The sequence below is a fragment of the Thiomonas sp. X19 genome (assembly GCF_900089495.1).
GTDB lineage: Bacteria > Pseudomonadota > Gammaproteobacteria > Burkholderiales > Burkholderiaceae_C > Thiomonas_A.
Genome location: NZ_LT605203.1, coordinates 3568179 through 3625087, shown reverse-complemented (window position 1 = coordinate 3625087; position 56909 = coordinate 3568179). Strand labels below are relative to the sequence as shown.

Here is a 56909-nt window from a genome sequence, read left to right as displayed (position 1 = left end):
GCACGCGCGCGCCCTCTGCTTTGGACTGCTGCACCATCGCGGTGAGGTTGGCCTGGGTCGTGCTCAGCGACAGGCCACGCAGCGCGTCATTGCCACCCAGCTCAACAATGACAACGGCTGGGTGGTCGCGTTCGAGCAGCGCCGGCAAACGGCTCAGGCCACCGGCGGTGGTGTCGCCGCTGACGCTGGCGTTCACCACGCGCCAAGCCGGAAACTGTTGCGCCATGCGCCTGGCCAACAGGCTGGCCCAGCCCTTGCCCGTTTCCAGGCCATAGCCGGCGGACAAACTGTCGCCCACGATGAGGACGACCGGGTGGCTGGCTTGCCGTGCGGCCGCGGCAGTCGCTGCCGCCGTCTTCGCATGCGAGATACCCATCCCGGCCAGCAAGACCAGCGCAGTTCCTAAAATGAGCCACCCATTGCGCACACTCTTCATATGACATCCACCGATTCACAAACCATCGTTGCACAAGCCGCCATTGTCGCGCAGTACTTGAGCAAGACCGTGGTTGATGCCCAAGGTTCGCTGACCTTGCTCGACGGCGTGAATCTGCGGGTCGGACGCGCCACCAGCGTGGCCATCGTCGGCCCTTCCGGCTCGGGCAAATCCACCTTGCTCGGGCTTCTGGCGGGGCTGGATCTGCCGACCTCAGGCCGGGTCTGGATCGATGGCACCGACTTGTTCGCCCTGAGCGAAGACGGCCGCGCCGCCTTGCGCGCCCGCAAGCTGGGTTTCGTGTTCCAGAACTTTCAACTCATCGGCCACCTCAACGCGCTGGAAAACGTGATGCTGGCGATGGAAATTTCCGGCCAGACCGCGGCTTTGCGAGCCGATGCCCAAGCCATGCTGGAACGCGTGGGCCTCGGCGCCCGGTTGCGGCACATGCCCGCCACGCTGTCCGGTGGTGAGCAGCAGCGCGTGGCCTTGGCGCGGGCTTTCGCCACGCGGCCTTCCTTGCTGCTCGCCGATGAACCCACCGGCAACCTCGACGCCGCAGGCGGCATGCGCATCATCGACCTGATGTTCAGCCTGCAACGCGAACAGGGAACCACGCTGGTGCTCGTGACGCACGACAACGCCTTGGCGTCACGCTGCGATGCCGTGGTCGAGTTGCAAGCTGGCCGCCTGGTGGAGCAGGCAGCGACGGCCTTCCCGGTCCAGGCCGGTTCCGAGGTGACGGCTTGAGCCCCAAGCTGCTGTACGGCTTTCACGCCGTGGGCGCGCGCCTGCGGGCCGCACCCGACAGCGTGCGTGAGCTTCTCGTCGACACCTCGCGGCACGACGCGCGCATGCAGCAATTTCTCGCACGCGCGCAGGACGCCGGACTGGCCGTCATCGCGGCCGACGGTGCCCGGCTCGACGCCCTGGCTGGAACCCACAGACACCAGGGCGTGGTGGCTCGCGTCGAGCCGCTGGACAAAATGTCCACCCTGGACGCCGTGCTGGAAGCGACGGCTGACACTCCCCTGCTGCTGGGTCTGGATGGCGTGACCGACCCGCACAATCTGGGGGCCATCTTGCGCACGGCCGATTGCGCCGGGGTGCACGCCGTGTTCGCGCCGAAGGACCGCGCCGTGGGCCTCACGCCCACCGTGGCCAAGGTTGCCAGTGGCGCGGCCGACACGGTGCAATACATCATGGTCACGAATATGGCGCGCACCCTGGCAGCCTTGCGCGAGCGCGGGCTGTGGGTGGTTGGAACCGCAGGCGAGGCGACGGATACCTTGTTCGATGCCAAGCTCGCCGAGCCCGCCGCGTTGGTGCTGGGTGCCGAGGGCAGCGGCATGCGCCGCCTGGTGCGCGAGGGCTGCGACCAGCTCGTGCACATTCCCATGCAGGGCAGTGTGGACAGCCTGAATGTTTCGGTCGCGGCTGGCGTCTGCCTGTTCGAGGCCGTGCGCCAGCGTTGTTGTTTGGCCGCGGCATCCGGCAAGCTTTGACGCTTCGAAGATTGAGAAGCGCAGACGCTGGCCCTATAGTGATCCATCCAGTGAAGTGCTACAACCTGTGACGCCAGAGGGTTGCGTCCGAAACCCGGATGCGGCCCGACACCCAGATCGCCATGCTGCAATCCGACCCGTTACGCCAATGCATCGACGCCGCACTCAGCGACTCGGACGAGTTGATCCGCCGCGTTGCCCGGCAGGTGGTGGAAACCTTCCAGACCCATGCCGAATCGGCCTTGAGCAGTCGGGACAGACAGCATTACGACGACCTGCTGGTGGTCCTGCGCCAGGCCGAGGGCGATCTGGTGCGCGCTTTCGTCGGCCAGTTCAGCACTCTGCTGCAACAGGAAATCCAGGGGAAGCCCGCTGTGCCGGCCAAGCCGGTCGAACTGCGGCTCGATCAACTCTCTCTGGTGGATGACGCGAGCGTGCAGGAAGACGTGGAGGTGTCGCAGATCATCCGCATGATCGAGTCAGGCGCCGAGTGGGAAATTCGTGATCTCAACGCCCGCATGGAATCGCTGCGACAGCGCGACGGCCAGCGTCGCGGCGGCGAGTCTCAGATGAACCCGTTGCGCCCCGAAGTTTTCGGCCGTTCGCTGCAACGCGCCCTCGGCAGCCTCGATGTCGACCACGAAGCGCGCCTGGCTCTGCTGCGCGCTTTTGGGGTGGCCATGACCAGCGCCTTGAAGGAGACCTACAGCACCTACAACGGTCGCCTCGAAGCTGCCCATGTCACGCCTGCACGCTACTCCGTGCGTACATCGGGCATCCGCAGCCCTGTGCGGCCCCAATCGGCGCAATCTGCAGGGCAGGACGGTGGGCAAGAGACCGCCCAGGTTGGGGCCGCCGGAGCCGACGCCATGACGGCAGTGGGTGCCGACGGCATCCTGCAGCTGCGCGATCTGCAGCGCTTGCTGCAAGGCTACGACGCGCCATCCAGTCTGCAGGGAAGGCAAAGCCCGCAGGCGGCGGCTTCGCCCGACGATGCCGCTGGCGGACCGCAATCCACCTTTGGCCAGGCCATGCAAACGGCCATGCTGCGCTCCGCACTCGACCGCCTGACCCAGGCCAACCGACTGGGGGTGGGCGAGGGCTTCACGCAATGGTCCGAGCCTGGCGCCGTTGGTGGGCGGCCGGTCAACATCATCGAGCATTACCGGGACGAGCTGCAGTCAGCCACCACACGTCCGCTCGAGCGCCTGACCATCGACGTGGTGTCGCTGCTGTTCGATCACATTCTGGCCGACCCCCGGTTGTTGCCACGCGTGCGCGCCGCGCTCGGGCGCCTGCAAATTCCCATCCTGCGCCTGGCGCTGAACGATGCCGGCGTGTTCAGTTCGCGCCACCATCCGACGCGTCGGCTCATCAACCGCATCGCCAGTTTCAGCGCGGGCTATGTCAATGCCGACGAGGTTGCCGCCAGTGGCTTCCTCGACTGGCTCGACGGCATGGTCGAGTCCATCGTCAACGCCGAGAGCGAAGGCGAGGAGGTCTACACCCAGCAACTCGAGCGCCTGGAGGCCTGGATCGCGCGGCGCGCCGCGGAAACGCGGGAGAGCGAACGTGACGCCGTGGAGGCGCTGCGCCGGGCCGAATTCCGCACTGTCCTCGGTTCAGCTCTGGGCCGTCACGTGTCGAGTCTGCTCGCCCATCTCGACATCGATCCCTATTTGAAAGACTTCATGCGCGGCCCGTGGACGGCCGTTCTGGTCGAGTCCGTCCTGCGCCACGGCGAGGATGCCGCGCCCACGCGCAACTTCAAGCAAGTCGGCAGCGAACTGCTCTGGAGCGTGCAGGCCAAGATGGGTGAAAACCAGCGCAAGGACTTGCTGCAGAGGCTGCCCGGTCTTGTGCGGCAGCTGGAAGAAGGGCTGACCTTGATCAACTGGTCGCAGGATCATCGCGCTGCTTTTTTCTCCGCCTTGATGCGCACCCACGCCCAGGCGATTCGCGGCGAAGGCATGGCCTCGTCGGGCCAGGCGGCCGACGCCTATTTGTTGCAAAGCGAGTGGGATCGCCTGTTGCATCTGCCGCAGGGCCAAGCCGTGCTCGGCGCGCTCGAGGAAGTTCAACTGCCCGAGATCGATCGCCAGCGCGCCGGTTTGATCGACGACCTCGACCTTCAACTGGATCTGTCCACACCTTCCAGCCAGCCGGATGCGGGTCTGGGATGTGACATATCTCCCACCTTGCAGGCCATCGACAATCCCAGTGCATTCATCGATTCCCTGGAGGAAGGCCATTGGGTGCACTGGCATTTGCAAAGCCAATGGACCCGGGCGCAACTGGCCTGGCGTAGTCCTCAAGGACTATTTTTCATGTTCACCAGCCGTGTGGGCGGCCACGCCCATTCGCTCACGCGCCGCGCCTTCGAGCGCTTGCTGAAAAGCGGCCACATCCTGCCGCTGGAAGACAAGAATCTGATGGACCGGGCGGTGGAGGGCGTGTTCAGCGGCCTGCGCCAGCGGGCGCGCGAAGCTGCCTGAGGGCCGGGCTCACCGGTTCATCTTGGCCAGCCGCAGGTGGGCGCGGCGCAGGCCCAGCCATACGGCCAGCGCGATGATGGGGATGGACCAGCCCTGCGCCACGGCGGCATCCACATGCAGCCAGCGATGCATGGCCTCGAACAGGTGCCCGACCAGCGACGAGGCGTAATAGGTGATGGCCGCCACCGACAATCCCTCCACGGTCTGCTGCAGGCGCAGCTGCAGGTATTGGCGCCGGTTCATCGACGCCAACAGCTCCCGGTTTTGCTGCTGCATTTGCACTTCCACGCGGGTGCGCAGCAGGTTGCTGCAGCGCGAGATGCGTTCCGACAAGCCCTGCAGGCGCCGAATGGCGTGCGAGCAGGTCTGCATCGCCGGGGCCAGGCGCCGGTCCATGAATTGGCCGAGCGTTTGCAGGCCCATGAACTGCTGCTCGCGCAGATCGGCGATGCGACGGTTCACCAGGTCGTAGTACACGTTCGACGCGGTGAAGCGCGCATGGTGCTGGGCGTAGAGGCTCTCGACGGTGGAGGCCAGCTGCGACAGCCGTTCCAGGGTCTGGCGGTCGCGCTCGGGCTGGCTGCTGCGGATGGCATCCATGATCTGGGCCAGTTCCTGTTCATACTGGCCCAGCAGGGGGGTGATCTCCCGCGCCGCCGGCAGTGCCAGCAGGGCGAGTATGCGGTAGGTTTCGATCTCCAGCAGGCGTTGCGCCAGTCTGCCGCGGCGGCGCGGAGAGATTGCACGGCTGACGATCACGAACCGGGCGAAGCCGTCGGCATGGATGCGCAGATCGGTATAGACACGCGCCTGGCCCTCGGCGACTTCCGATGCCACGAGAGCATCGGCGTCGAGCACTGCGGACAGATCGTGCCGCGGCCAGTCGTCGCCCGGGTGTTCGGGAAGCAAGGCGATGTGGTTGGCGCAGATCAGTGCGCCGGGAATGGCTTCGCGCCACGCGGCCGAGATGTCGGCGCAGGCGCAATGTTCGAACCAGGACTGTTCGTCGGTCGCCAGTCCTGGTCTGATGAAGGTGTAGGACGTGAATTCCCCGTGGCGTTCCCAGAGCAAACGCACCTGGCCGATATCGGCCACGTCAAAACTGCTGCCCTCCGAGGGCAGCGGAAGATGGTGGTTCTCCAGCAGCCGGCACAGATGCACGTGGGCCTGCGCCTGGACTTGGGCGTCGGCCAGGAAGGCCATGTGGCTGATTTGCAGCGGCGTGAGCAGGCGCTCGTAGGGCCGGGCGTGGATTTCGTTGTGCAGATGTTGGCGCAACACGTGTTCATGCATGGTTGCCAGGGACCGGAGGTGAAGTGCGGACGGCGCCAAGCATACCCGGAAGGCGCCAAAACGCCTGGGGGAGCCGGATTCCCGAACCTTGCCGGGCAGGCCGCCAAGGCTGCATCGCCCCATTCATGAATGCACGATGCAGCTTATAATGCGCAGGTTTTGTTGAGTTCGCCCCGGCGAATCTGTAAAACAAATAGCAAACTGGCCTTACCAGGTGCCCGATGGCAGGGTTCGATGTGCTTCGCATCAGCGGATACATCGGCCGCTTGCCCCGGGTTCTGGCCAGATTTCAGACCCAACCTAGGACAAACCATGAGTGTTTCAATGCGTGAAATGCTGGAAGCGGGAGTGCACTTCGGTCACCAAACCCGTTTCTGGAACCCCAAGATGGCCCCGTATATTTTCGGCCATCGCAACAAGATCCATATCGTCAACCTCGAAAAGACGTTGCCGATGTTCCAGGACGCTTGCAAGTACGCCCGCCAGATGGCCGCGCGCCGCGGCACCATCCTGTTCGTCGGCACCAAGCGCCAGGCGGGTGAGCTGGTGCAGGCCGAGGCCGAGCGTTGCGGCATGCCGTTTGTGAATGAGCGCTGGCTCGGTGGCATGCTGACCAACTTCAAGACGGTCAAGGGCTCCATCAAAAAACTCAAGGACATGCAGATTCAGGCTGCCGAAGGCGCACTGGAGCACATGACCAAGAAAGAGCAACTCATGTTCCAACGCGAGCTGGACAAACTGGTGAAGTCCATCGGCGGCATTCAGGACATGGCTGCACTGCCGGACGCGCTGTTCATCATCGATGTCGGCTATCACAAGATCGCGGTGGCCGAAGCGCACATGCTGGGCATTCCGATCATCGGCGTGGTCGACACCAATCACTCGCCCATCGGCATCGACCATGTCATTCCTGGCAACGATGACTCGGGCAAAGCCGTTGCGCTCTACACCCGCGGCATGGCGGATGCCATTCTCGAGGGCAAGAACGACGCGCTGCACGAAGTCGTGCAAACGGCTGCGGACGAGTCCGGCGAGTTCGTCGAAGTGCAGGACGAGCCGCACGCTGCCTGAACCCAGCCTCGCGTTTTTCGATCTACCGAGGGGGCTGTTTACAGCCCCTTTGTTCAATCCAGGAGAAGAATATGGCGGCAATCACCGCATCCATGGTCGCAGAACTGCGCGCCAAAACTGACGCACCCATGATGGAATGCAAAAAGGCCCTCACCGAGGCTGAAGGCGATATGGGTCGCGCTGAAGAGTTGCTGCGTGTCAAGCTCGGCAGCAAGGCCAGCAAGGCCGCGTCGCGCGTCACCGCCGAAGGCATCATCGCCATCCACATTGCGGGCACCAGCGGGGCGATGGTCGAAATCAACTGCGAAACCGACTTCGTCGCCAAGAATGACGATTTTCTCGCCTTTGGCAAGACCCTGGCGCAACTCGTCGCCGAGCACGAGCCGGCTGACGTCGCCGCGTTGTCGGCACTGACCGTCGACGGCACCACCATCGAAGCCCGCCGCGCGGTGCTCATCGGCAAGATCGGCGAGAACATGTCGATCCGTCGCTTCAAGCGTTTTGCCGGCGATGCCAAACTCGCCAGCTATCTGCACGGCACCCGCATCGGCGTGGTGGTCGAGTATGTCGGCGACGAAGTGGCCGCCAAAGACGTGGCCATGCACGTGGCCGCCATGAAGCCGGTGGCGCTGTCGGCCGCCGACGTGCCTGCCGCCCTGATCGAGACCGAGCGCTCGATTGCCATGCAAAAGGCTGCCGAAGACGCCGAAAAGGCCAAGGCCGAGGGCAAGACGCCGCAACCGGCCGAGATCGTGGCCAAGCGCGTGGAAGGCAGCGTGCAGAAGTATTTGAAGGAAGTGTCCTTGTTCAACCAGGCTTTCGTGAAGAACGACAAGCAGACGGTTGAACAGATGCTGAAGGCGGCGAACACCACCGTGAAGGCGTTCACCCTCTATGTCGTGGGTGAGGGGATCGAGAAAAAATCGGAAAATTTCGCCGATGAGGTCGCCGCGCAAATTGCCGCGCAGGCCGCTGCTGCCCGCTCCCATTGAGCATTCGATCAACCTTCCTGCAAGCGAGGCATCACGCATGAGTGGCTACAAGCGGGTTTTGCTCAAACTCTCCGGCGAAGCCCTCATGGGCGACGATGCTTACGGCATCAACCGCGCCACCATCGTGAAGATGGTGGAAGACATCGCCCAGGTCACGCGCAGCGGCGTGCAGATTGCCATCGTCATCGGTGGTGGCAACATCTTCCGCGGGGTGGCGGGGGGCGCCGTCGGCATGGACCGCGCCACGGCCGATTACATGGGCATGCTCGCGACCGTGATGAACTCGCTTGCCTTGGCCGATGCCATGCGCCATGCCGGACTGGTGGCGCGCGTCATGTCCGCCATCAGCATCGACCAAGTGGTCGAGTCCTACGTGCGGCCCAAAGCCTTGCAATATCTGGAAGAAGGCAAGTCGGTGATTTTCGCCGGCGGAACCGGCAATCCGTTTTTCACCACGGACACGGCCGCAGCGCTGAGAGCGGCGGAAATCGGCGCCGAAGTCATGCTCAAAGCCACCAAGGTGGACGGCATCTACACTGCAGATCCGGCCAAGGATCCAACGGCGACGCGTTACCCCAGCATCAGCTTCGACGAGGCCATCATCAAGCGCCTTCAGGTCATGGATGCAACAGCTTTTGCCCTCTGCCGCGACCAGGGCCTGCCCATCCGCGTCTTCAGTATTCTCAAACCCGGCGCGCTGCTGCGCGTGGTGCAGGGGGAGTCGGAAGGCACCCTGGTGCATCTTTGAATTTCTCACAAGCTCAGAATCATCATGACGATCGCTGACATCAAGAAAAACACCGAGCAGAAGATGCTCAAGTCCATCGATGCGCTCAAATCCGATCTGGCCAAGGTGCGTACCGGCCGCGCCCACACTGGCCTGCTCGACCATGTGATGGTGGACTATTACGGCGCCATGATGCCCATCAATCAGGTGGCCAATATCAACCTGCTGGACGCCCGCACCATCAGCGTGCAACCCTGGGAGAAGAAGCTGGCCCAGGCGGTGGAAAAAGCCATCCGCGATTCGGACCTGGGCCTCAACCCGCAGAGCCAGGGCGACGTGATTCGCGTGCCCATGCCGGCGCTGACCGAGGAGCGCAGACGTGACCTGGTCAAGGTCATCAGGCACGAGGCTGAAGGCGCCAAGGTTGCGGTGCGCAATTTGCGCCGCGATGCGAACCAGCAGCTCAAAGATCTGGTCAAAGCCAAAGAGGCCTCCGAGGATGATGAACGCCGTTCCCAGGACGATATCCAGAAAATGACCGATCGTTTCATCGTGGAAGTCGACAAACTTCTCGCCCAGAAGGAAGCGGAAATTCTGGCAGTCTGACTCAGGTGCAGCCAGCAAGGAGCGATAGTGGCGTCGAAGCAAGTCCCGCAACAAGTCGAGCAAGCCCCCCCAGGTTTGCGCCATATCGCCGTGGTGATGGACGGCAACGGGCGCTGGGCGCAACGCCGCTTGCTGCCGCGTACGGCAGGGCACAAATATGGGGTCGATGCCCTGAAGAGCGTGGTGCGCGGCTGTATCGCGCAGGGAGTGCCTTTTCTCACGGTCTTTGCCTTTTCGTCCGAGAACTGGAATCGTCCTGCCGATGAGGTCTCGGCGCTGATGGATCTTTTCGTGCAGGCGTTGCGCCGCGAAACCCGCGAGTTGGCAGCACAGGGCGTGCGCCTGCGTTTTGTCGGCGAGCGCAGCGCGTTCGACACGCCGATGCGTGAGTTGATGCAGCAAGCCGAAGACCTGTCCGCTGGAAACACGCGTCTCGTGCTCAACGTGGCGATCAACTACGGTGGCCGCTGGGATCTGGTGCAGGCGATGCAGGCGCTGCAGGCCAGCGGCGAACCCATCAGCGAGGAGTCATTGGCGCAGCATCTGTGCCTCGCCGATGTGCCAGCACCCGACCTGCTCATTCGCACCGGCGGTGAGCGGCGCATCAGTAACTTCTTGCTTTGGCAAATTGCTTACACCGAGTTCTATTTCACCGACATTCTCTGGCCCGATTTCGACGAAAAATCGCTGGCACTCGCCATTGCCGATTACGCGCAACGCGAACGGCGCTTCGGCACGGTGCATGCACAGGCCCCTGGCCTGCGCGTGGCCTGATGCGCGTCCACAAGCTTCCATGCTGCGCACGCGCATCATCACTGCAGTCGTCCTGCTGGCGCTGCTGCTTCCCACGCTCTTCCTCGCGTCACTCTCGGTCTTCGCCCTGGTCATGGCCCTTTTTTCCAGCGCTGCCATGTGGGAGTGGGCGCGACTGGCAGGTTTCAAATCCATGGCGGCAGTGGTATGGGCCGTGCTTTGGTTGGCAACGGCGGCGGCCCTGCTGTTGCTGATGCAAGCTGGAGGTGCTGGTTCCATCGCCAATCTTCGTCCGATCCTGATGGCAGCGGCCCTTGCCTGGATCGCTCTGCTCGCTTTTTGTCTGCCGCGCGCGAACCTGCCTCGGTTTCTTGCCGTGCCTGCCGTTCTCGCGGTGCTGGGTTTTATCGTGATGTTTGCCGCATGGCTGGCCTTGCTGCTGGCCCGTGAGTCCGGCCCAGGCTTTCTCTTGTCCCTGCTCGGCATCGCCTGGGTGGCAGATATCGCTGCCTATTTCGGCGGCCGCGCTTTCGGTCGCAGCAAGCTTGCGCCGCGCATCAGCCCGGGCAAGACCTGGGCCGGGGCCTACGCCGCCTTGCTGGCGGTCCTGGTTTATGCCTGGGTGTGCAGTGCGCTACCCGGCCTGTCGGGCACTTTGCTTGCGCGCATCGATCAAACGTATGGCATGCCTGCGATGCTGGTCAGCGCCGTTTTGTTGGTCACCCTCAGCATCATGGGTGATCTGTTTGAATCCTTGCTCAAACGCCATGCTGGCGTGAAAGACAGCAGCGGCCTGCTTCCCGGCCATGGCGGCGTGCTCGACCGGGTCGATGCACTCCTGCCCCTGTTGCCCATTGCGCTGCTATTCATGGCATGAAACGCGTCGCGATTCTCGGCTCCACCGGCTCCATCGGCCAAAGCACGCTGGAGGTGCTGGCCCTGCACTCTGAAGCCTTCGAGGTGTACGCGCTGGGTGCTCAAAGGCGTGACGATCTGCTGTTGGCGCAATGCCTGCGTTTTGCCCCGCGCCTGGCCGTGCTGAGCGATGCTGCAGCGGCCCAACGCCTGCAAACGGCCCTTCGGTCTCATGGCAGCAAGACCGAAGTTCTGCAAGGCGACGCGGCCCATGTGCAAGTCGCGCAAGCGGTCGAGACCGATATCGTGATGGCTGCGATCGTCGGGGCTGCGGGGCTTGCCTCGAGCATTGCCGCCGCGCGTGCCGGCAAACGCGTGTTGCTGGCCAACAAGGAGTCGCTGGTGGTGGCGGGTGAGCTTTTCATGCAGGCCATGCAGCAAGGTGGTGGGCTGCTCATTCCCATCGACAGCGAGCACAGCGCCATTCTGCAAAGCCTGCCGGATGAGCGCAGTCACTGGCGGAGCAGCGTGCGCGACATCACGCTCACGGCATCCGGCGGACCTTTCCGCCAGGCCGACACATCGACGCTGCGCGACATCACCCCCGATCAAGCCTGCGCCCACCCGAACTGGAGCATGGGGCGAAAAATCTCGGTGGATTCCGCCACCATGATGAACAAGGCGCTCGAAGTCATCGAAGCGCATCACTTGTTCGGCATGCAGCCAGCGCAAATCCAGGTGCTGATCCATCCCCAAAGCATCGTGCATTCCATGGTTGGCTATCACGACGGCTCGGTTGTGGCGCAACTCGGCATGCCCGATATGCGCACTCCGATCGCCTACGGTTTGTCCTACCCGCAGCGCATGACTTCTGGTGCATCCTGGCTGGACTTGGCGCGCATCGGCCGTCTTGATTTCGAATTGCCGGACCCCCAGCGTTTTCCCGGTTTGCAACTGGCCTACGCCGCCCTCTCCATGCCCATGGGAGCCTGTGCCGTGCTCAACGCCGCCAACGAAACGGCGGTCGAGGCTTTCCTTCAGGGGCGGATGCGCTTCACCGATATTCATCGCGTGAACGCCGACACACTGAACGACGTCAATCTCAACGCTGTGCGCAACCTTGACGGCCTGCTGGAACTCGACCAGCAGGCACGCCAGCAGGCTCAGTCCCGTATCAACACCCTGGTTCCTTGAAGCGAGGCACAATCCACGTTGGCACCGCAAGTCGCGCGTTGCCCTGAGGAGTATCGGATGGTCACTGTGCTTGCCTTTCTTTTCGCTCTCGGCCTGCTCATCGCGATTCATGAGTATGGGCATTACCGCGTGGCGGTGGCTGCCGGGGTGAAGGTGCTGCGCTTTTCCATTGGCTTTGGCAAGCCGTTGTTGAAGTGGAAGCGTGGACCCGACCAGACTGAATTCGTCATCGCCGCCATTCCGTTGGGTGGCTTCGTGCGCATGGTCGATGAACGCGAAGGCGATGTCCCTGCCGCCGATGTGCCGCGCGCCTTCAACCGCCAGTCTCTGTTCAAACGCGCCGCCATCGTGGCGGCGGGCCCTGCTGCCAATCTGCTGCTGGCGGTGGCGCTGTTTGCGGTGGTTGCATTCGTCGGCGTGCGTCAGCCTGTTGCCCTCTTGGGCGACCCTGCTGCTGGCAGTCCGGCGGCAGTTGCCGGGGTGCGCGCAGGCGATCAGGTTGTTGCCATCACGGCCGACGGCAGTACCCAGACCGTGCAGTCCTGGTCCGATCTGCAGTTGCAATTGCTCACTGCGGCCATGGACGGGAAAACCGTGAGCATGCAGCTCAGGGCGGCTGACGGTGCCACCTCGAACGTCACCTTGCATTTTGCCGGCGCCGAGGACAAAGCCAGTCAGCCCGACTTTCTCGCCACCTGGGGCTTGCGACTGAAAAGCCCGCCGGCATTGATTCGTGAAACCATCGCCGGTGACCCCGCCGAGAAGGCCGGCATGCGCGCCGGCGATGTCGTGACGCAGGTGGATGGCAAAGCCATCAGTGGGGCTGAAGCCTTGCTCAAGGCCATCCAGGCCAGCGCTGGAAAGCCCCTGCAGTTGCTGGTGAAGCGCGGGCAACAAAACGTCGCCTTGACCATCCGTCCCCAAGTTCAGCATCTGGCGTCGAATGGCCAACGGGTCTGGCGCATTGGGGCCATGCTGGGCGGTGAAATTCCAACCGTGGTGGTCAAGAATGGACCCCTGGGTGCCGTGGTCCAGGGCTTCTCACGCACTTGGGAATTGAGCGCGCTCACGCTCAAGACGCTGGGGAAAATGGTCATCGGCCAGGCATCCCTCAGCAATCTGAGTGGACCCGTGACCATTGCGGACTACGCTGGCCGCAGTGCCGAACTCGGCTGGTTGTCCTACATCAGCTTTCTGGCCATCATCAGCGTGAGTCTGGGTGTGTTGAATCTGCTGCCGCTACCCGTCTTGGATGGGGGGCATCTCTTGTATTATGCGATCGAAGGTTTTACGCGTCGCAGTATTCCCCAGCGTTTGCAGGAAAGGCTGCAGCAAGGCGGCCTTGTCATCATTGCACTGATGATGACCATTGCGCTCTACAACGACTTCGCCCGGTTGATCGGGCCCATGCATTGATCCCAACTCCGAGGTTAATTTGAGGTTCCGTCACGCATTGCAGGGTACTGCCGTGGCCGTGTTGGCTGTGGCCTGTGCCCAGGCCTACGCCGCCGACACATTCGTCATCAAGGACATCCGCGTCGATGGCCTTCAAAGAACCGAACCAGGGACCGTCTTCAGCTACTTGCCCTTTCGCGTGGGCGACACCTACACCCCGGAGAACGGCGCTGCCGCCATTCGGGCTCTGTTCGCCACCGGGCTGTTCAAGGATGTGCGCGTCCGCACCGACAACGATGTGGTCACCATCATCGTGGAAGAACGTCCGGTGATCGCCAGTGTCGAGTTCGTCGGTACCAAGGAGTTTCCGAAAAAAACCTTGACCGAGGCGCTCAGCCAGGTGGGGCTTGGCGAGGCCCGTCCTTTCGACCAGGCCTTGGTCGACAAGGCGGTGCAGGAACTCAAGCAGCAATATCTGGCGAAGGGCTACTACGCGGCAGAGGTCACCACCACCGTGACGCCGCTGGAGCGCAACCGCGTCAATGTGCTGTTCAATGTCACCGAGGGTGAGATCGCCAAGATTCGTGCCATCCACATCGTCGGCAACAAGGTCTATAGCGAAAGCGATCTGCGCGACCTTTTCTCGCTCTCCACCCCCGGCTGGCTGAGCTGGTACACCAAGTCCGACCAGTACTCGCGTGCCAAACTCAACGCCGACCTCGAAACCTTGCGCTCGTATTACCTCGATCGCGGTTATCTCGATTTCCGCATCGAGTCGACCCAGGTGGCACTGTCACCCGACAAGAACAGCATATTCATCACCGTCAACATTCACGAGGGAGTGAAGTACTCGGTTTCAGGCTACAAGCTTGAAGGCAACTATCTCGGTCTGGCCGATGAGTTCCGAGCGCTGGTGAGGCTCAAGCCGGGCGATATCTACAGTGCCAAGCTGCTCAATGAAAGCGTCAAATCCATCGTCGAGAAATTCGGCGTCTATGGTTATGCCTTCGCCCGTGTCGAGCCCAAGCCCGAGATCAATCGTGAAACGCACGAGGTCTTCTTCACCATCGATGCCGATCCGGGCAAGCGAATCTACGTCCGTCGCATCGACATCTCCGGCAACACCCGGACCCGCGACGAAGTCATCCGCCGCGAATTCCGTCAATTCGAGGACGCCTGGTATGACGTCGACCGCATCAAGCTATCGCGCGACCGCGTCGATCGTCTGGGCTACTTCAAGGATGCAACACTCGGTACCCGCGAGGTTCCTGGCACCAGCGACCAAGCCGACTTGGACATGCATGTCACCGAAAAACCCACCGGCATGTTGGGCTTGGGCGTCGGGTTTTCCAGCGCCAACCGCATCTCATTCAACGCTTCGGTGAGCCAAGACAATATTTTTGGTAGCGGTAACAACCTGAGCGTCGACTTCAACACGTCCAGCTATTACCGAACCTTGTCGGTGTCCAGTACCAACCCGTATTTCACCCAAGACGGGATCAGCCGCACGGTCAACGCCTACTATCGCACCATCCGGCCTTATTCCAGTCAGGGCAACAACTACACGATCACGACGCCGGGTTTCAATGTCCAGTTCGGCGTGCCCTTCACCGAACTCGATCGTGTGTTCTTCGGTGCTGGCTTCGAGCAATACACCCTCGATCTGGCACCGGGCGCGCCGGCCTCCTATATCGCCTACGTCAACCAGTTCGGCAAAACCTCCTCCGGCATTCCTCTGACCATCGGCTGGCAACGAGACAGCCGCAACAGCGCGCTGGTTCCCACCGATGGGCGCTACCAGCGTCTGAGCGTGGAGTACAGCCCATTCAGCAGCTTGCGCTACGTTCGCTCAACCTATCAATTCCAGCAGTTCTTGCCGGTCACCCGGCAGACCAACCTGGCATTCAACGGGCTGGTGGGCTATGCCCATGGCTTGAATGGCAGACCTCTTCCCATTTTCAAGAATCTGTATGCCGGTGGCATCGGCACCGTACGCGGCTTCCAGCAAAGCTCCTTGGGTCCGCAAGATGCGCAAGGCAATGCACTTGGGGGGGCCAAACTGCTCGTGGCTGATTTTGAATACCAGTTCCCATTCCCGGGAACGGGCGCGGACAAGAGCCTGCGCATGTCGACCTTCCTCGACAGCGGCTATGTCTGGGGTGAGAATCAAAAGGTCAGCTTGTCGGATATGCGCGCTTCAGTCGGTGTGGCGGTATCGTGGATCTCCCCAATCGGCCCCCTGAAGTTCAGCATTGCCAAGCCCATTCGTTCGCAGCCCAGCGACAAGCTGCAAGCCTTCCAGTTCACTGTCGGTACCGCCTTCTGATCACCATCCCAAACACCATGATGTCGATGACTTGCCTGACTCGTTACACCATTGTTGCCAGTTTTTGCGCGGCAACGCTCTTTGCCAGCATGCCCGCCAACGCTCAGTCAGCGCCGGCCAAGCCCGTGGCAGCAACAGGGGCGACTGGAAAAATCGGTTTCATCAATACCGAACGTATTCTGAAAGATTCAACCTTGGCGAAAACCGCGCAGCAAAAACTCGAATCCGAGTTTTCCAAACGCGACAAGGAACTTCAGGACATGGCCGCCAAGATCAAGGCGCTGAACCAGAAACTTGAAAAAGATGGCCCGGTGATGTCGGATAGCGATCGCATCAACTCCCAGCAACAACTGGCGGACATGAACCGGGACTTTCAGCGCAAGCAGCGCGAGTTTGGCGAAGACCTGAACGCCAAGCGCAATGCCGCCCTGGCCATCGTGCTCGACAAGGCGAACAAGGTCGTGAAGGAAATTGCCGAGAAGGATAACTACGACATCATTTTCCAGGATGCCGTGTACGTTAACCCTCGCATTGACATCACCGACAAGGTCCTGAAGGCCTTGGATGCTTCCAGCAAGTAATCATGAGCGAGCAGCCCCTGGGAGCCGCAAAGGGCCTGCGGGTTGGCGAGATTGTCGCCGCATTGGGCGGCACCCTGCGGGGTGATGCGCAGCACCAGGTTCTGCGCATCGCGTCCATCGAGCGCGCCGGCGCAACCGACATCGCCTACCTCAGTCACAGCAGCAAGCGTGAGTGGCTGAGCACCACGCAAGCCGGTTGCATGGTCATGCCGCCCGATCTGGAGGCCGAGGCGCAACGTTTCCAGGCAGCCATTCTGACGCCAGACCCGTACCTGTATTACGCCCGGCTTGCCCAGTGGTTTGCCGAGTTGCAGGCTGAGTCTGAAGTGGCTGGAGTTCACGCCTCTGCCGTGGTTGAAGCGGGGGCCGCTCTGGCTCCAACCGCTGTGGTTGGCCCATGTGCCGTGATCGAGCGCGGCGCAGTGATCCATGATGCCGCCCATATCGGCGCGGGTTGCTTTGTTGGTCGCAACGCCATCATTGGCCAAGGTACGCGCTTGCATCCGCGCGCGGTGGTGCTTGCGGGCTGCACTTTGGGCGCGCGCTGCATCGTGCATTCGGGCGCGGTGATCGGGGCGGACGGCTTTGGCTATGCCCGAGATGAAAACGGCGCCGGCGTCAAGATCCCGCAAACCGGCAGCGTGCGCATTGGCAACGATGTGGAGATCGGCGCCAACACGACCATCGACCGTGGCGCGCTGGACGACACCCGCATTGGCGACGGCGTCAAGATCGACAATCTGGTGCAAATCGCGCACAACGTACAAATCGGCCCCCACACCGCGTTGGCTGGTTGCGTCGGCGTTTCGGGTAGCACGCGTATTGGCGCCTACTGCTTCATCGGCGGCGGCGTGGGCATTGCCGGGCACCTGGAGATTGCGGACCATGTCGTGATTGGCGGCATGTCACTGGTCTCACGTTCCGTGCGTCAGCCGGGGCATTACACAGGAGCCTTCCCGCTGGATACCCACCAGAACTGGTCAGAAAATGCGGCAGCGCTACGGCATCTGTCGCAACTTCGCAGCCGAGTGCGACAACTCGAAAACAAACTTGAAACACAGGCACTCCCTGACTCGACCAAACCATGATTGTTTTTGACATCAACCAGATCCAGAAACTTCTTCCTCACCGCTACCCCTTCTTGCTGATCGATCGGGTGGTGGAGTTCGAAAAGGGCAAGCGCATTTTGGGTTACAAGAATGTCTCGTTCAACGAGCCCTATTTCTCAGGACATTTTCCGCAAAAACCCATCATGCCGGGCGTTCTCGTCCTTGAGGCTCTGGCACAGGCTGCTGGCATTCTTGCCTTCGGTACCCTGGAGCAGGGTGCCGAGGAGAGTTCGGTGTACTACCTGGTGGGCATCGACGGCGCCCGCTTCAAGCGTCCGGTCGTGCCAGGGGACAGGCTCATGCTCGAGGTGGAGATGGTTCGTCAAATGCGCAGCATCTACAAGTTCGATGCCGTGGCGCGGGTTGACGACGAAATCGTGGCGCAGGCTGAGTTGATGTGTACCGAACGCCAGATCGACTGACGGGGCTGCCTTGAGCTTGATTCATCCCACGGCAATCGTCGACGGCAAGGCGCAGATCGATTCCAGCGTTCGCATCGGGCCCTTTTGCGTCATCGGCCCCGAAGTCCAAATCGGCGCGGGCACAGGGATCGGCCCGCATGTCTGCGTCCAAGGACGCACCCGTATCGGCCGTGACAACCAGATTCACGCTTACTGCTCGCTCGGCGGCATTCCCCAGGACAAGAAGTACGCTGGCGAACCGACCGAGTTGCATATCGGCGACCGCAACACCATTCGCGAATACTGCACCCTGAACCTGGGCACGGCGCAGGACGCAGGCGTCACCCGCTTGGGCGACGACAACTGGGTCATGGCCTATGTGCACTTGGCGCACGACTGCCAGGTTGGCAACCACACCGTCTTTGCCAATAGCGCACAACTGGCCGGGCATGTGCATGTCGGCGACTGGGCCGTCCTGGGTGGCTATACGGCGGTGCATCAGTTCGTGCAAATCGGTGCGCATGTGATGACCGGCCTCAGCTCCGTCGTCACGCAGGACGTGCCACCGTTCGTGCTGCTCGCAGGCAACCCTGGGGCGCCTCACGGCATTAACGCCGAAGGTCTGCGCCGACGCGGCTTCGATGTGGCGCGCATCGCCGTTTTGCGCGAGGCGTATCGCAAGCTCTATCGCCAGGGTTTGTCGCTGCAACAGGCAGTGGCCGCGCTGGCCGAGTTGCAGGCAACGCATGCCAGCAGTCGCGAAGATCTGGCGCAATTGCTCGGTTTCATCGCGGCCAGCAAGCGCGGCATTGTTCGCCCCTGAGTCAAGCTGCGGCTCTCCTGCCATGTCAGTCGGCTTCGTCGCCATGGTCGCCGGGGAACCGTCTGGGGATTTGCTGGCCTCCCATGTCCTTGCCGCACTTCGCCAGGTGTGGCCTGATGTGGCGTGCGCAGGTATCGGTGGCGAGCGCATGCGCGAACAAGGCTTCACCGCCTGGTGGTCGACCGAGCGCCTGGCCGTGAATGGCTACACCCAGGTGCTGCCACGTCTGCCTGAGTTGCTGTGGATGCGTCGGCAACTGCGTCTACGCCTGCTGCGCCAGCCACCTGCCGTGTTCGTCGCGGTCGATGCGCCCGATTTCAATCTGGGTTTGGAGCGCCGTCTGCGCGAAGCCCGCATTCCCACCGTGCACCTGGTCAGTCCATCCATCTGGGCTTGGCGGCGCGAACGTCTGCTCGGTATTACCCAGGCGGTCGATCACATGCTCTGTGTCTTTCCGTTCGAGCCTGAGCTTTATGCCCAGACCCGCGTGCGTGCCACCTATATCGGACACCCTTTGGCGGAAGTGATTCCCGACCAGCCGGATCGGCATGGCGCGCGCCAGTTGCTCGGACTGGCTCAAGATGCCCTGGTCATCGGTATTCTGCCCGGCAGCCGGCTTGGGGAAATTCAGCACATCGCTCCCAGCTTTCTCGGCGCTGCACGACGGCTGCAGCAGCGTCATGGTGCGCGTATGGTTCTGCCCGTCGCGCACCCGAGTCTGCTGCCCTTGCTGCGGCGGCAGTTGCAGGCTGTGCCGGGACTCGAGGTCCAGTTCACGCATGGCAAGTCACACGCCGTCATGGCCGCTTGCGACCTGGCCCTGGTGGCGAGTGGCACGGCAACCTTGGAATGCGCTTTGTTCAAACGCCCGATGGTGATTGGCTACCGTGTGCCCGAGCTGTCGCGGCGACTCATGGCGGGCAAGGGCTACCAGCCCTGGGTTGGTCTGCCCAATATTCTTGCGCGCGAGTTTCTGGTGCCCGAACTGCTGCAAGATGCCTGCACCCCCGACGCACTGGCCGAAGCGGCCGAAAGGCTGCTGCAAGACAGCGTGCGACGAGCGCAGTTGCAAGACCGCTTCGCCGAACTGCATGCGCAGTTGCGTCGGCCGACGGCAAGCCTTGCCGCACAGGCCATTCTCGAAGCTGCCAAGGCTGGATGAGATGATCCCCGTCGTGCAGCAACCAGCATGGCCCAACTCCGAATGCGAACTGTCCGTCGCGCACGTCGCGGGGTGTGACGAAGTGGGGCGTGGCACTTGGGCAGGCCCCGTGGTCGCGGCAGCCGTCATTCTCGATCCCCATTGCCCGATTGCCGGTTTGGCTGACTCCAAAAAGCTCTCCAGCAAGCGTCGTGAAATCCTGGATATTCAGATCCGCGAGCATTGTCTTGCCTGGAGCCTGGGGCGGGCCAGTGCCCAGGAAATTGACCAGATCAACATTCTTCAAGCCACGCTACTGGCCATGCAGCGCGCCGTGGCGGCACTCAAGCTGCAGCCTGATCTCGTGCTTGTCGACGGCAATCGCACGCCTGCACTGCCCATGCCTTGCCAGGCCATCGTCGGCGGCGATGCCACGCAACCGGCCATCAGTGCCGCCTCCATCATCGCCAAGGTCTACCGCGATCGGCTGATGCAGTCCCTAGCCAAGGATCACCCTGTTTACGGGTTTGATCGGCATTTCGGCTACGGCACAATGCAGCATCGGCTCGCCTTGCAACGCCATGGCCCCTGCGCCGAACATCGCCACAGTTTTTCCCCCATACGACACCTGATCCAACCTTGAGCGAAGGCCGCCGTGAAGCGCATCATTTCCGCTGAAAACCCATTGGTCAAAACACTGCGCGCGCTGAGCAGCGAACCCGGCGCGGTCAAACGCCTCGGCCAAGTCTGGCTCGAAGGCATTCATCTTGTGCAGGCCGCGCTCGATAGCGGCCATCATGCCGACCCCTTGGTGACGACTGACGATGGCCTGCTGCAACCTGAAATCGCAGCCCTGGTCGAGCGCGCTGGGAGCACGAACACGGTCATCCTGCATCGCGCCCTCTTCAGCTGGATTTCCACGGTGGAAAATGGCCCGCAAGTGGGCATGTTGATCGACAAACCCAAGGGCGCCAAGCCCAAGCCGGGTGCTGCGGTCGTGCTCGACCGCATTCAGGATGCGGGCAATGTCGGCACCATCTTGCGCACGGCAGCTGCGGCCGGTTGCGGCGCGGTCTATCTGCTGCGAGGCACGGCTGGAGCATGGACGCCCAAAGTCTTGCGCGCCGCCATGGGAGCCCATTTCTACTTGCCCATCTTCGAGGACGCACCCTGGGACCAGGTTGCGAACATCGTTCCACGCCCGATCTACGCCACGGCTTCCGTCGCAGATATGGGTTTGTATGAGTTGGATTTGAATCAGCCCGTGACTTGGGTGTTCGGCAATGAAGGGCAGGGCATTTCTGAGCACCTCATGGCCAAATGTTCAGCCGTCGTCCGAATTCCCCAGGCAGGGCCGATCGAATCCATCAATGTGGCCTCTGCCGCCGCGGTTTGCCTCTTCGAGGGTGTGCGCCAACGCCAGCTGGCCGAGGGCTGAGAGGCCTTTGGCGCACGCCAAGTCTCAAACTCAGCCCCAGCCAAGCTGGTGCGCAGCGTGAAGACGACGTGCCGGCGGCTCAGCATCGGCAGGGTTTGCGGGCGCTTGCATCAAAGCCAGGCTGAGTGAACCGGACGAGGCCCAGATACGTCCGGCCAAGCTCATATGGGTGACATGCAGGCGCACCTGCATGTGATCCGCCTGCTGGCGCAGGCGCGCAAATTCGGGCCATGCCTGCAATTCGCGAATGCTGCCATCAAAACTGATCTGCATGGAAGTCCCTTGAATGCCACCCTCCAGCAGGCTTTGTTCGGTGTGCGCAAAGACCGCGGCAACTGCAGTGCGCCAGCGTTTGGTTCGTGACATGCAATGCAGCCCGTCGGGCCCACTGGACAAAATCGGGTAAGGATTCCAGAGTTTGTTGATCCCCGATGAACAGGCCTGCACCCAAGGGTTCAGCGCCGGATTGGCCAACCTGGAGAGTGTCGCCGCCATATCCCCCGGATAGCGCGGGACCAGCCACTGGCGGGTCATGCTCGACATCTGGGCGGCTGTCTGCGCCACCTGATTGACTGGTTCGCCAGCGTCAAGTTTTTTCAGCAGAACGCGCGCCTGCAAAGCAGGGCCCGAGAGCATCGAGCCGCCATCGAGGCAGAGCACTTGCAGATCGGCCGGCAACCCACGACTGCGCCGCAGTTCGTGAATTTCTTCCAGATGCTGCAGTAGCAGCGTTTGCAGTGCGGCGGCAGGATCGTTGAGCGCGCGCAGGGATCCGATATAGATCAACCAGTCGGCATTGACGGCGATGTTGGGATAGAGGCGGTACTCGAGCCCTTCCACGCTGGGTGCGGCGATTTGCGCCGTGCGCAGTCGCTCGCGCCCCATATGGCGCAATTCGCCGCGTTTTTCCCGCAAGCCCTTGTCCATGAAGGTGCGCCCAGGCCATTGGATGGCCAACGGCAGGACGCGCAGGCGCGGGTGCTGCGCCATCGCGCTGGAGATGTCAGCCGCGGCATCCACCATCACCACGCCATACGGGTTTTCATGTCGCAGTGGATTGATCGGCAACGCCTGCTCCTGCTCAGGCTGGTTTTGCTGGGTGGAGGCAAACCCCAGCAGATATTCGTTTTTATTGCTTTCGTACGAAGTCGTGGCCATGGTCGGGCGAGGGGAGGAGCAGTGCGTGGGGTGGATTTGAGCGAAGCATCGCGGCCCAGACGTTGATCTCAATATTCCAACCTGTCGGGACGAATGAGCTGCAGGATCGTGGTGGCGATTTCCTCAATGGACTTATGTGTGGATGACAGCCAGCGTATGCCTTCGCGTCGCATCAAGCGCTCGGCCTCGGCGACCTCTTCCATGCAGTTGTGCAAAGAGGCATAAGTACTGCCAGGCTTGCGCTCGCGGCGAATTTCGCTCAAGCGCTCCGGCGCGATACTCAGGCCGAACAACTTGCTGCGATGCTGCGTCAGCGCCGAAGGCAGGCACATGCGGGCGAAATCTTCCGGAATCAGCGGGTAATTTGCGGCACGCACGCCATGCTGCATGGCCAGATACAAGGACGTTGGGGTTTTGCCACTGCGCGACACGCCGACCAGGATGACATCGGCCAGCGCCAAGTTGCGCGACGATTGGCCATCGTCATGCAGCAAGGCGAAATTGATCGCGTCCATCCGGTCGTTGTAGCGCGAGCTTTTGGCGATGTCGGAGAACTGCCCGATGCGGTGGTTGGACTTGATGCCGAAGGCGATTTCCAGCGGCTCGACGAAGGTCGTGAACATATCCATCACCAAGCCATTGCAAGAACGGATGACCTGAAGCACCTCGGTGTTCACCAGGGTGATGAAGACAACCGGCGGACGCCCCTCGTTGCGCGTGGCCAGGTTGATGCGCTCCACCGCCTGATGCGCCTTCTCCACCGTGTCGACGAAGGGCAGGCGCACGCGATGGGGCTGGGCGTCGAATTGCGCAAGGATGGAATTGCCGAAGGTTTCGGCGGTGATCCCGGTTCCGTCCGAGACGAAAAAGACTGAACGATTAGGCATGTTGCGTTGCACCGAAGAAAGCCGGTCCGGGCTTTAGAATCAGAGTCAAGACTCGCCTGCAGGACTTCGCCTTTTCGCGCGCCCTCAAGCACCGCGGCTACATCAAAACAGCAAAAACAACCGGTGCAGCCCCCGTGTTTGCCAAGCCCTCGCAGGACTTGCCCAGATTTCTTTCATTCTATTGAGGGTTGTTCATGTCAAATCAAAGCCAGGTGCGCTTTTGCGACACCGACTGGGTGGTGCCATTCGAGAAGTTGAGGATGCAGGACGTCGAGGTGGTGGGGGGCAAGAACGCCTCGCTCGGTGAAATGATCAGTCAACTGACGGCAAGTGGTGTTCGCGTGCCCGGTGGTTTCGCCACCACGGCCTTCGCATTCCGCCAGTTTCTGCAGCAAGGAGGGCTGGACGCACGCATCAAGCAGGCGCTCGACCACCTGGATGCCGACGATGTGCGCGTCCTGGCACGTACGGGAGCCAACATCCGGCAGTGGGTCAGCGATACGCCGCTACCCGCCGCGCTGGAAGCCGCCATCCGCGAGCATTTCAGCGCGCTGTCCGCCGCTCAACCTGACGCCAGCTTCGCCGTGCGCTCCTCGGCAACCGCCGAAGACTTGCCAGACGCCTCGTTCGCGGGTCAGCAGGAAACTTACCTCAACGTCACCGGCATCGACGCCGTACTCGACAAAGTTCGACATGTCTTCGCCTCGATGTTCAACGACCGCGCGATTTCCTACCGCGTGCATCAGGGTTTCGAGCATCACCAGGTTGCGCTTTCCGCGGGCATCCAGCGCATGGTGCGCAGCGATCTTGGCGCCGCGGGTGTGATGTTCACCCTGGACACCGAGTCCGGGTTCGAGGACGTGGTCTTCATCACCTCGTCCTATGGCCTGGGCGAGACGGTGGTGCAGGGCGCTGTCAATCCCGACGAGTTCTATGTTTTCAAACCGACGCTGCGCGCTGGCAAGGCGGCCGTCATTCGCCGCAATCTGGGCTCGAAGCTCATCCGCATGGAATTTGCGCCAGCCGGCTCGGATCGTCTCGTGCAAACCGTGGACACGCCCGCAGAACTGCGCAACCGCTACAGCCTGAGCGACGCCGAAGCCACCGAGTTGGCCGCCTTCGCGCTGACCATCGAACAGCACTATGGGCGACCGATGGACATCGAATGGGGCAAGGACGGCAAGGATGGCCAGATCTATATTCTTCAAGCAAGGCCTGAAACCGTGAAATCGCGCGCGCATGGGCGTGCCGAACAGCGCTTCACGCTGATGCAGAAAAGTACGTCTCTCGTCACCGGACGTGCGATCGGCCAAAAAATCGGAGCCGGCCCAGTCCGGGTGGTCGATTCCGTGGCCGAAATGGATCAGGTGCAGGCTGGCGACATCCTCGTCACCGATATGACCGACCCGAACTGGGAACCGGTGATGAAAAAGGCGTCGGCCATCGTCACCAACCGTGGCGGACGCACCTGCCACGCTGCCATCATTGCGCGCGAACTCGGCATACCGGCAGTCGTCGGTTGTGGCGATGCGACCGACTTGCTCAAGGATGGCATGTTGGTCACCGTCTCCTGCGCCGAAGGCGATACAGGCATCGTCTACGAAGGGTTGCTGGAGACGTCGGTGACCGAGGTCAGGCGCGGCGAGATGCCGGACATCCCCGTCAAGATCATGATGAATGTCGGCAATCCCCAACTGGCGTTCGACTTCTCCCAGATTCCCAATGGCGGTGTCGGTCTGGCCCGTCTGGAATTCATCATCAACAACAACATTGCAGTCCACCCGCGCGCCGTGCTTGAGTATCCCAACGTCGACGCCGACTTGAAGAAGGCGGTGGAAAGCGTCGCGCGCGGCCACGCCAGTCCGCGCGCGTTCTACATCGACAAACTCACCGAAGGTATCGCCACCATCGGTGCCGCGTTCTACCCGAAGCCCGTCATCGTCCGCCTATCGGACTTCAAGTCGAACGAATATAAAAAGCTCATCGGCGGTTCGCGCTACGAGCCCGATGAGGAAAACCCCATGCTGGGTTTCCGCGGCGCATCACGCTATGTCTCGCGCGACTTCGCTCAGAGCTTCGAGATGGAATGCATCGCCCTCAAGCGTGTGCGCGACGAGATGGGCCTGTCCAATGTGGAGATCATGGTGCCGTTCGTGCGGACCTTGAAGGAAGCGCGCGGGGTGATCGAACTGTTGTCGCGCAACGGGCTCAAACGCGGCGAGAACGGCTTGCGGCTCATCATGATGTGCGAGGTGCCATCGAACGCCGTGCTGGCGGCCGACTTTCTCGAATTCTTCGATGGCTTCTCCATCGGGTCGAACGACCTGACCCAACTCACCCTGGGCCTGGACCGTGACTCGGGGCTGGTTGCCGAGGCTTTTGATGAGCGCGACCCGGCCGTGCTGGCCTTGCTCAAGCAGGCCATCGGTGCCTGCCTGGCCAGCGGCAAATACGTTGGCATCTGCGGCCAGGGCCCGTCCGATCACCCCGATTTGGCGCGCTGGCTGATGGATCAAGGTATCGAGTCGATCTCGCTGAATCCGGACACCGTGGTTGCCACTTGGCAAGCTTTGGCCGTCAACCCAGCGCACTAATCTATAATCAAACGTTTTCTTTGCCGCACTGGGACTGACGCCCTGGGCGGCTTTATCCGCAAAGAAACCCCCCGTGGGTTAGAAGGAGTCCATATGCGTCATTATGAAATCATTCTCATCGTTCACCCTGACCAGAGCGAGCAAGTCCCCGCGATGGTCGAGCGCTACAAAAGCGTGGTGACCAGCAAGGGAGGCGTGGTTCATCGCTTCGAGGATTGGGGCCGTCGTCAAATGGCCTATCAGATTCAGAAACTGGCCAAGGCCCACTATCTGTGCCTGAACATCGAGGCCAATCAGGATGTGTTGCAGGAACTGGAACATGGTTTCAAGTTCAGCGATGCTGTGCTGCGCCACCTGATCGTCAAGATGGACAAGGCCGAGACCCAGCCATCCGTCATGATGCGTTCGGTTGAGCGCGAAGAGGCCCGCAAAGCACAGCCGGAGCAAGTTGCCTGAGCATCAACCGACTCGAGATTCTCGCAACGGTGATCGAGCGCGGCGCGCTGCGCTACACACCGGCTGGCGTCGAGGCGCTGGATTTGCGTGTGAACCACGCATCCACACAAGCCCTTGCCAGCCACGTGCAGCAGATCGAACTGGAGTTGCAATGCGTCGCTTTCTCCCTCATGGCGCGCAAACTTCAGCATGTGCAAGCAGGCCAGCTTCTCCATCTTGCAGGCTATCTGATGCCCAACCGCCGTGGATCTCGAACCCTGAAGCTGAACATTACCGAATGGATTTTGGAGCCTGAACATGGCCTATTTCAAGAAGACCGACCGTAAGAACAAACCCAAACGCAACCAGCAATCTTCGCTGTTCAAGCGCAAGCGCTTCTGCCGCTTCACCGTCGCCGGTGTCAAGCAGATTGACTACAAGGACCTGGACACGCTGCGCGAATTCCTGGCTGAAAATGCCAAGATCATTCCTGCACGCCTGACCGGCACGCGCTCGATTTTCCAGCGTCAACTCAATACGGCCATCAAGCGTGCGCGCTTTTTGGCCCTGATGCCGTTCTCCGACCAGCACAAGAGCTGAACAGCCAAGGACAATTCCCATGCAAATCATTCTGCTCGAAAAAGTGACCAACCTCGGCAATCTTGGCGATGTGGTCAAAGTGAAGGACGGCTATGGCCGTAACTTCCTGATTCCTCAGCGCAAGGCACGCACCGCCACGGCCCAGGCCTTGCGTGAATTCGAAGCCAAGCGCGCTGAACTGGAGAAGTTGGCTGCCGACAAATTGGCCGCTGCCCAAGCTCTCGCCGTGCAGATGGAAGGCTTGACGGTGCAACTGGTGCAGAAAGCCGGCGTTGATGGCCGCTTGTTCGGTTCCATCACCAACCACGACATTGCCGAATCCCTGGGCAAGCAAGGTTTCAACGTCGCGAAAGCCGCCGTGCGCTTGCCGGATGGTCCGCTCAAAACCGTGGGCGACCATGCGGTGGACGTGGTGCTGACCACCGACGTGACCGTGGCCATCACCGTTGCGGTGCTGGGCGAGCACGCCTGAGGGTTCTCCCGCTTCAGCAAAAAAGCCGCGCACGAGCGCGGCTTTTTTGTCTCCGATTGCCAACCATCGGCCATCCATTGCTTCCACACCCGTTCCCACTGATAAGCTCGTCACCATGCCTGCCATGATGGATTCCACCCTCGAGGGTTTGCGCACACCTCCGCACTCGGCCGAGGCCGAGCAGTCGGTTTTGGGTGGGCTCATGCTCGACAATCAGGCCTTCGACCGCGTTGCCGACATCCTGCATGTCAATTTTTTCTATCGTCATGAGCATCGGCTGATCTATCAAGCCATCAGCGGGTTGATCCAGGCCACCAAGCCCGCGGATGTCATCACCGTGCTGGAGGCCTTGCAGCTGCATGGCCAGGCGGAGTCTTGCGGCGGCCTCGTCTACCTCAATGCATTGGCGCAGGGTGTGCCGAGTGCGGCAAACATCCGCCGCTATGCAGAAATCGTTCGAGAACGCGCCATTTTGCGCAATCTCGTCACCATCAGCGACGAAATAGCCCAGAGCGCGCTCAACCCGCAGGGTAGGGCGGTGCAGCAGATTCTGGATGAAGCGGAGTCGCGAATCTTTGCCATTTCCGAAGCCGGCGCCCGCGGCAAGGCTGGTTTTCAGCCCATGAAGCAGTTGCTCGGCGAATTGCTCGACCGCGTGCAGCAACTCTCCGAGCATGGCGGCTCCGACATCACCGGCGTGGCCACGGGCTTTGCCGATCTGGACCGCATGACGGCCGGCATGCAGGCAGGCGATCTCGTCATCATCGCGGGTCGACCCTCCATGGGCAAGACCTCGCTCGCCATCAACATTGCCGAGCATGTGGCCGTCAACGAGCAATTGCCGGTGGCTGTGTTCAGTATGGAGATGGGAGCTTCGCAATTGGTGTTGCGCATCGTTGGTTCCCTGGGACGCATCGATCAATCGCATCTGCGCACTGGACAGCTCACGGAAGACGAATGGTCGCGCCTACCCGAGACCATCGAGCGCCTGGACGAGGTGCAAATCCATATCGACGAGTCGCCGGCGCTCAACCCGCTGGAGGTCCGCGCGCGCTCCAGGCGTTTGGCTCGCCAGTGCGGCAAGCTTGGCTTGATCGTGGTCGATTATTTGCAGCTCATGACCTCGTCACGCGAAGGCGAGAATCGCGCGACTGAAATTTCCGAGATTTCCCGTTCACTCAAGGCCCTGGCCAAGGAATTGCAATGCCCGGTGATCGCCTTGTCGCAGCTCAACCGCGATCTGGAAAAACGCACCGACCGCCGTCCGGTGATGAGCGATCTGCGCGAATCCGGCGCCATCGAGCAAGATGCCGACGTGATTCTGTTCATCTACCGCGACGAGGTCTACAACAAGGACTCGAAGGATCAGGGCGTTGCCGAGATCATCATCGCCAAGCAGCGTAATGGCCCGATCGGCGTGGTCAATCTTGCATTCCTGCGGCAACTCACGCGGTTCGAGAATCTGGCGCGCGAGTTCTGAGAAGAAGGGGCGACAAACCGGATGGTCTGCCACCCCTTGAATGCCATGCGCCGGGCTTACAAAATTTCCGTGGCGTGATCGGCCAGACGGCTGCGTTCGCCGCGCGCCAGGGTGATGTGCCCGCTGTGCTTCCAGCCCTTGAAACGGTCGACCACATAGGTCAGACCTGAGCTGCCCTCGGTGAGGTAGGGTGTATCGATCTGTGCGATATTGCCCATGCAGATGATCTTGGTGCCGGGGCCGGCGCGCGTGATCAGCGTTTTCATTTGCTTGGGCGTCAAGTTCTGGGCTTCGTCGATGATGACGAATTTGTTCAGAAAGGTGCGACCGCGCATGAAGTTCATGCTCTTGATCTTGATCTTCGAGCGGATGAGTTCTTGCGTCGCGGCACGCCCCCATTCACCCCCCTGGGATGCTCCGCCAGACTGGTTCAGCACTTCGAGGTTGTCGTCAAGCGCGCCCATCCAGGGGGACATTTTTTCTTCTTCGGTGCCCGGCAGGTAACCGATGTCTTCGCCGACCGGAACCGTGACCCGGGTGATGATGATTTCGTTGTAGCGTCGCTCCTCCAGCACCTGATAGAGGCCTGCCGCCAGCGCGAGCAAGGTCTTGCCGGTGCCGGCGTGGCCCGTGAGGGTGACGAAATCCACTTCCGGGTCGAGCAGCAGATTCAGCGCGAAATTCTGTTCACGGTTGCGCGCCGTGACGCCCCAGACACCGTTCTTCTGATGGCTGAAGTCGCGGATGACCTGCAGCACCGCGGTGGATGCACGAATTTCCTTCACCCTTGCATACAAGGGCGTGGCGCTGGGCGACTCCCAGTACACCGCCTGGTTCACCAGCATGGCTGAAACCAGTGGTCCCTGCAGACGGTAGAAGGGTTGACCGCCTTGCTGCCAGCTCTCCACCGACTGTGCCTGCTGCTCCCAGAAATCGGCCGGTAGCGGCAAGACGCCTGTGTAGAGCAAGTCCGCGTCGTCCAACGTTTTGTCGTTGGCATAGTCTTCCGCGTGCAGGCCCAGGGCACGTGCCTTCACACGCATATTGATGTCCTTGGACACCAGCACCACGGGTCGCTCGGTATGCGCCTGTGTCAACGCCTGCAGGACGGCCAGAATCTGGTTGTCGGCCTTGCCTTGCGGCAGGGCCTCGGGCAAGCGTGCTTCGTGCGCGCGGGTCTGGAAAAACAGCCGGCCGCGCGCTTCGCGGTGACCGGTGTGATCCAGCCTGATGCCCGACTCGATGCCGCCCTCGACACCGGCCACCAGCGCGTCCAACTCCCGGCTGGCCTGGCGTGCGTTGCGGGCCACCTCGGACATGCCTTTCTTGTGCCCATCCAGCTCTTCGAGCGTGATCATGGGTAGGTACACATCGTGCTCTTCGAAGCGGAACAAAGAGGTCGGATCGTGCATCAGGACATTGGTGTCCAGCACGAATAACTTCGCCACTTCTGCTGTCTTTTCGGCAACTCGCTTGGCAGCTTTGCGCGGTGCGTTGGGCTTGCTGGGCCGGGCGTCCGCGGATGCCTCCAATGTGCTGGTGGCCAGCGCAAATGAAGGTGCTGGATGGGACGAAACCTCGGCATTGGGCCGAATGCGCTCGGCCGTACGGGTTTGTGCTGGCTTGGCTGGAACAGCGTTGCGCGTCTGGTTGGGGCGCGCAGCCACCGCCTGGTCATCGGGCACCGACGAGGCTTTGACGAGGGAACCGAGTTTCGTGGGGGGCTGGGGCAGGGGCATGGCGATGAACTGGTGGGAAGGGGCGCAGGCGAGGGCTAGACGTTAGCGAAAACGGGGGCCGCAAAGCACACAACCGCTTTCAGCTATGACCGAAAAGCGGTTGTGTGGTTTGCGACACGGACCAACTGGCGACATACCAGCCATTTTGCGCATGGCAAAGCTTGCGCGGCGGACAGAGGCCTGTGTCCTGCTGGATTCAAAGTTGGCGTACGGCTTCGAGCACTTCTTCAACGTGACCGGCCACCTTGACGCCGCGCCATTCCTCACGGAGAACACCCTCGGCGTCGAACAAGAAAGTGCTGCGCTCAATACCCTTGACCTTCTTGCCGTACATGATCTTGTTCTTCACCACGCCGAACATGTGGCAAAGCTTTTCTTCGGTGTCGGCAATCAGGTCGAAGGGCAATTCGAGGTGAGTGCGGAATTTGTCGTGCGAGACCAGGTTGTCGCGCGAGACACCGAAGATGACGGCGCCTGCCGCTTCGAACTCCGCATAGAGGTCACGAAACTGCATGGCCTCGGTGGTGCATCCCGGCGTCATGTCCTTGGGGTAGAAATACAGGATGAGTTTTTTGCCCTGATAGTTTTTTGGGCTGAATTTGATTTCGCTGGTGGCCGTAGCCTCGAAATCCGGAACAAGCTTGTTAAGCACCAAAGCCATGAAGTCTCCTGATAGCGGGCCGTACAGGTCGGTAACGGCTGATGAATGAACCCCACCGTTACCGCATTGCGGGCTGAACGCCCACGCCTGCCGAAGTCACCCGTCAAACAACAATGCGCATTTTAGCAAGTGGAGTTACAAATCATCGCCGCGTGCAGCAATAGGCGTATCCAGCAGAGGACCAACCATCAGTCCGGCCACGACCCTGCGGCCCTCAGCGGCGAGGATGTTGTAGGTCCGGCAGGCTGCAGCCGTGTTCATGACCTCGAAACCGATGCCATGCTCCATCAACACGCGCAACAGTGCAGGTTTCGGGAACTGTTGACGGCTTCCGGTGCCGACAATGATGATTTCCGGCTCGCTTTCAACCAGGCGAGCGAAATGGCTTTCGGCAAGGGCAGTGAAGCCGTCTTGACCCCAGACCTCGGGCGGCATGTCGGAGCCAAGGCAGATGCCATGCGCATAGCGCACGCCGTTGACCTCCACGAAGCCGGGGCCTTGTGCGGAAATGGTGAACTGGGCCTGGTTCGAATCCGGTTGCAGCTTCATGAAATAGGGGTTCCGCCTTGGGGATGGCGCTTGCAAACACGTTAGATTATAGGGTTCGGTCCAATGCTGTCGGGCCTGTGGGCGGCCCAAGTCCAGGGCTGAATCGAGGACAAATCGGGTCCATGGAGGTTATGTGCGGGAATTTCGGAAGTCGAACAAGTTGGCGGATGTCTGCTACGACATCCGGGGTCCGGTGCTGGACAAAGCGCGACAGATGGAAGAGGACGGCCAGCGGATCATCAAGCTGAACATTGGCAATCTGGCTGTGTTCGGGTTTGATCCGCCGGATGAAATCGTGCAGGACATGATTCACAACCTGCCGCAGGCCGCCGGCTATACCGATTCGAAGGGCTTGTTCGCGCCACGCAAGGCCATCGTCCACTACACCCAGGAGCAAGGTGTGGCTGGGGTGAGCATCGACGATGTGTTCATCGGCAATGGCGCGTCCGAGCTCATCAATATGAGCATGAACGCCTTGCTCAACAATGGCGATGAGGTCCTGATTCCCGCGCCCGACTACCCGCTCTACACCGCCGCGGTTTCGCTGTCGGGCGGCAAGCCGGTGCATTACATCTGCGACGAGCAGTCCGACTGGTATCCGGACATCGCCGACATTCGCAAGAAAATCACGCCGAATACAAAGGCCCTGGTCGTCATCAACCCGAACAACCCAACCGGCGCGCTCTACCCCAAGGAGTTGCTGCTGGAACTGGTGCAGGTGGCGCGCGAGCACGAACTGGTGGTGTTTGCCGATGAGATTTATGACAAAACCTTGTACGACGGCAATGCGCATCTGAGTCTTTCTTCGCTGGCCGACGATGTGCTGTTCGTCACCTTCAACGGGCTGTCGAAAAACTACCGCGCCTGCGGCTACCGTTCGGGTTGGATGGTGGTGTCGGGCAACAAGCGCCATGCGCGCGATTACATCGAGGGCCTGGCGATGCTGGCGTCCATGCGCCTGTGCGCCAACACGCCGGGACAGCTCGCCATCCAGACCGCGCTGGGCGGCTACCAGAGCATCAAGGATCTGGTGGCGCCGAATGGCCGCCTGACCAAGCAGCGCGATCTTGCCTATGAGCTGTTGACGCAGATTCCCGGCGTGAGCGTGGTCAAGCCCAAAGCTGCGTTGTACATGTTCCCCAGGCTGGACCCGAAGATCTACCCCATCGTCAACGATCAGCAATTTGCCTACGATTTGCTGGCCGAGGAAAAGGTGCTGATTGTGCAGGGGACGGGTTTCAACTGGCCACGCCCAGACCATTTCCGTCTGGTGTTCCTGCCCAATGCCGATGACCTGACCGAGGCCATCGGCCGCATCGCGCGGTTTCTCGAACATCAGCGTAAAAGCAAGCGCATTGCAGCTTGATGCTGCCCAGCGTTTTGGCGCCGGGTCTTTCCCCACTTCGTTCAACACGATGAATCCAATTCAAATCGCCCTGCTGGGTGCGGGTACGGTGGCCTCAGGGGTCGTCAAGGTGCTCGAGCGCAACCAGGAAGAATTGCGCCGCCGCGCTGGCCGCGGCATTGCGGTGGCGGCGGTCGCCGCGCGCAATCCGGAGAAGGCGCGCCTGTCCATCGGCACCACGTTGCCCATCACGCAGGACTTCATGGAGCTTGCCACCCGAGCCGATATCGACATCGTGGTGGAACTGCTCGGCGGCATTTCACCGGCGCGCGAATTGGTGCTCGCCGCGATTGCCGCTGGCAAGCATGTGGTGACCGCGAACAAGGCGCTGATCGCGCTGCATGGCAATGAGATTTTTGCCGCAGCGCATGCCAAGGGCGTGATGGTGGCATTCGAGGCGGCGGTGGCAGGCGGCATTCCCATCATCAAGGCGCTGCGCGAGGGGCTGGCGGCCAATCGCATCGCGTGGGTGGCCGGCATCATCAACGGCACCACCAACTTCATCCTCTCGGAAATGCGCGACAAGGGCTTGAGCTTCGATGTCGTGCTGCGGGAAGCGCAACGCCTGGGCTACGCCGAGGCCGACCCGACCTTCGACATCGAGGGCATCGACGCCGCGCACAAGATCACCATCCTCTGCGCCATCGCCTTCGGTGTTCCGGTGCAGTTCGACAAGGCGCATGTGGAGGGCATCACGCATCTCGACGCGGCCGACATCCGCTATGCCGAGCAGCTGGGTTATCGCATCAAACTGCTGGGCATCACGCGGCGTGCGCCCGAGGGCATCGAGTTGCGCGTGCATCCCACACTCATTCCGGCAATCCGGCTCGTGGCCAATGTGGAAGGTGCCATGAATGCCGTTGTGGTGCAGGGCGACGCCGTCGGCGCAACGCTCTACTACGGCAAGGGCGCCGGGTCCGAACCCACCGCTTCAGCCATCATCGCCGACCTGGTGGACGTCACGCGCCTTCATACCGCCGACCCCGAACACCGCGTACCGCACCTGGCTTTCCAACCGGGGGCGTTGGCAAATACGCCGATTCTGCCGATGGAGCGCGTGACCACCGCGTACTACCTGCGCATTCGCGTGCGCGACGAAGCCGGCGTGCTGGCTGAGATCACCCACATCCTGGCCGAATGCGGCATGTCCATCGACGCGCTGCTGCAACGCCCATCGGGCGAGAACGACCAGCACACCGACGTCATTTTGCTGACCCACGAGACCCTGGAGCGCCAGATGAACCAGGCCCTGGCGCGCATCCAGCAACTCGACACCGTGCTTGCGCCCATCGTGCGCCTGCGCAAAGAGGAGTTGCGCTGATGTTTTACTTGAGCACCCGCGGCGAGGCCGCGCAGCGTCAGTTCGACGACATCCTGCTCGAGGGCCTGGCGCCCGATGGCGGGCTGTATCTGCCCGAGCACTATCCGCGTTTCAGCCTGGATGATTTGCGCCGCCTGCAGACCTTGAGCTATCCCGAGCTGGCCTTCGAGATCCTGCAGCCCTATGTCGAACCGATGGACGCCGCGGCCCTGCGTGCCTTGGTGCGGGCCACCTACACCGCCGAGGTCTTTGGCAGCGCCGAGGTGGTGCGCATCAAACCGCTGGACGCGCGGATCAGTCTTCTCGGCGTGTCCGAAGGGCCGACGCTGGCCTTCAAGGACATGGCCATGCAACTGCTGGGGCGGCTGTTCGAGCAGGCCTTGGCGAAGAGCGGGCAGGAACTCAACATCCTCGGCGCGACCTCGGGAGACACCGGCAGCGCCGCCGAATACGCCATGCGCGGGCGCCGCGGCATTCGCGTGTTCATGCTCTCGCCGTTCGGCAAGATGAGCCCGTTCCAGACGGCACAGATGTACAGCCTGGCGGACGCCAACATCCACAACATCGCCGTGCAGGATGTGTTCGACGCCTGCCAGGACATGGTCAAGGCGGTGTCGAGCGATCTGAGCTTCAAGCGCACCAAGCGCATCGGCACCATCAATTCCATCAACTGGGCGCGGGTCGTGGCCCAGGTGGTGTATTACTTCGCGGGCTATCTGCGCAGCGTGCGTGGTGTCGGCGAGCCGCTGTCTTTCGCCGTGCCGTCGGGCAATTTCGGCAACATCCTCGCCGCCCATGTGGCGCGGCAAATGGGCCTGCCCATCCACCGCCTGGTGCTGGCCACGAACGAGAACAACGTGCTGGACGAATTCTTTCGCAGTGGCGTGTACCGGCCGCGCGGCACGGCCGAAACCCATCACACCTCCAGCCCGTCGATGGACATTTCCAAGGCCTCGAACTTCGAGCGTTATATGTTCGACATGCTGGGGCGCGATTCCGCCCGTACGCGCGACCTGTTCGAACGCCGGCTCGGCGAGCAAGGGCATTTCGATGTGTCGCATGACCCGGCGTTCTCCCGCATGCAGGCCGAGATCGTTTCCGGCCACAGCAACCACGCCCTCAGGCTGCAGACCATCCGCGAAGTGTGGGAGCGCAGCAGCGTGATGATCGACCCGCATACCGCCGATGGCGTGGCCGTGGCGCACGCTCACCTGGAGCCGGGCGTTCCCATGCTGGTGGTGGAAACCGCGCTGCCGGCCAAGTTCTCGGCGACGCTGGTGGAAGCCATCGGCCAGGAGCCACAGCGTCCGGCAGCAGCCGAGAGCCTGGAGCAGCGACCACAGAAATTCGTCGTCATGAAGCCGGATGTCGATGCGCTCAAGGCCTATATCGCCGAGCATGTCTGAGCTGCCGCAGGACGAGAGACCGCTGCATGTGGTCGGTTTTGCGGGCTATTCCGGCAGCGGCAAGACCACCCTGGTCGAGCAGCTCGTTGGCCATTTGAGACGGGCCGGCCTCGTCGCTTCGGTCATCAAACACGCGCATCACAACTTCGACATCGACCATCCCGGCAAGGACTCCTGGCGCCACCGCAAAGCCGGCGCGCACGAGGTGCTGGTCGCGTCCGCGTATCTGGTGGCGCTGCAGCGCGAGTCCGCGAAGCCGGTCGAACACACCGTCGATGAGCTCTTGCCCATGCTGCACAAGGTGGATTGGGTCCTGGTGGAGGGCTTCAAGCACGCCCCCATTCCTAAAATCGAGGTCTGGCGGCAAAACGCCGGCAAGCCGGTGTGCTATCCCGACGACGCGCGTATCCTCGCCATCGCCACGGACGACCTGCACAGCTTGCCGCAACCCACCACTGCCACCATTCTCGACATCAACCAACCCGCCGCCGTGGCCCAATGGCTGCTCGACAACCACCTGCTTTTTCACCGCTCCGATGCAAGCTCATGACACTGCTCTGATGGAGGTGGATGCCGCCTTGCAAGCGCTGCTTCAGGCGGCACGTCCGTTGGGCCGCGCGGAGTCGGTGGCCGTCCTGCAAGCCCTGGGACGCGTGCTGGCTGCCGAGGTGCGCAGCCCCGTCGATGTGCCGCCTGCTGCCAACACCCAGATGGATGGCTACGCCGTGCGCAGCGCCGACGTCATCAGCCCCGGCACCCGGCTGCATATGGGCCAGCGCATTGCCGCCGGCCATGTGGGCCAGCCGCTTCAGCCGGGCGAGGCCGCACGCATTTTCACGGGCGCCTTCATGCCCGATGGAGCCGATGCCGTGGTGATGCAGGAGCAATGCGTGGCCGACGGCGATGTCGTCACCCTGCAGCACGCACCCAAGCCGGGTGAATGGGTGCGCCCACGTGGCTGCGACGTGCAGGCCGGCAGCGTGGTGCTGGAGCGCGGCCACCGCCTGCGGCCGCAGGATCTGGGGCAGGCGGCGTCAGTCGGCGTCGCCACGCTGCAAGTGGCGCCACGCCCACGCGTGGCCCTGCTGTCCACCGGCGACGAACTCATCATGCCCGGCGAGCCGCTGCCGCCGGGCGCCATCTACAACAGCAACCGCTTCCTGCTGAGCGGCCTGCTCCAGGGCCTGGGTTGTGCCGTGACGGATCTCGGCCAAGTGCCCGACCGGCTGGACGCGACGCAAGACGCGCTGCGGCTCGCGGCAGCGGAGCATGACCTCATCCTGACATCCGGCGGCGTCTCCGTCGGCGGGGAAGACCATGTCAAACCCGCCGTGCAGGCCTTGGGGCAGCTGGCGTTGTGGCAAATCGCGATGAAGCCCGGCAAGCCCCTGGCCTTCGGTGCGGTGCGGCGGCCGTCTGGTGGAAACGCGCATTTCATCGGTCTGCCGGGCAATCCGGTTTCCAGCTTCGTCACCTTCCTGGTGTTCGTGCGCCCGTTCCTGCTGGCGCTGCAGGGCGCGAAGCTACTCGCCCACCGCGGCTTGTCGCTGCCCAGCGCCTCGAACTGGCCCCGGGCCGACAAGCGCCGCGAATTCCTGCGCGCCCGTCTTGACGCCAACGGCCAGGTCGAGCTCTACCCCAACCAGAACTCCGCGGTGCTGACCTCCACGGTTTGGGGCGATGGCCTGGTGGATAATCCGGCTGGCATGACCTTCAAGGTGGGCGACCCGGTGCGCTTCATTCCATTCGCCGAGCTGCTCGTTTGAGTCCAACCATGCAAACCACCATCCGTTATTTCGCCAGCGTGCGCGAGGCCGTCGGTCTGGGCAGCGAGACCCTGGAGCTGCCCGATAACCTGACCACCCTGGCGGAGGTGCGCGCCTGGCTGGCAGCGCGCAGTTCCCGCCACGCCTTCGCACTTGGCCAGGACAAGCCCCTGCGCATGGCTTGCGACCACATCATGGCCGAGCCTGAATCGCCCTGGATTCCAGGACGCGAGGTGGCGTTCTTTCCGCCGGTGACGGGCGGCTGAGCTTGCGTGCCACCGAACAGCCATGACCGCCTTCACCCCCACCATCCGTATCCAGAATGAGTGCTTCGACGCCGGCGAGGAAATGCGCCGCATGCGCTCGGGCCGCACCGACATCGGCGCCGTGGCTTGTTTCGAAGGTGTTTGCCGCGACCGTAACGCGGCTCTAGCCGGGCAGGGCGAACAGGCTGTGCAGGCGCTGGAGCTGGAACATTACCCCGGCATGACCGAGCACAGCATTGCGCACATGGTGCAAGAGGCGCAGCAGCGCTGGTCCCTGCAGGCGACAACCGTGATTCACCGCGTGGGCGCCCTGCAGCCGGGCGACCCCATCGTGCTGGTGGTGGTGGCTTCGGCTCACCGCCATGCGGCGTTCGAGGCTTGTGCCTTCCTGATGGATTACCTCAAGACCCAGGCGCCGTTCTGGAAGAAAGAAACCACCCCCGACGGGGCACATTGGGTCGATGCCCGCGAGGCCGACGATGCGGCGCTGGCGCGCTGGGGCATCACGGCAAGCAACAGCACAGCCGGCTGATTCCCACGCGGCAAACAGAGACCCTAGGCTTGCTCTGCGGCAGAGCGGGCTTCGGTCCCACCACGCAGCTTGCCTACGGCTGCCAGTGCAGCGCCCCAAACGCTGCGCAAACGGCGGGTTCCGAGATATAGCAGCCAGCCGCGCCGCGCCCAGCGCAACACCCCACGCGGGCGCCAGACCAACACAGCCAGCCCAGCCAAGGCAAGCGCCGGCGCATGCTCCCGCATGGACTGCCCCAAGCCTTGCAGGCTGGTCTGCAGGCGGGCCAGTTTGTCCATGCCCGCCTCCACATCATCGACCAGGGCCAAGCAGCCACGACGCTGGTCTGCGGCAACGAGCTGCAGGCGCTGCTTGCGCAGCAGCAATTCAACCGACTCGGGGCTCATGGGCGCGCTCGATGGTCATGGCTCGCGTCCCAAGGCCGAGCGGTCCTTGTTCAATTCGTTGATGGACGCGGCGAACAAGCGGCTGCCGGCGGCCACGGTGCGCGCCGCCACGGTGGCTGCGGCCACGCCCAGGGTCACGAACAGGCCGGTGGACAGGCCCAGTGCGAGCAGCCGGTGGCTGTCCCACAAGGCGACGGTGATCCAGAGCGCGGCGAACACGGCGGCGAAACCCAGGAACAAGGCTGCCAGCACCGTCATGAACAACAGGCGGGCGAGGCGCAGCTTTTCTTCCTGCAGCTCGACCGTGAGCAGTTCCAGCCGCGTTTGCGCTGCGGCCAGCAGGTTGTCGAGCCGGGCGCGCAGGCTGCCGCTCCAGCCGATGTCGGGATGATCGGCCACGGAAAAACTTTAACGGCGGCCGATTAGCAAGCCGAGCAGGAAGGCCACGCCTGCGGTGGCGCCAATCGACGTCCAAGGGTTGTCGTGCACATATTGATCGGTGACGCGGGCGACTTCCTTGCCTTTTTCGAGCACATCGGCCTCCATTTGCGCCACCTGGTCACGCACGGTGCCCAAGCGCTCGCTCAAACGCCCACGCACATCGGCAATCTTGTCGCCCGCCTGGCCGGCTGTGAGCTTGAGCAGTTCCTCGGCATCGGCGGCAACTTCCTTCAGGTCGGTGACGAACTTGTCGGTCACGTTGGCGGGGGTTTGCACAGCGGTCTTGGCCATGGTCATTCTCCTTTGGGTTGCTGGGGGTTGAATTGCGAATCGGTGCAGCAGTATTTACCTACAGCATATGGGCGAAATGCTGCATTGCAAGCGAGTTGCGTCGGAATGGCGCGCGCCGCGGCAATACCTGACAAGCGCAGTATGACGTGTAAACCGCAGACGGGGTTTCATCCAGATCAAGATCAGACGATGACTTCGACTTGAAAATGCAAGTATCCAGCCGCATCTCCTGTGGTAGTCAAAATGGAGTGACCCATGCGATTCGAAAAACTCACCACCCAATTCCAGGAAGCCTTGAGCGAGGCTCAGTCTTTGGCCGTGGCGCAGGACAATCCCTATATCGAGCCCGTTCATCTGCTGGCGGCCATGCTGCGGCAGGATGGCCCCAAGGCCTTGCTGGCGCGTGCCGGAGTCCACGTACAAGGCTTGGCCACTGCGGCGCAGGCGGCAATTGGCCGACTGCCGCAGGTGCAGGGCAACGAGGGGAATATCCAGATCAGCCGCGAGTTGAACAATCTGCTAAACCTCACGGAAAAAGAGGCCGGCAAGCGCGGCGACCAGTTCATTTCCAGCGAATTGTTCCTGCTGGCCGTGGCCGACGACAAGGGCGACGCCGGCCGGCTGGCGCGCGAGGTCGGGCTGACGCGCAAATCGCTGGAGACGGCGATTGACGCCGTGCGCGGCGGCCAGAGCGTGAACAGCGCCGACGCCGAGCAGCAGCGCGAGGCCTTGAACAAATACACCCTCGACCTGACCGAGCGCGCCCGCGCCGGCAAGCTCGACCCGGTGATCGGCCGCGACGACGAAATCCGCCGCACCATCCAGGTCTTGCAGCGGCGCACCAAGAACAACCCGGTGCTGATCGGCGAGCCCGGCGTGGGCAAGACGGCCATTGTCGAGGGCCTAGCGCAGCGCATCGTCAACGGCGAGGTGCCGGAGACGCTGAAGAACAAGCGTGTGCTGGTGCTGGACATGGCCGGCTTGCTGGCGGGCGCCAAGTTTCGTGGCGAGTTCGAGGAGCGGCTGAAGGCCGTGCTGAAGGAAGTGGCGGCCGAAGAGGGCCGGGTGATTCTGTTCATCGACGAAATTCACACCGTGGTCGGCGCCGGCAAGGCCGAAGGCGCGATGGATGCGGGCAATATGCTGAAACCCGCCTTGGCGCGCGGCGAGCTGCATTGCATTGGCGCCACCACCTTGGACGAGTACCGCAAATACATTGAGAAAGACGCCGCCCTGGAGCGCCGCTTCCAGAAAGTGCTCGTGGACGAGCCCACGGTGGAGGCGACCATCGCCATCCTGCGCGGACTGCAGGAGCGCTATGAACTGCACCACGGCGTGGACATCACCGACCCGGCCATCGTCGCCGCGGCGGAGCTGAGCCACCGCTACATCACCGACCGCTTTCTGCCCGACAAAGCCATCGATCTGATCGACGAGGCCGGCTCGCGCATCAAGATGGAAATCGACTCCAAGCCCGAGGTGATGGACCGGCTGGACCGCCGCATCATCCAGCTCAAGATCGAGCGCGAAGCGGTACGCAAGGAAAAGGACGAAGCCTCGCAAAAGCGCTTCGGCCTGATCGAAGACGAAATCGCCAAGCTGCAAAAGGAGTATTCCGACCTCGAAGAAATCTGGAAAGCCGAGAAGGCTGCGGTGCAGGGTTCGGCGCAGGTGAAGGAGCAGATCGACGCGATGCGCTTCCAGATCGAGGAGCTGACGCGCAAGGGCGATTTCAACAAGGTGGCCGAACTGCAATATGGCCGCCTGCCCGAACTGGAGCGCCAGTTGAAAGACGCCCAGGCCCAGGAATCGGCGGGCCATGCCAGGGGCGGGAAAGCCACGCCGCGCCTGCTGCGCACCCAGGTGGGGGCGGAGGAAATTGCCGAAGTGGTCAGCCGCATGACCGGCATTCCCCTGTCCAAGTTGCTGCAAGGCGAGCGCGACAAGCTGCTGCAGATGGAAGACAAATTGCACCAGCGGGTGGTGGGGCAGGATCAGGCGATTCGCGCTGTGTCCGACGCCATTCGTCGGTCGCGCGCAGGCCTGTCGGACCCGAACCGGCCATACGGCTCCTTCCTCTTTCTCGGCCCCACCGGTGTCGGCAAGACCGAACTGTGCAAGGCCCTGGCCGAGTTTCTGTTCGACAGCCAGGACCACCTCATTCGCATCGACATGAGCGAATTCATGGAGAAGCATTCGGTTGCGCGCTTGATTGGCGCGCCGCCGGGCTATGTCGGCTATGAGGAGGGCGGCTATCTGACCGAGGCGGTGCGGCGCAAGCCCTACAGCGTGATCCTGCTCGACGAGGTGGAAAAGGCGCACCCGGACGTGTTCAACGTGCTGCTGCAGGTGCTCGACGACGGCCGCCTGACGGACGGTCAGGGCCGCACCGTGGACTTCAAGAACACGGTCATCGTCATGACCTCGAATCTGGGCTCGCAGCACATCATGGCCATGGCCGGGCAACCGCAGGAGGAGATTCGTGATGCCGTTTGGGTCGAGGTGAAGCAGCACTTCCGCCCAGAGTTCCTCAACCGCATCGACGAGGTGGTGGTGTTCCACGCGCTGAGCCAGGTGCAGATCGAAGGCATTGCGCGCATTCAGCTCAAGTCGCTGGAAAGCCGCTTGGCGCAGATGGACATCAAGCTGGAGGTGTCGGCCGCGGCGATCGCCGAAATTGCCAAGGCTGGCTACGACCCGGTGTTCGGTGCGCGGCCCCTGAAGCGCGCGATTCAGAGCCGGATCGAGAATCCGCTGTCCAGACGCATCCTGGAAGGCGGCTTCGGACCGAAGTCGGTGGTGCCGGTGGACGTGCGCGACGGCCAGATCGTGTTCGAGCGCACCGTGCATTGAAGCCTTCGGGCGTGGCCTTGCCGGCGCGCAAGGCCACGCCCGGTAATCGGAACCTTTTGCGTTGCGTCCTGTCTCTCATGTGCCTGCGCTGCCGCATCCGCAGAGCAAAGGCCCGCCCACTTCAGGCTGTGCAGGGCCGAGAGGCGCAGAGCAATATGGCCTCTCGGCCCCGTTTCAAGCGGTTACGATGATGGCCGAAACTTCCACTTGGCTTGCAGTATGAACTTGAATGCACGACGCAGAACCCTCCTCCTGGCCGCTGGTGCGCTGGCCTTGGTCACCACACTTGCGGCTTGCGGCCAAAAGCAGCATTGGGATCTCGACAATGTCAGCGCCGTATTGGCCAACTTGAAGTTCAACCTGACCTCGGACACGGGGCAAAAGGTGACGGCCGCCGACTACAAAGGCAAGGTGGTCATCCTGTATTTCGGCTACACCCATTGCCCGGATGTTTGCCCCTTGACCATGTCGCATCTGGCCGAGGCGGTCAAGGAACTGGGACCGCAGGGCAAGGATGTGCAAATCCTGATGGTCTCGGTCGACCCGGTCCGTGACACGCTCCCCATTCTGCGTGCTTATACCCAGGCATTCAGTCCGCAAGCCATTGGCCTGACGGGGACGCCGCAGGAAATTCAGGATGTGGCCAAGCGCTACCACGTTGCCTACCGGCTGGGCAAGAAGGACAAGTCCGGCAATTACGTGGTTGACCACAGCGCCGCCATCTATGTCTTCAGCAAGGATGGACGTGGCATCTTGATTGGCTCGGACCTCTCTCCCGTGCCGTCCATCGTGCACGACGTCAAACAGCTGCTAGCCGATTGAGCCGAGGCCAGGCGGTGGCTCTTGTTGATGTCGGCGGCTGCAATCCATCGGCTTCAGCCCGCGGGTCTGGGCCTGGGCTCGGGATGGGGATCGGGGGAGTTTTGTGCAGCAGCTTGGCGTGACGGTTCCGGCAAGCGGCCGCGTTCCGACAATCGCATCCAGTTCCGCAAGGCCACCATGGCGGCAATGACGTTGATGCCGGAGGCCGGAATCCACAGGATCAAGCCGCCGAGATGCTGATCCGTCAACGGGTCGATGCCCGATATCGCCCGGCCGCACAGGGTGTAGATGGGATACCAGTCGGTACTGGTCAGCGCCAGCACGGCGCCCAGGATCATTTGCGGGACCATGGCGACGATGGGCAGGAAAATGCGCCCGCCCGGTCGCATATGCGCCGGTGGCGCAGGCCTTGGGTCGAGCACCAGCCACCAGAACAACAGTCCATCGAACACCATGGTCCAGTTCATCAACTGGTACACCGTGGTGTTGAGCATCACGCCCACATGGATGAAGGGCACCAGCCAGAACACGACCAGCCCGGAGAACAGCGCGCCGGCAATCCAGGGGTTGAGCACGAAATCGGTCAGGCCCCGCATCGGCGTGGTGCGCATCAGGGGCACCAGATAACGACTGCGCCAGCGCGCCGGGATTCCCGCCCGCCAGGTGGGCCCGGGCCAGGCAAGCATCACCAGCAAGGGGCCGAGATCGTGCAGCGCCATCTGCTGCAGCATGTGCAGAAAGAACTGATGCTCGGCGTAGTAGTCCCACTGGGTCTGCAGCCCCTGGTACGTGAGCAGCCAGCCCAGCCAGAACCACATTTGCCGCCACCAGGGCGTGTGTTGCTTGAGTGTGCCGCGCAGGTAAAGCACAGCACCGCCCAGCAGGAAAAGCGCCATCGGCCAGGATGGATACCAGGGGTGGAGCCAGTGCAGCAAGGAACTCATGAAAAGAGTCATCAGGGTTCAAACGTCAGGGCGCAAGGATAACGCCGTCGGCATACACCACCGAGTGACAAGCTGTTCACAACCCGCCCTATTTAGGACGAGCGGCTTGATCTCAAGCATGCGCGGCTGCACTGTTTGCAGTTTCAATGTGAAGCCAAGACAAGCCTGCAAGCGGGGCTTTCAACCATGAGGAGCAACATCATGCAATCGTTGATTTCAACCTGCGATTTTTGCGATCAGCATTTGGAGGCGATCGCCACGGGCTTGGTTCGGGTTTTGCCGCCGCAGTTCAGGAACTTTGGCCGCTTGCAGTCCTTTCACGGCCAAGTCAGCACCGTGCAGTGTTTTGAAGACAACAGCCTGGTTCGCGCCGCGCTGGAGGGCGCCGGTCTGGCACGGGTGCTGGTGGTGGATGGCGGCGGCTCGATGCGGCACGCGCTGTTTGGCGGCAATCTTGCCGCGCTGGCGGCGCGGAGTGGCTGGGCTGGCGTGGTGATCGACGGCTGTGTTCGCGATGTCGCCGAAATCGCCGCAGCGCCGGTTGGCGTACGTGCCTTGGCAACCATGCCGATGCCGCCGCGCAAACAGGGCGCTGGTCAGCGCGACCTCGCGGTTCGGATTCAGGGCGTCTCGGTGCGGCCTGGCGATTGGCTCTATGCCGACGCCGACGGCATGCTGGTCAGCGCCGAGCCGCTGCACATGGGCCCCAGATCAGGCTCCGCTGACGAATAAGCGCCCCGAACGACGCTACCCACCAAGAGCGTTGTTTGCGAGCCTTCAAGGCTGGGTCAAAAGCCGTTGCGAATCAGGCCGACGGCCAGACCCTCGATCGCGAAAACCTGATCTGCTTGCACCAGGATGGGCGCGAAATCCGGGTTTTCGGGGAGCAGTTCAATGTGCCCGGATTTGCGCTGCAGGCGCTTGACCGTGACCTCATCTCCCAACCTCGCCACGACAATCTGGCCGCTGCGCACGTCCTGCGTCTGTTTCACCGCCAGCAGGTCGCCATCCAGAATGCCGGCGCCCTGCATGCTCATGCCTTTGACCTTGAGCAGATAGTCAGGCCGGGATGCAAACATCTGGGCCTCGACCCCGATGGTCTGCTCGATATGTTCCTGCGCCAGGATGGGGCTGCCGGCAGCCACGCGGCCGATGAGCGGCAGCATGAGTTGTTCCATGCCGGGCAAGGCTCGCGCGAGCGGGCGGCAGGTTGCCGGCCGCACCGTTTGCCTGGCGGTGCTGGTGAGCCGAATGCCGCGCGACGTACCCGGAGAGAGTTCGATCATGCCCTTGCGCGCCAGGGCGTGCAGATGATCTTCCGCGGCGTTGGCCGAACGAAAGCCCAGTTCGGCGGCAATTTCGGCGCGCGTGGGCGGGTAGCCGGTGCGCTCGATGGCCTTGGAAATGAGCGTGAGGATTTCTCCCTGACGCGCAGTAAGCTTGGTGCTGGGTGTCGGCATGGTGCTTCCTCTCTCAAGCCAGTCAAAGGACCAATCCAAGGTGCTTGCCCCTGGGCTGGGCTTCGAGGCTGGGCCAGAATATTAAGCCGGATACTGTCATCATCAACAGCCTGTATTTTTATCCAGATCATCATCGCATGCAATCAAAAATCGATATTTCCCTGCCCAAAGTTCTCGTGCTCGGTACCGGAGGCACCATCGCCGGGGTCTCCACGGCGCATCCGGCACAGGCTGGCTACCGGGCCGGCGCGCTCGATATCGCCGCTCTTGTTGCTGCCGCACCCGGCATCGAGCAACTTGCGAACTTGCAGGCCGAGCAAATCGCGAGCATCGACAGCAAGGACATGGGCGCTGCCGTCTGGGTGCAACTCGCCGGCCGCATCCGCGACGGGTTGCAGCAGGGTGACGTGGCCGGCTGCGTCGTCACCCATGGCAGCGACACGCTGGAGGAAACCGCCTACTTCCTGCATTGCGTGCTGCCGGCTGGCAAGCCTGTGGTCTTGACCGCAGCGATGCGGCCCGCCACGGCGCTCTCGGCCGACGGGCCGCGCAATCTGTACGACGCGGTGCAAGTCGCCGCGTGCCTGCAGGCACGAGGGCTTGGCGTGGTCTGCGTGCTGCATGGGCGCATTCATAGCGCTTGCGATGTGAGCAAAGCACAGCCGACGGCGGTGGATGCGTTCTCGTCCGGCGAACGCGGCCCGCTCGGTTTCGTCGGCGTGCAGGGCGTGCAGATCACGCGCCAGCTGCCGTCGCAACCGCCAGGCCCGTTGCCGCAGACACCATGGCAACCCCCAAGGGGAAGCTGGCCCCGCGTGGAGTTGGTGCATAGCCATGCGGGCGCAGACGGCGCGGTGGTGCGGGCCTTGATGCAGGCATCGCAAAGCGGCGATCCAAGCCACAAGCTGGCGGGTTTGGTGGTGCTGGGAACGGGCAGCGGCACGGTGCATGAGCAGCTGCAAACTGCCCTCGACGAGGCCGAGGCAGCCGGCATCAGGGTGGCTTACGCCTCGCGCGTGGGAGCTTTGTCTGGAGGTGACTTCGACGGCTTGAACGCCATCAAGATTCGCATCCGCCTGATGCTGGAACTGGCTGCTGCAACAGGCTGAATCACCGCCCAAGATGCGCGCTGAAACAGGCGGCGGGCCAAGATAAAAACAACCGATGCTGCTCGCTCCGGCGGCAAGCGAGCGGGCGTCATGGCGCTCTCAGCGGCAGTAGTTCGCAACCGCAGCCATGGCCTGCTGGCGCTGCGCGGTACGTTGGGCGTCGGTGAGAAAGGCGCGGTTACCCTGCGCGTCCATCTCGGCCAGGCGCACGCCACTGTCGAGCGTCTGCAACTGGCGCTGCGCCTGTTGGCAGTTGGCCTGCCTGGCTTGTGCGCCAACCTCTTGTTGCAAACGTTGCGCCGCTTCCTTGGCGCGCTTGTCTTGCTCCAGCTTTTGCTGCAGCTCGCGCGTGGCTTGGGTTTGCGCTTGAGACTGCGCTGTGTCCTTCGCCGCTGGCGCCGAGGCGGATGCAGGGCCAGAAGCCGTCGTTGCCGCCGGCGCATGTGTCCGCATGGAAGCGGCGGCCGGTTTGGCCAGGATGTTTTTGAGTGGAATATTCGGCGGCGGCGGCAGGTCGCTGTACTGCACCACGCCGGCGGGGGAAATCCATTTCCATTGAGCCATGGCGGACTGGACCATGAAAAGGCTGGCCACAGCGAACAAGGCGGCAGGCACGGCGCCAGCATGCAGCAAGCGGCTTGGGGTGCGGACGGAGGCGACTGCGGGCATTCATGGCTCCATGTTTGTGCAAAAGCTTAAGCCATTTGCCCGCCGCAAAGCCCTGTTTTCATGGCTTGCAGCCTCACATTCGGGCAGGTGTTGCGGGCATGCCGCACCTGTGCGCCCGAGTGCGAGAGCGCGCGGTCTTTTATCATCGCCTTTTGCGCCTGGAGGATTTATGCGCCTGCTCGGAAAAGCGTTGACCTTTGACGACGTGTTACTGGTCCCGGCTTATTCTCAAGTTCTACCCAAAGACACCAGCCTTTCCACCCAGCTCACACGCCGCGTGCGCCTGAACATTCCGCTGATTTCGGCGGCGATGGACACGGTGACCGAGTCCAAGTTGGCCATTGCCATGGCCCAGGAAGGCGGTATCGGCATCATCCACAAAAACCTCACACCCAAGGCGCAGGCCACGGAGGTGGCGCGTGTCAAGCGCTACGAATCCGGAGTGCTGAAGGATCCGATCACCATTTCGCCGAGCGTCAAGATCAGCGACGTGGTCAACCTGTCACGCCAGCATGGCATTTCGGGTTTTCCGGTGATCGAGAACGGCAAGGTGGTGGGCATCGTCACCAACCGCGATTTGCGTTTCGAGACGCGGTTCGACTCGCCTGTGCGCGACATCATGACCCCACGCGAGCGGCTGGTCACGGTGCGTGAAGGCGCCACGGTGGACGAAGCCAAGGCGCTGATGCACAGGTACCGGCTGGAACGCGTGCTGGTGATCAACGACGCCTACGAGCTGCGCGGCTTGATGACGGTGAAAGACATCCAGAAAGCCACCGAACGTCCCAACGCGGCGCGCGACCCGCAAGGCAAGCTGCGCGTCGGCGCTGCCGTGGGTGTGGGCGACGGCACCGAGGAGCGCGTGGAGGCTTTGGTGCGCGCCGGGGTGGACGTGATCGTGGTGGACACCGCGCACGGCCACAGCCAGGGCGTGATCGACCGCGTGCGCTGGGTCAAGCAGCACTACCCGGATGTGGACGTGATCGGCGGCAACATCGCCACGGCCGAGGCGGCGCGGGCGCTGGCCGATGTGGGGGCGGACGGCGTCAAGGTCGGCATCGGGCCAGGCTCCATCTGCACCACCCGTATCGTTGCCGGCGTCGGTGTGCCGCAGATCACGGCCATTGCCAATGTGGCGCAGGCGCTGGCCGGCAGCGGCGTGCCGCTGGTGGCCGACGGCGGGGTGCGTTATTCGGGCGACATCTCCAAGGCCATTGCCGCCGGCGCGCATACGGTGATGATGGGCAGCATGTTCGCCGGGACCGAAGAGGCGCCGGGCGAAGTGATTTTGTTCCAGGGTCGCTCCTACAAGACCTACCGCGGCATGGGTTCCATCGGCGCGATGAACGCCGGGTCGGCCGACCGCTACTTCCAGGACGGCACCCATGCTTCGGCCGCTGCGGGAGCCGAGAAATTCGTGCCCGAGGGCATCGAAGGCCGGGTGCCTTACAAAGGCTCGCTTGCCGCCATCCTCTATCAGTTGGTCGGCGGCGTGCGCTCGTCCCTGGGCTATTGCGGCTGCGCCAGCATCGACGCCATGCGCGGGCAGGCGCAGTTCGTCGAAATCACCTCGGCCGGCATGCGCGAAAGCCATGTCCACGACGTGCAGATCACGAAGGAAGCACCCAACTACCACGTCGATTGACACAGGGGCGGAGTGGCGGCGATCGCCATTCCGCCATGGCCTCATTGCACTTGAACCCGCCTTCATGCACGACACCATCCTGATCCTGGACTTCGGTTCCCAGGTGACTCAGCTTATTGCCCGCCGCGTGCGCGAAGCGCATGTGTACTGCGAAATCCACCCGAACGATGTGGGCGACGCCTTCATCCGCGAGATGGCGCAAAAGGGGCTCAAGGGCATCATCCTCTCAGGCAGCCACGCCAGCACCTATGAGGACCACGAGCTGCGCGCACCGCAGGCGGTTTGGGAGGTGGGCGTGCCGGTGCTAGGTATTTGCTACGGCATGTTCACGATGACCGAACAGTTGGGTGGACAGGTCGAGGCCTCTGTCCACCGTGAGTTCGGCTACGCCGAGGTACGGGCGCATGGCCATGCCCGTTTGTTCGATGGCATCGAAGATTTCAGCACGCCCGAAGGCCACGGCATGCTCAAGGTCTGGATGAGCCATGGCGACAAGGTCACGGCGCTGCCACCAGGTTTCAAACTGATGGCGTCCACGCCAAGCTGCCCGATTGCCGGCATGGCCGACGAGGCGCGCGGCTACTACGCCGTGCAGTTTCATCCCGAGGTGACGCACACCGTGCAGGGCAAGGCCATCCTCACGCGCTTCGTGCGCGGGATTTGCGGCTGCAGGGGTGACTGGATCATGGGTGACTACATCGCCGAAGCCGTGGCCCGCATCCGCGAGCAGGTTGGCGAGGAGGAGATCATCCTTGGGCTCTCCGGCGGGGTCGATTCCAGCGTGGCCGCGGCGCTGATCCACCGCGCCATCGGCGACCAGCTCACCTGCGTGTTCGTCGACCACGGCCTGCTGCGCCTGAACGAAGCGCAATTGGTCATGGAGATGTTCGCCGGGCGCTTGCATGCCAAGGTCGTGCACGTGGATGCGAGTGCAGAATTTCTCGGCGCCTTGGCAGGGGTGCAGGACCCGGAACAGAAGCGCAAGATCATCGGCCGCGAGTTCGTCGAAGTCTTTCAGCGCGAGGCGAAAAAGCTGGTGAATGCCAAATGGCTGGCGCAAGGCACTATTTACCCGGACGTGATCGAGTCCGGTGGCGCCAAGACCAAGAAGGCCACCACCATCAAGAGCCACCACAACGTCGGCGGGCTGCCGCAAACGCTCGGCCTCAAGCTGCTGGAGCCGCTGCGCGAGTTGTTCAAGGACGAGGTGCGCGAGCTCGGCGTGGCGCTGGGTCTGCCGCCCGAGATGGTGTATCGCCATCCCTTCCCCGGCCCCGGCCTGGGCGTGCGCATTCTCGGCGAGGTCAAGCCCCAGTACGCCGACCTGCTGCGCCGCGCCGATGCCATCTTCATCGAGGAACTGCGCGCCTTCAAGGACGAGGCCACGGGCAAGAGCTGGTACGACCTCACCAGCCAGGCCTTTGCCGTGTTCCTACCCATCAAGAGCGTTGGCGTGATGGGCGACGGACGCACCTACGACTACGTGGTTGCGCTGCGCGCGGTGCAGACCAGCGACTTCATGACCGCCGACTGGGCCGAGCTTCCCTACGCCCTGCTGAAAAAAGTGTCCAGCCGCATCATCAACGAAGTGCGCGGCATCAACCGCGTGACGTACGACGTCTCCTCCAAACCACCGGCGACGATCGAGTGGGAGTGATTTGAGGTCCTTCGGGGACGATCGGCAGCTATCCAAAAAGCGTCATAACGTATTGATTTATCAATACTTGCGTCTCCACACCTATCGCCAGCTATCGGTGGCAAGCGCGACAAGGTGGCGGTCAAGTTGACGGTAGTCTGCGAAGCTCCGATTAAGACCCTCCCGTTGACCGTCATGCCTATTTCGGTCATGACGGTAAAAATCCTCCCGAAAACCTAGGTTTCATGCGGGTTCCCCGGCATCATCAGGTTTCCTGACCCCTGACGGTAAGAACCGTCTCGAACAGGAGGAAAACCTCGATGTTGACCGACACAGCGCTACGCAACCTCAAGCCCAAGTCCGCGCCGTACAAGGCTTTTGACCGCGACGGCATGTACGTGACGATATCCACGGCCGGTACCTCACGTTCCGCTACGACTACCGTCTCAACGGGCGCCGCGAGACGCTGACCATCGGCCGCTATGGGCCGGCCGGGATTTCGCTGGCGCTCGCCAGGGAGAAGCTGCTGGACGCCAAGCGGCCCGTCGCTGAAGGGCGGTCGCCGGCGCACGAGAAGCAGCGGGAGAAGCGCCGCCTGACGGCGGCCAAGACCTTCGGCGACATGACCGGGCGGTGGCTGCAGGACGCAAAGATGGCCGACAGCACCCGGTCGATGCGCAAGAGCATCGTCGAGCGCGACATCCTGCCGGCGTTCAAGAACCGGCTGCTCACCGAGATCGGCGCCGACGACCTGCGCGCGCTGTGCAACAAGGTCAAGGCCCGCGGCGCACCGGCCACGGCCGTGCACATCCGCGACATCGTGAGGCAGGTCTATGCCTTCGCCATCCTGCATGGGGAGAAGGTCGCCAACCCGGCCGACGACGTGGGGGCGGCCTCGATCGCGACCTTCGTGCCGAAGGACCGCGCGCTGTCGCCGGCCGAGATCCGGCTGATGTACCGACAGATGGAATCGGTGGCCACGTATCCGACCATCCGCCTGGCGCTGCGCCTGATCGTGCTGACGCTGGTGCGCAAGAGCGAGCTGATCGAGGCGACCTGGGATGAGGTCGATTTCGAGCGCGCGCTGTGGACGATCCCGAAGCACCGGATGAAGGGGCGCAACCCGCACAACGTCTATCTGTCGCGGCAGGTACTGGACATCTTCGTCGCCCTGCATACCTGCGCCGCGGGCTCGAAGTTCGTCCTGCCGTCCCGCTACGACGCTGACCGCTGCATGTCGCATGCGACGCTGAACCGCGTCACCCAGATCGTCTCGGAACGCGCGAAGGCGGCTGGCCTGCCGCTGGAACCGTTCACGGTGCACGACTTGCGCCGCACCGGTTCCACGTTGCTCAACGAGATTGGTTTCAACCGCGACTGGATCGAGAAGTGCCTGGCGCACGAGGACGGCCGTTCCTCGCGTTCGATCTACAACAAGGCCGAGTACGCCGAGCAGCGGCGCCACATGCTGCAGGAGTGGGCCAACTTGGTGGACGCCTGGGTGTTGGGCGGCAGTTATACGCCCACGCTGTTGCCGAGCAACATGACCGTGCCGGTGCTGAGCGCATGGGTTTGAGCAAGGTTGTCACAGTCACTTGACAACCTTGCTATCTGAATCCATACTGGAAACGTTGAATGGCTCGTCCGCCGCATCCGAAGCAGGAAGTCGAGGAAGCGCTCAGGCGCGCGGAAGCGCAGGGCTGGCGCGTCGAGGCTGGCGGCGGTCACGCCTGGGGCAGGATCTACTGCCCCTACGACGATGACGCATGCCGCTGCGGCGAGTTCTGCATCACCAGCGTGTGGAGCACACGCCGAAGAACCCCGGCAACCACGCACGGGCGCTGCGGCGGGTCGTGGACAACTGCACGAGCCACAAGCGGCAGCGCGAAGCCGGCTCGACCTCCGAAGAGTGACGCATGGAATACATCTTCACCCTGAAATACCGGCTCGCCGAGCACGACGACGATCCGGACGTCCTGGTGGAGCGTCTGGGCGAGGCGGGTTGCGACGATGCGCTGGTCGGCATCGGGCAGCCGGGCCGGCTGGCGCTGGAGTTCACGCGCGCGGCCGACAGTGCCGAGGCCGCCGTGCGCAGCGCGTTGGCGGACGTCAAGCGCGCCATCCCGTCCGCGCGGCTGATCGAGGCGGCGCCGGATTTCGTGGGCCTCACCGATGTCGCGGAAGTCGTGGGCGTGTCGCGCCAGAACATGCGCAAGCTCATGCTCGCCCACCCCGGCAGCTTCCCGGCGCCCGTCCACGAGGGCAGCGCGTCGATCTGGCATCTCGCGGAAGTATTGGCCTGGCTGGAAGCCAAAGGTGGCTACCCGCTGGAGCGAAGCGTGCTGGAAGTCTCGAAGGTGGCGCTGCAGGTCAACCTGGCCAAGGAGGCCCGTTGGCTTCCGACGAAGGCCGCTCGGGAGTTGAACGCGCTGGTCGGCTGACCGTGCTCCAGCATCAGGCCAGGCTCGATGCCTTCCGGACCGGGCGGTTCCTGCGCAGTCGTACATTCGGGCCTGATGCTGGCCCCATGGAGCCAGCCTGGGCCGCTTGCTTGCGCGCGTCGATCCAGGCTTCCACCTCGTCCAGGTCCCAGACCACGCAGCGCGGCGTCAGGTTGAAGCGCCGCGGGAATTCACCGCGGCGTTCCATCTCGTAGATTGTGGTCTCGGCCAAGGGGATGATCTGGTGCAGTGTCAAACAAAGATCCTGTAAAAATTGGCCTTCTTTTCTCTGATAGCGGAGCTACCTCAACGATCGGACGCTCGCAGCTCCAGGGGGCGCTACTGGCCGTCGACGATATCAACAAGCAGGGGGGGATCGATGGTCGTGAACTCCTCCCAGTGCGCTACGACGCTCAGTCGGATCCCGCGATGTACGCGCGGCTGGCAGAGCGATTGATCACGAGGGACAAGGTTAACGTCATCTTCGGCTGCTACATGTCCAGTAGTCGGAAGGCGGTCATCCCAATCATCGAGAAATGGAACAAACTGTTGTTCTACCCAACCCTCTACGAGGGCTTCGAGTTCTCGAACAACGTTATCTATACGGGCGCTGCGCCGAACCAGAACAGCGTGCAACTGGCTGAGTTTATGGTTTCCAATTTCGGCGCCAGGGTTTATCTGGTGGGTTCCGATTACATCTATCCCTACGAATCCAATCGGATCATGGGTGAGTTGGTCCAGCAGCACCCCGACAGCAAGAAATTGGCCGAGGTATACGTTCCGCTGACGGCAGATTTCAAGCACTTCCAGAACGTGATCCGTGACGTCCAGGCAAAGAAGCCGGATTTTATTTTCTCGACGGTGGTTGGTGATTCCACCACTCTGTTGTATCGCGCCTATGCGGAGGCCGGTCTCAGCCCCAAGCAAATGCCGATAGCCAGTCTCACGACCTCGGAGGCGGAGATCTCGCAGATGGGGGCCAATATTGCTGCGGGGCATTTTACGTCTGCCCCCTATTTTCAGAGCATCGAGTCCGAGGCAAATCGAAGTTGCTTGGCGAGATACAACGCAGGCTTCGGGGATCTCTGCGTCCCAAATATGTGTTGGGAAGCGTCGTTTTTCCAGGTACACATCTTCGCCAACGCAATGAGAAAATCGGGTAGTGACGAAATTGCCGCGATCCTGCCCTTTGTGCTGGGAAGCGAGTTCGAGGCGCCGCAGGGCCGGATACGAATCGAGCCGAGCAATCACCATACTTGCCTTTACCCGCGAATCGGCATCGCGAACTCGAAGGGGCAATTCACGATTGTTCGCGAGGCGCGTCGTGCCGTGCACCCGGATCCCTATTTGGTGACTCACTCCTTGGGCGACTGGGCGGCGAGGATTGACAATCTGGAGATCTGAAGGTGGAGCGAGTCAGGAGGCGATCCAGAGTTCTCGACGCGCAAGCGCCATTGAAAGATCTCCGGGATATCAAGGTTCTGGTGTTCCATCCGGACAATCAGGATGGCTTGCAGTTGATTCAGCAGTTGCAACGCATTGGATGCCAGGTCCAGGCATTCTGGCCCCCGCTGCCGGTTTTGCCCGAGCGTACGGAAGTGGTCTTTCTGGCGATCAGACCCAGCCTTGTCCAACGTGGAATGAGCCTGAGCGAGGCGCGTCTTTCCATCGAGGGATGAGCCTGAAGGCGGGTTCGGGTCTGAGTTTCAAGCGGGTTGATCATCCACAGGATGGTGATCAACATGGACGACACGCGACTGACCACAATCGCGCAACTCGAGCAATTTCTCAGCGCCAATGCACAAGTTGCGTTTTCACCGCACGGCGACGATGCGCAGCGCTACGCCCACATCAGTCGGGTTCTGCGGCGGCTTGACTACCCCCGACGCACCAAGTGTGAACGCGGGGTGGTGCTGGCCTATTTGCGTCACACCAGCGGTTACAGCCGCGCGCAACTCACGCGCCTGGTGCGCCGGTGGCAGGCCAACCGCCTGGCCGCAGAGCCGCTGGTCAAGCGTTACGGCGCCCCGGCAGCCCCCTTTGCCCGCAAGTTCACGCCCGGCGATGTGACGCTGCTCGTGGAGATGGACCGCGCCCATGAGGATGTCTGCGGCCCGGCCATCGCGCACCTGCTGCAGCGGGCCTACCACGTCTATGGCGACGCGCGCTATGCCCGCCTGGCCACGCTGTCAGTCTCGCACCTGTACAACCTGCGCAAGAGCGCTGGCTACCGCGCCCAGCGCCTGCATGTCACCAAGACCCGCCCGGTGAACAACCCCATTGGCACGCGGCGCGCACCGCAACCCCAGGGACGCGCAGGCTTTGTGCGCATCGATACCGTGCACCAGGGCGACCAGGACGGCATCAAGGGGGTGTATCACATCACCTGCGTGGATGCGGTCAGCCAATGGCAGGTGCAGGCTTGCGTGCAGGGCATCAGCGAGGCGTATCTGTTGCCCGTGCTGGCCCTGGTCATCGCCCAGTTTCCTTTCGAGATCGCAGGCTTTCATTCGGACAACGGCTCGGAATACATCAACGCCCGCGTGACCAAGATGCTGGAGAAGCTGCGGATCGAGCAGACCAAGTCCCGCTCCCGCCACAGCAACGATAACGCGCTGGCCGAGAGCAAGAACGCCAGCGTGGTGCGCAAACACATGGGGTACAGCCACATCCCGCAGCAGTATGCCCAGAGGATCAATGCCTTCTACCAAACGGTCTTCAACCCTTGGCTCAATGGGCATCGTCCGTGCTTGTTTGCCACGGAGATCACCAGCCCCAAGGGCAAGATCGTCAAGCGCTACGCCCACGCCGATGTGAAGACGCCCCTGGCTTGCCTGGCGCAGCTCAGTGCGCAGGGCTTGGTGCGCTTCAAGGCAGGCATCACGCTAGACGCTTTGCAGGCTCAGGCGGCTGCGCAAACCGATCTGGCCGCCGCTCAGGCCATGCAGCAGGCCAAGGCGGCGCTCTTTGCGCGGTTCAACGCGCCACGGCAACAGGCCTGACAGGGGGCCACTCTGCGCCGCGGGGAACGGATCCATCCCAACCCGCTCAGATCCAAACAGAAAAGACGGCGCGCGTGGGCAGTGCTTGCAGCAAGACTGGAGGGGGGCCTCCGGCGGCCTGGCAGGGGCCTTCCAATCAAAGGTCCAAGCCACAACCCAACCCTCTTTACACTGACCCTTTCAACTTCGATCAACCCGACTTCAAAGAACCCAACTCAACCTGGCTTCAGGCTCATTCCTGAATTAGAAAATACTCCGCCACACCCCTCGAGTGAGCGGAACGGTTCTGTTTGTGGGGCGTGATGGCTATGCCGTCGCACGCTGGGGCGCGAAGGCATCCGCAAGAAAGCTCCAGACTGAACCCTGCGTGGAAGGGTGGCGCCGCGTGGCACCCAACGTCGTGAAAACTCGATAAGCTCACCACGAGCGCCTCCCAGCCCGGAGCGGAATCCGAAAAACCAGGCCGAATGGCGCAATTGGTCTGGTTTTATGGCGCCCTTGCCGCCAGATTAGGGTGACAAGGCGTGGCGCCCCCCACAACACGAGTTGACCCTCCACCACCGAATGAGGAATCACCATGGAACTCAAGAAACACTGGGAGCACGTTTACGCAACAAAACCGACCAACACGGTCAGTTGGTTCCAAGAGCATGCCGAGCAGTCGGTTTGGCTCATCCAGGCGTCCGGTGTTCCATTTGCCGCATCAATCATCGATGTCGGCGGGGGTGCCTCCACGCTCGTGGACGACTTGCTTGACCGCGGGTATTCAAACCTTAGCGTGCTCGACCTTTCCGTCTC

At 62.4% G+C, this 56909-nt stretch carries 55 protein-coding genes and 4 pseudogenes (1 of these 59 only partly in view); 45 read left to right on the top strand and 14 right to left on the bottom strand.

The features are described from left to right. On the bottom strand, positions 1–376 hold the 5' portion of the coding sequence (locus THIX_RS17495; protein ID WP_112488445.1) for an arylesterase. 269 nt of this gene lie to the left of the window's left edge; the window shows 376 of its 645 coding nt (coding positions 1–376); it begins with the start codon at positions 374–376; its stop codon lies beyond the left edge, outside the window. 60 nt (positions 377–436) lie between these two features. On the opposite strand from THIX_RS17495, the gene THIX_RS17490 reads away from it, so the two are divergent. The 3 genes from THIX_RS17490 (at position 437) to THIX_RS17480 (ending at position 4436) form a co-directional block, all read left to right on the top strand. Next, complete coding sequence (locus THIX_RS17490) at positions 437–1186, top strand: ABC transporter ATP-binding protein (RefSeq protein WP_112487208.1); 750 nt, start codon at positions 437–439, stop codon at positions 1184–1186. Further along, positions 1183–1941 (top strand): 23S rRNA (guanosine(2251)-2'-O)-methyltransferase RlmB, encoded by a 759-nt coding sequence (gene rlmB / locus THIX_RS17485; RefSeq protein WP_112487207.1) that lies wholly within the window; start codon positions 1183–1185, stop codon positions 1939–1941. Before THIX_RS17490 ends, rlmB begins: the two co-directional genes overlap by 4 nt. Positions 1942–2063: 122 nt before the next feature. Then, positions 2064–4436 carry a DUF1631 family protein gene (locus THIX_RS17480; RefSeq protein WP_112488444.1) on the top strand — a complete coding sequence of 791 codons (2373 nt, stop codon included), beginning with the start codon at positions 2064–2066 and terminating at the stop codon, positions 4434–4436. Positions 4437–4445: 9 nt separating this feature from the next. On the opposite strand, the gene THIX_RS17475 is transcribed toward THIX_RS17480, so the two are convergent. Continuing rightward, positions 4446–5729 (bottom strand): DUF3422 family protein, encoded by a 1284-nt coding sequence (locus tag THIX_RS17475; RefSeq protein WP_112487206.1) that lies wholly within the window; start codon positions 5727–5729, stop codon positions 4446–4448. 312 nt (positions 5730–6041) lie between these two features. On the opposite strand from THIX_RS17475, the gene rpsB reads away from it, so the two are divergent. From rpsB to THIX_RS17395, 16 genes are all read left to right on the top strand, one after another. Beyond that, the gene (gene rpsB / locus THIX_RS17470) at positions 6042–6800 is read left to right on the top strand and encodes a 30S ribosomal protein S2 (protein ID WP_112487205.1); all 759 of its coding nucleotides are present in this window, start codon (positions 6042–6044) and stop codon (positions 6798–6800) included. 71 nt (positions 6801–6871) lie between these two features. Further along, a complete protein-coding gene (gene tsf / locus THIX_RS17465) occupies positions 6872–7792 on the top strand; it encodes a translation elongation factor Ts (RefSeq protein WP_112487204.1) in 921 nt (306 codons plus the stop codon). A gap of 37 nt (positions 7793–7829) precedes the next feature. After that, on the top strand, positions 7830–8540 hold the full coding sequence (gene pyrH, locus THIX_RS17460) for a UMP kinase (protein ID WP_112488443.1): 711 nt from the start codon (positions 7830–7832) through the stop codon (positions 8538–8540). A 24-nt stretch (positions 8541–8564) separates the two neighbouring features. After that, positions 8565–9125 carry a ribosome recycling factor gene (frr, locus tag THIX_RS17455; RefSeq protein ID WP_112487203.1) on the top strand — a complete coding sequence of 187 codons (561 nt, stop codon included), beginning with the start codon at positions 8565–8567 and terminating at the stop codon, positions 9123–9125. A gap of 96 nt (positions 9126–9221) precedes the next feature. Then, positions 9222–9899, top strand: coding sequence for a polyprenyl diphosphate synthase (gene uppS, locus THIX_RS17450; protein ID WP_112487202.1), 678 nt, complete (start codon positions 9222–9224; stop codon positions 9897–9899). Continuing rightward, positions 9868–10755, top strand: coding sequence for a phosphatidate cytidylyltransferase (locus THIX_RS17445; protein WP_233224765.1), 888 nt, complete (start codon positions 9868–9870; stop codon positions 10753–10755). Before uppS ends, THIX_RS17445 begins: the two co-directional genes overlap by 32 nt. Beyond that, a complete protein-coding gene (gene ispC / locus THIX_RS17440; protein WP_112487200.1) occupies positions 10752–11927 on the top strand; it encodes a 1-deoxy-D-xylulose-5-phosphate reductoisomerase in 1176 nt (391 codons plus the stop codon). The genes THIX_RS17445 and ispC overlap by 4 nt, the downstream gene beginning before the upstream one ends. A gap of 57 nt (positions 11928–11984) precedes the next feature. Next, positions 11985–13343: an RIP metalloprotease RseP gene (rseP, locus tag THIX_RS17435; protein ID WP_112487199.1), complete on the top strand. Its 1359-nt coding sequence runs from the start codon at positions 11985–11987 to the stop codon at positions 13341–13343. A gap of 19 nt (positions 13344–13362) precedes the next feature. Then, positions 13363–15648, top strand: coding sequence for an outer membrane protein assembly factor BamA (bamA, locus tag THIX_RS17430; protein WP_112487198.1), 2286 nt, complete (start codon positions 13363–13365; stop codon positions 15646–15648). A 17-nt stretch (positions 15649–15665) separates the two neighbouring features. Beyond that, positions 15666–16229 (top strand): OmpH family outer membrane protein, encoded by a 564-nt coding sequence (locus THIX_RS17425; RefSeq protein ID WP_199195327.1) that lies wholly within the window; start codon positions 15666–15668, stop codon positions 16227–16229. Positions 16230–16231: 2 nt separating this feature from the next. Continuing rightward, positions 16232–17317 carry a UDP-3-O-(3-hydroxymyristoyl)glucosamine N-acyltransferase gene (gene lpxD / locus THIX_RS17420; protein ID WP_112487197.1) on the top strand — a complete coding sequence of 362 codons (1086 nt, stop codon included), beginning with the start codon at positions 16232–16234 and terminating at the stop codon, positions 17315–17317. Then, complete coding sequence (gene fabZ / locus THIX_RS17415) at positions 17314–17760, top strand: 3-hydroxyacyl-ACP dehydratase FabZ (protein ID WP_112487196.1); 447 nt, start codon at positions 17314–17316, stop codon at positions 17758–17760. The genes lpxD and fabZ overlap by 4 nt, the downstream gene beginning before the upstream one ends. A 10-nt stretch (positions 17761–17770) precedes the next feature. Beyond that, on the top strand, positions 17771–18562 hold the full coding sequence (gene lpxA, locus THIX_RS17410; protein WP_112487195.1) for an acyl-ACP--UDP-N-acetylglucosamine O-acyltransferase: 792 nt from the start codon (positions 17771–17773) through the stop codon (positions 18560–18562). A gap of 22 nt (positions 18563–18584) precedes the next feature. Beyond that, positions 18585–19724: a lipid-A-disaccharide synthase gene (lpxB, locus tag THIX_RS17405; RefSeq protein WP_112487194.1), complete on the top strand. Its 1140-nt coding sequence runs from the start codon at positions 18585–18587 to the stop codon at positions 19722–19724. 13 nt (positions 19725–19737) lie between these two features. Further along, positions 19738–20346: a ribonuclease HII gene (rnhB, locus tag THIX_RS17400; protein WP_233224613.1), complete on the top strand. Its 609-nt coding sequence runs from the start codon at positions 19738–19740 to the stop codon at positions 20344–20346. 12 nt (positions 20347–20358) lie between these two features. Continuing rightward, complete coding sequence (locus THIX_RS17395; protein ID WP_112487192.1) at positions 20359–21141, top strand: RNA methyltransferase; 783 nt, start codon at positions 20359–20361, stop codon at positions 21139–21141. A gap of 30 nt (positions 21142–21171) precedes the next feature. Here THIX_RS17395 and THIX_RS17390 read toward each other — a convergent pair whose 3' ends face one another. Together THIX_RS17390 and THIX_RS17385 are read right to left on the bottom strand one after the other, a co-directional pair. Further along, positions 21172–22299 (bottom strand): DegV family protein, encoded by a 1128-nt coding sequence (locus tag THIX_RS17390; protein ID WP_112487191.1) that lies wholly within the window; start codon positions 22297–22299, stop codon positions 21172–21174. Between the two features lie 68 nt (positions 22300–22367). Then, a complete protein-coding gene (locus tag THIX_RS17385; protein ID WP_112488441.1) occupies positions 22368–23186 on the bottom strand; it encodes a pyruvate, water dikinase regulatory protein in 819 nt (272 codons plus the stop codon). 194 nt (positions 23187–23380) lie between these two features. Here THIX_RS17385 and ppsA point away from each other — a divergent pair, with 194 nt between their 5' ends. The 6 genes from ppsA (at position 23381) to dnaB (ending at position 28767) form a co-directional block, all read left to right on the top strand. Continuing rightward, positions 23381–25780, top strand: coding sequence for a phosphoenolpyruvate synthase (gene ppsA / locus THIX_RS17380; RefSeq protein WP_112487190.1), 2400 nt, complete (start codon positions 23381–23383; stop codon positions 25778–25780). Between the two features lie 93 nt (positions 25781–25873). Beyond that, entirely contained in the window at positions 25874–26236 is a 363-nt protein-coding gene (gene rpsF, locus THIX_RS17375) for a 30S ribosomal protein S6 (protein ID WP_112487189.1), read from the top strand. After that, the gene (locus tag THIX_RS17370; protein WP_371413013.1) at positions 26233–26562 is read left to right on the top strand and encodes a primosomal replication protein N; all 330 of its coding nucleotides are present in this window, start codon (positions 26233–26235) and stop codon (positions 26560–26562) included. Before rpsF ends, THIX_RS17370 begins: the two co-directional genes overlap by 4 nt. Further along, positions 26534–26815, top strand: a complete 282-nt coding sequence (gene rpsR, locus THIX_RS17365) for a 30S ribosomal protein S18 (protein WP_112487187.1) — start codon at positions 26534–26536, stop codon at positions 26813–26815. The genes THIX_RS17370 and rpsR overlap by 29 nt, the downstream gene beginning before the upstream one ends. A gap of 19 nt (positions 26816–26834) precedes the next feature. Next, on the top strand, positions 26835–27287 hold the full coding sequence (gene rplI, locus THIX_RS17360; protein WP_112487186.1) for a 50S ribosomal protein L9: 453 nt from the start codon (positions 26835–26837) through the stop codon (positions 27285–27287). Between the two features lie 115 nt (positions 27288–27402). Continuing rightward, complete coding sequence (gene dnaB / locus THIX_RS17355) at positions 27403–28767, top strand: replicative DNA helicase (protein WP_112487185.1); 1365 nt, start codon at positions 27403–27405, stop codon at positions 28765–28767. Between the two features lie 56 nt (positions 28768–28823). Here the strand turns inward: dnaB and THIX_RS17350 are convergent, their stop codons facing one another. From THIX_RS17350 to THIX_RS17340, 3 genes are all read right to left on the bottom strand, one after another. Then, positions 28824–30506, bottom strand: a complete 1683-nt coding sequence (locus tag THIX_RS17350) for a PhoH family protein (protein ID WP_112487184.1) — start codon at positions 30504–30506, stop codon at positions 28824–28826. Positions 30507–30702: 196 nt separating this feature from the next. After that, positions 30703–31167 (bottom strand): peroxiredoxin, encoded by a 465-nt coding sequence (locus tag THIX_RS17345; RefSeq protein ID WP_112487183.1) that lies wholly within the window; start codon positions 31165–31167, stop codon positions 30703–30705. Positions 31168–31302: 135 nt separating this feature from the next. After that, the gene (locus tag THIX_RS17340; RefSeq protein ID WP_112487182.1) at positions 31303–31716 is read right to left on the bottom strand and encodes an Mth938-like domain-containing protein; all 414 of its coding nucleotides are present in this window, start codon (positions 31714–31716) and stop codon (positions 31303–31305) included. A 133-nt stretch (positions 31717–31849) separates the two neighbouring features. Between THIX_RS17340 and THIX_RS17335 the strand changes: the two genes are divergently transcribed. The 7 genes from THIX_RS17335 to moaE are packed head-to-tail and all read left to right on the top strand — an operon-like array spanning position 31850 to position 38412. Next, positions 31850–33082: a pyridoxal phosphate-dependent aminotransferase gene (locus THIX_RS17335; protein WP_112487181.1), complete on the top strand. Its 1233-nt coding sequence runs from the start codon at positions 31850–31852 to the stop codon at positions 33080–33082. Positions 33083–33131: 49 nt separating this feature from the next. After that, positions 33132–34442, top strand: a complete 1311-nt coding sequence (locus tag THIX_RS17330; protein WP_112487180.1) for a homoserine dehydrogenase — start codon at positions 33132–33134, stop codon at positions 34440–34442. After that, a complete protein-coding gene (gene thrC / locus THIX_RS17325; RefSeq protein WP_112487179.1) occupies positions 34442–35848 on the top strand; it encodes a threonine synthase in 1407 nt (468 codons plus the stop codon). The genes THIX_RS17330 and thrC overlap by 1 nt, the downstream gene beginning before the upstream one ends. A gap of 22 nt (positions 35849–35870) precedes the next feature. Then, positions 35871–36398, top strand: coding sequence for a molybdopterin-guanine dinucleotide biosynthesis protein B (gene mobB / locus THIX_RS17320; protein WP_112488440.1), 528 nt, complete (start codon positions 35871–35873; stop codon positions 36396–36398). Then, positions 36385–37614, top strand: coding sequence for a gephyrin-like molybdotransferase Glp (glp, locus tag THIX_RS17315; protein ID WP_112487178.1), 1230 nt, complete (start codon positions 36385–36387; stop codon positions 37612–37614). Before mobB ends, glp begins: the two co-directional genes overlap by 14 nt. A gap of 8 nt (positions 37615–37622) precedes the next feature. Beyond that, positions 37623–37880, top strand: coding sequence for a molybdopterin converting factor subunit 1 (gene moaD, locus THIX_RS17310; protein WP_112487177.1), 258 nt, complete (start codon positions 37623–37625; stop codon positions 37878–37880). Positions 37881–37902: 22 nt separating this feature from the next. Next, the gene (gene moaE, locus THIX_RS17305; RefSeq protein ID WP_112487176.1) at positions 37903–38412 is read left to right on the top strand and encodes a molybdopterin synthase catalytic subunit MoaE; all 510 of its coding nucleotides are present in this window, start codon (positions 37903–37905) and stop codon (positions 38410–38412) included. Between the two features lie 23 nt (positions 38413–38435). On the opposite strand, the gene THIX_RS17300 is transcribed toward moaE, so the two are convergent. From THIX_RS17300 to THIX_RS17290, 3 genes are read right to left on the bottom strand one after another with little or no spacing between them, the layout of a single operon-like run. Further along, entirely contained in the window at positions 38436–38798 is a 363-nt protein-coding gene (locus THIX_RS17300; RefSeq protein WP_112487175.1) for a YqjK family protein, read from the bottom strand. 15 nt (positions 38799–38813) lie between these two features. Then, positions 38814–39197 carry a phage holin family protein gene (locus THIX_RS17295; RefSeq protein ID WP_112487174.1) on the bottom strand — a complete coding sequence of 128 codons (384 nt, stop codon included), beginning with the start codon at positions 39195–39197 and terminating at the stop codon, positions 38814–38816. 9 nt (positions 39198–39206) lie between these two features. Continuing rightward, positions 39207–39530 (bottom strand): YqjD family protein, encoded by a 324-nt coding sequence (locus THIX_RS17290; RefSeq protein ID WP_112488439.1) that lies wholly within the window; start codon positions 39528–39530, stop codon positions 39207–39209. A gap of 255 nt (positions 39531–39785) precedes the next feature. Between THIX_RS17290 and clpB the strand changes: the two genes are divergently transcribed. Together clpB and THIX_RS17280 are read left to right on the top strand one after the other, a co-directional pair. Further along, positions 39786–42383, top strand: coding sequence for an ATP-dependent chaperone ClpB (gene clpB, locus THIX_RS17285; RefSeq protein WP_112487173.1), 2598 nt, complete (start codon positions 39786–39788; stop codon positions 42381–42383). A 225-nt stretch (positions 42384–42608) separates the two neighbouring features. Continuing rightward, entirely contained in the window at positions 42609–43205 is a 597-nt protein-coding gene (locus THIX_RS17280; RefSeq protein WP_233224612.1) for an SCO family protein, read from the top strand. A 53-nt stretch (positions 43206–43258) separates the two neighbouring features. On the opposite strand, the gene THIX_RS17275 is transcribed toward THIX_RS17280, so the two are convergent. Continuing rightward, on the bottom strand, positions 43259–44149 hold the full coding sequence (locus THIX_RS17275; protein ID WP_112487171.1) for a cytochrome c oxidase assembly protein: 891 nt from the start codon (positions 44147–44149) through the stop codon (positions 43259–43261). Between the two features lie 201 nt (positions 44150–44350). On the opposite strand from THIX_RS17275, the gene rraA reads away from it, so the two are divergent. Further along, positions 44351–44881 carry a ribonuclease E activity regulator RraA gene (gene rraA / locus THIX_RS17270; RefSeq protein ID WP_112488438.1) on the top strand — a complete coding sequence of 177 codons (531 nt, stop codon included), beginning with the start codon at positions 44351–44353 and terminating at the stop codon, positions 44879–44881. A 56-nt stretch (positions 44882–44937) separates the two neighbouring features. Here the strand turns inward: rraA and lexA are convergent, their stop codons facing one another. Further along, positions 44938–45609, bottom strand: a complete 672-nt coding sequence (lexA, locus tag THIX_RS17265) for a transcriptional repressor LexA (protein WP_112487170.1) — start codon at positions 45607–45609, stop codon at positions 44938–44940. A 137-nt stretch (positions 45610–45746) separates the two neighbouring features. Between lexA and THIX_RS17260 the strand changes: the two genes are divergently transcribed. Then, positions 45747–46718 (top strand): asparaginase, encoded by a 972-nt coding sequence (locus tag THIX_RS17260; protein ID WP_112488437.1) that lies wholly within the window; start codon positions 45747–45749, stop codon positions 46716–46718. Positions 46719–46817: 99 nt separating this feature from the next. Here THIX_RS17260 and THIX_RS17255 read toward each other — a convergent pair whose 3' ends face one another. Continuing rightward, positions 46818–47387: a DUF4124 domain-containing protein gene (locus THIX_RS17255; RefSeq protein WP_233224611.1), complete on the bottom strand. Its 570-nt coding sequence runs from the start codon at positions 47385–47387 to the stop codon at positions 46818–46820. A gap of 169 nt (positions 47388–47556) precedes the next feature. Here THIX_RS17255 and guaB point away from each other — a divergent pair, with 169 nt between their 5' ends. The 5 genes and pseudogenes from guaB (at position 47557) to THIX_RS17230 (ending at position 53109) form a co-directional block, all read left to right on the top strand. Then, positions 47557–49032, top strand: a complete 1476-nt coding sequence (gene guaB, locus THIX_RS17250; RefSeq protein ID WP_112487169.1) for an IMP dehydrogenase — start codon at positions 47557–47559, stop codon at positions 49030–49032. Between the two features lie 64 nt (positions 49033–49096). After that, complete coding sequence (gene guaA / locus THIX_RS17245) at positions 49097–50689, top strand: glutamine-hydrolyzing GMP synthase (protein ID WP_112487168.1); 1593 nt, start codon at positions 49097–49099, stop codon at positions 50687–50689. A 299-nt stretch (positions 50690–50988) separates the two neighbouring features. Beyond that, positions 50989–52244, top strand: a pseudogene (locus THIX_RS17240) (tyrosine-type recombinase/integrase). A 59-nt stretch (positions 52245–52303) separates the two neighbouring features. After that, positions 52304–52581 (top strand): annotated as a pseudogene (locus THIX_RS17235) (hypothetical protein). Between the two features lie 3 nt (positions 52582–52584). Next, positions 52585–53109, top strand: coding sequence for an AlpA family transcriptional regulator (locus THIX_RS17230; RefSeq protein ID WP_112487167.1), 525 nt, complete (start codon positions 52585–52587; stop codon positions 53107–53109). 13 nt (positions 53110–53122) lie between these two features. On the opposite strand, the pseudogene THIX_RS17225 reads toward THIX_RS17230, so the two are convergent. Continuing rightward, positions 53123–53359: pseudogene (locus THIX_RS17225) on the bottom strand (helix-turn-helix transcriptional regulator); the annotation flags it as partial. Between THIX_RS17225 and THIX_RS17220 the strand changes: the two are divergent. The 4 genes and pseudogenes from THIX_RS17220 to THIX_RS17205 all read left to right on the top strand — a co-directional run. Continuing rightward, positions 53359–54513 (top strand): transporter substrate-binding domain-containing protein, encoded by a 1155-nt coding sequence (locus THIX_RS17220; protein WP_112487166.1) that lies wholly within the window; start codon positions 53359–53361, stop codon positions 54511–54513. The pseudogene THIX_RS17225 and the gene THIX_RS17220 sit on opposite strands and share 1 nt — an antisense overlap. Before the next feature lie 50 nt (positions 54514–54563). Then, a complete protein-coding gene (locus THIX_RS17215; protein ID WP_112487165.1) occupies positions 54564–54788 on the top strand; it encodes a hypothetical protein in 225 nt (74 codons plus the stop codon). A 63-nt stretch (positions 54789–54851) separates the two neighbouring features. Beyond that, positions 54852–56111, top strand: coding sequence for a DDE-type integrase/transposase/recombinase (locus tag THIX_RS17210; protein WP_112487438.1), 1260 nt, complete (start codon positions 54852–54854; stop codon positions 56109–56111). 577 nt (positions 56112–56688) lie between these two features. After that, positions 56689–56909 (top strand): annotated as a pseudogene (locus tag THIX_RS17205) (SAM-dependent methyltransferase); the annotation flags it as partial.

Bases quoted from the DNA above. Each gene is read 5' to 3' on its own strand.
- THIX_RS17490 (WP_112487208.1), top strand. From the start codon at position 437: ATGACATCCACCGATTCACAAACCATCGTTGCACAAGCCGCCATTGTC.
- THIX_RS17480 (WP_112488444.1), top strand. From the start codon at position 2,064: ATGCTGCAATCCGACCCGTTACGCCAATGCATCGACGCCGCACTCAGC.
- THIX_RS17475 (WP_112487206.1), bottom strand. From the start codon at position 5,729: ATGCATGAACACGTGTTGCGCCAACATCTGCACAACGAAATCCACGCC.
- rpsB (WP_112487205.1), top strand. From the start codon at position 6,042: ATGAGTGTTTCAATGCGTGAAATGCTGGAAGCGGGAGTGCACTTCGGT.
- tsf (WP_112487204.1), top strand. From the start codon at position 6,872: ATGGCGGCAATCACCGCATCCATGGTCGCAGAACTGCGCGCCAAAACT.
- pyrH (WP_112488443.1), top strand. From the start codon at position 7,830: ATGAGTGGCTACAAGCGGGTTTTGCTCAAACTCTCCGGCGAAGCCCTC.
- frr (WP_112487203.1), top strand. From the start codon at position 8,565: ATGACGATCGCTGACATCAAGAAAAACACCGAGCAGAAGATGCTCAAG.
- uppS (WP_112487202.1), top strand. From the start codon at position 9,222: ATGGACGGCAACGGGCGCTGGGCGCAACGCCGCTTGCTGCCGCGTACG.
- THIX_RS17445 (WP_233224765.1), top strand. From the start codon at position 9,868: ATGCACAGGCCCCTGGCCTGCGCGTGGCCTGATGCGCGTCCACAAGCT.
- ispC (WP_112487200.1), top strand. From the start codon at position 10,752: ATGAAACGCGTCGCGATTCTCGGCTCCACCGGCTCCATCGGCCAAAGC.
- rseP (WP_112487199.1), top strand. From the start codon at position 11,985: ATGGTCACTGTGCTTGCCTTTCTTTTCGCTCTCGGCCTGCTCATCGCG.
- THIX_RS17425 (WP_199195327.1), top strand. From the start codon at position 15,666: ATGATGTCGATGACTTGCCTGACTCGTTACACCATTGTTGCCAGTTTT.
- lpxD (WP_112487197.1), top strand. From the start codon at position 16,232: ATGAGCGAGCAGCCCCTGGGAGCCGCAAAGGGCCTGCGGGTTGGCGAG.
- fabZ (WP_112487196.1), top strand. From the start codon at position 17,314: ATGATTGTTTTTGACATCAACCAGATCCAGAAACTTCTTCCTCACCGC.
- lpxB (WP_112487194.1), top strand. From the start codon at position 18,585: ATGTCAGTCGGCTTCGTCGCCATGGTCGCCGGGGAACCGTCTGGGGAT.
- THIX_RS17390 (WP_112487191.1), bottom strand. From the start codon at position 22,299: ATGGCCACGACTTCGTACGAAAGCAATAAAAACGAATATCTGCTGGGG.
- THIX_RS17385 (WP_112488441.1), bottom strand. From the start codon at position 23,186: ATGCCTAATCGTTCAGTCTTTTTCGTCTCGGACGGAACCGGGATCACC.
- ppsA (WP_112487190.1), top strand. From the start codon at position 23,381: ATGTCAAATCAAAGCCAGGTGCGCTTTTGCGACACCGACTGGGTGGTG.
- rpsF (WP_112487189.1), top strand. From the start codon at position 25,874: ATGCGTCATTATGAAATCATTCTCATCGTTCACCCTGACCAGAGCGAG.
- rpsR (WP_112487187.1), top strand. From the start codon at position 26,534: ATGGCCTATTTCAAGAAGACCGACCGTAAGAACAAACCCAAACGCAAC.
- rplI (WP_112487186.1), top strand. From the start codon at position 26,835: ATGCAAATCATTCTGCTCGAAAAAGTGACCAACCTCGGCAATCTTGGC.
- dnaB (WP_112487185.1), top strand. From the start codon at position 27,403: ATGCCTGCCATGATGGATTCCACCCTCGAGGGTTTGCGCACACCTCCG.
- THIX_RS17350 (WP_112487184.1), bottom strand. From the start codon at position 30,506: ATGCCCCTGCCCCAGCCCCCCACGAAACTCGGTTCCCTCGTCAAAGCC.
- THIX_RS17345 (WP_112487183.1), bottom strand. From the start codon at position 31,167: ATGGCTTTGGTGCTTAACAAGCTTGTTCCGGATTTCGAGGCTACGGCC.
- THIX_RS17340 (WP_112487182.1), bottom strand. From the start codon at position 31,716: ATGAAGCTGCAACCGGATTCGAACCAGGCCCAGTTCACCATTTCCGCA.
- THIX_RS17330 (WP_112487180.1), top strand. From the start codon at position 33,132: ATGAATCCAATTCAAATCGCCCTGCTGGGTGCGGGTACGGTGGCCTCA.
- thrC (WP_112487179.1), top strand. From the start codon at position 34,442: ATGTTTTACTTGAGCACCCGCGGCGAGGCCGCGCAGCGTCAGTTCGAC.
- glp (WP_112487178.1), top strand. From the start codon at position 36,385: ATGCAAGCTCATGACACTGCTCTGATGGAGGTGGATGCCGCCTTGCAA.
- moaD (WP_112487177.1), top strand. From the start codon at position 37,623: ATGCAAACCACCATCCGTTATTTCGCCAGCGTGCGCGAGGCCGTCGGT.
- moaE (WP_112487176.1), top strand. From the start codon at position 37,903: ATGACCGCCTTCACCCCCACCATCCGTATCCAGAATGAGTGCTTCGAC.
- THIX_RS17300 (WP_112487175.1), bottom strand. From the start codon at position 38,798: ATGAGCCCCGAGTCGGTTGAATTGCTGCTGCGCAAGCAGCGCCTGCAG.
- THIX_RS17290 (WP_112488439.1), bottom strand. From the start codon at position 39,530: ATGGCCAAGACCGCTGTGCAAACCCCCGCCAACGTGACCGACAAGTTC.
- clpB (WP_112487173.1), top strand. From the start codon at position 39,786: ATGCGATTCGAAAAACTCACCACCCAATTCCAGGAAGCCTTGAGCGAG.
- THIX_RS17275 (WP_112487171.1), bottom strand. From the start codon at position 44,149: ATGAGTTCCTTGCTGCACTGGCTCCACCCCTGGTATCCATCCTGGCCG.
- rraA (WP_112488438.1), top strand. From the start codon at position 44,351: ATGCAATCGTTGATTTCAACCTGCGATTTTTGCGATCAGCATTTGGAG.
- lexA (WP_112487170.1), bottom strand. From the start codon at position 45,609: ATGCCGACACCCAGCACCAAGCTTACTGCGCGTCAGGGAGAAATCCTC.
- THIX_RS17260 (WP_112488437.1), top strand. From the start codon at position 45,747: ATGCAATCAAAAATCGATATTTCCCTGCCCAAAGTTCTCGTGCTCGGT.
- THIX_RS17255 (WP_233224611.1), bottom strand. From the start codon at position 47,387: ATGCCCGCAGTCGCCTCCGTCCGCACCCCAAGCCGCTTGCTGCATGCT.
- guaB (WP_112487169.1), top strand. From the start codon at position 47,557: ATGCGCCTGCTCGGAAAAGCGTTGACCTTTGACGACGTGTTACTGGTC.
- guaA (WP_112487168.1), top strand. From the start codon at position 49,097: ATGCACGACACCATCCTGATCCTGGACTTCGGTTCCCAGGTGACTCAG.
- THIX_RS17230 (WP_112487167.1), top strand. From the start codon at position 52,585: ATGGAATACATCTTCACCCTGAAATACCGGCTCGCCGAGCACGACGAC.
- THIX_RS17210 (WP_112487438.1), top strand. From the start codon at position 54,852: ATGGACGACACGCGACTGACCACAATCGCGCAACTCGAGCAATTTCTC.